Annotated in this window: 41 protein-coding genes and 2 pseudogenes (1 of these 43 running past the window's edge); 27 read left to right on the plus strand and 16 right to left on the minus strand. The window is 65.0% G+C overall.

Features of this window, described 5'->3' with window-relative positions; all coding sequences use genetic code 11:
* Nucleotides 1-320: hypothetical protein (locus G5B31_RS18675; protein ID WP_394352144.1), on the plus strand; the 320-nt coding region annotated here is incomplete at its 5' end.
* 121 nt (nucleotides 321-441) lie between these two features.
* Here the strand turns inward: G5B31_RS18675 and G5B31_RS18680 are convergent.
* Both G5B31_RS18680 and G5B31_RS18685 read right to left on the minus strand, forming a co-directional pair.
* Nucleotides 442-1,140 carry a site-specific integrase gene (locus G5B31_RS18680; RefSeq protein ID WP_165019733.1) on the minus strand — a complete coding sequence of 233 codons (699 nt, stop codon included), beginning with the start codon at nucleotides 1,138-1,140 and terminating at the stop codon, nucleotides 442-444.
* A gap of 142 nt (nucleotides 1,141-1,282) precedes the next feature.
* A complete protein-coding gene (locus G5B31_RS18685; protein ID WP_165019734.1) occupies nucleotides 1,283-1,558 on the minus strand; it encodes a hypothetical protein in 276 nt (91 codons plus the stop codon).
* Nucleotides 1,559-1,752: 194 nt separating this feature from the next.
* Here G5B31_RS18685 and G5B31_RS18690 point away from each other — a divergent pair, with 194 nt between their 5' ends.
* The 18 genes and pseudogenes from G5B31_RS18690 (at nucleotide 1,753) to G5B31_RS18780 (ending at nucleotide 24,150) form a co-directional block, all read left to right on the plus strand.
* On the plus strand, nucleotides 1,753-2,112 hold the full coding sequence (locus tag G5B31_RS18690) for a hypothetical protein (protein ID WP_045682569.1): 360 nt from the start codon (nucleotides 1,753-1,755) through the stop codon (nucleotides 2,110-2,112).
* On the plus strand, nucleotides 2,036-2,821 hold the full coding sequence (locus G5B31_RS18695; protein ID WP_165019735.1) for a lytic transglycosylase domain-containing protein: 786 nt from the start codon (nucleotides 2,036-2,038) through the stop codon (nucleotides 2,819-2,821). The genes G5B31_RS18690 and G5B31_RS18695 overlap by 77 nt, the downstream gene beginning before the upstream one ends.
* Nucleotides 2,822-2,853: 32 nt before the next feature.
* The gene (locus G5B31_RS18700) at nucleotides 2,854-3,132 is read left to right on the plus strand and encodes a TrbC/VirB2 family protein (RefSeq protein WP_394352146.1); all 279 of its coding nucleotides are present in this window, start codon (nucleotides 2,854-2,856) and stop codon (nucleotides 3,130-3,132) included.
* A 9-nt stretch (nucleotides 3,133-3,141) separates the two neighbouring features.
* Nucleotides 3,142-3,420, plus strand: a complete 279-nt coding sequence (locus G5B31_RS18705; protein WP_018065947.1) for a type IV secretion system protein VirB3 — start codon at nucleotides 3,142-3,144, stop codon at nucleotides 3,418-3,420.
* Nucleotides 3,410-5,794 carry a type IV secretion system protein B4 gene (locus G5B31_RS18710; protein WP_165019737.1) on the plus strand — a complete coding sequence of 795 codons (2,385 nt, stop codon included), beginning with the start codon at nucleotides 3,410-3,412 and terminating at the stop codon, nucleotides 5,792-5,794. Before G5B31_RS18705 ends, G5B31_RS18710 begins: the two co-directional genes overlap by 11 nt.
* Nucleotides 5,791-6,012, plus strand: coding sequence for a hypothetical protein (locus G5B31_RS18715; protein WP_165019738.1), 222 nt, complete (start codon nucleotides 5,791-5,793; stop codon nucleotides 6,010-6,012). The genes G5B31_RS18710 and G5B31_RS18715 overlap by 4 nt, the downstream gene beginning before the upstream one ends.
* A gap of 4 nt (nucleotides 6,013-6,016) precedes the next feature.
* Nucleotides 6,017-7,183, plus strand: a complete 1,167-nt coding sequence (locus G5B31_RS18720; protein WP_165019739.1) for a lytic transglycosylase domain-containing protein — start codon at nucleotides 6,017-6,019, stop codon at nucleotides 7,181-7,183.
* Nucleotides 7,180-7,977 carry a type IV secretion system protein gene (locus G5B31_RS18725; protein ID WP_165019740.1) on the plus strand — a complete coding sequence of 266 codons (798 nt, stop codon included), beginning with the start codon at nucleotides 7,180-7,182 and terminating at the stop codon, nucleotides 7,975-7,977. Before G5B31_RS18720 ends, G5B31_RS18725 begins: the two co-directional genes overlap by 4 nt.
* A 26-nt stretch (nucleotides 7,978-8,003) precedes the next feature.
* Nucleotides 8,004-8,651, plus strand: a complete 648-nt coding sequence (locus tag G5B31_RS18730) for a virB8 family protein (protein WP_165019768.1) — start codon at nucleotides 8,004-8,006, stop codon at nucleotides 8,649-8,651.
* On the plus strand, nucleotides 8,648-9,349 hold the full coding sequence (locus G5B31_RS18735; protein WP_165019741.1) for a TrbG/VirB9 family P-type conjugative transfer protein: 702 nt from the start codon (nucleotides 8,648-8,650) through the stop codon (nucleotides 9,347-9,349). Before G5B31_RS18730 ends, G5B31_RS18735 begins: the two co-directional genes overlap by 4 nt.
* Nucleotides 9,346-10,668 (plus strand): TrbI/VirB10 family protein, encoded by a 1,323-nt coding sequence (locus tag G5B31_RS18740; protein ID WP_165019742.1) that lies wholly within the window; start codon nucleotides 9,346-9,348, stop codon nucleotides 10,666-10,668. The genes G5B31_RS18735 and G5B31_RS18740 overlap by 4 nt, the downstream gene beginning before the upstream one ends.
* A gap of 1 nt (nucleotide 10,669) precedes the next feature.
* Entirely contained in the window at nucleotides 10,670-11,704 is a 1,035-nt protein-coding gene (locus G5B31_RS18745; protein ID WP_165019743.1) for an ATPase, T2SS/T4P/T4SS family, read from the plus strand.
* Between the two features lie 17 nt (nucleotides 11,705-11,721).
* The gene (locus G5B31_RS18750) at nucleotides 11,722-12,141 is read left to right on the plus strand and encodes a hypothetical protein (RefSeq protein ID WP_165019744.1); all 420 of its coding nucleotides are present in this window, start codon (nucleotides 11,722-11,724) and stop codon (nucleotides 12,139-12,141) included.
* On the plus strand, nucleotides 12,141-13,166 hold the full coding sequence (locus G5B31_RS18755) for a type IV secretion system protein (RefSeq protein ID WP_165019745.1): 1,026 nt from the start codon (nucleotides 12,141-12,143) through the stop codon (nucleotides 13,164-13,166). Before G5B31_RS18750 ends, G5B31_RS18755 begins: the two co-directional genes overlap by 1 nt.
* Nucleotides 13,167-13,406: 240 nt before the next feature.
* Nucleotides 13,407-14,198: pseudogene (locus tag G5B31_RS21280) on the plus strand (IS3 family transposase); the annotation flags it as partial.
* Between the two features lie 209 nt (nucleotides 14,199-14,407).
* Entirely contained in the window at nucleotides 14,408-15,280 is an 873-nt protein-coding gene (locus tag G5B31_RS18770) for a UTP--glucose-1-phosphate uridylyltransferase (RefSeq protein WP_165019747.1), read from the plus strand.
* Nucleotides 15,281-15,493: 213 nt separating this feature from the next.
* Nucleotides 15,494-15,700 (plus strand): hypothetical protein, encoded by a 207-nt coding sequence (locus G5B31_RS18775; RefSeq protein WP_165019748.1) that lies wholly within the window; start codon nucleotides 15,494-15,496, stop codon nucleotides 15,698-15,700.
* On the plus strand, nucleotides 15,697-24,150 hold the full coding sequence (locus tag G5B31_RS18780; protein ID WP_346763935.1) for a GH36-type glycosyl hydrolase domain-containing protein: 8,454 nt from the start codon (nucleotides 15,697-15,699) through the stop codon (nucleotides 24,148-24,150). The genes G5B31_RS18775 and G5B31_RS18780 overlap by 4 nt, the downstream gene beginning before the upstream one ends.
* 63 nt (nucleotides 24,151-24,213) lie before the next feature.
* Here the strand turns inward: G5B31_RS18780 and G5B31_RS18785 are convergent.
* Nucleotides 24,214-26,291, minus strand: a pseudogene (locus G5B31_RS18785) (catalase).
* 51 nt (nucleotides 26,292-26,342) lie between these two features.
* Entirely contained in the window at nucleotides 26,343-26,465 is a 123-nt protein-coding gene (locus G5B31_RS21415; RefSeq protein WP_276616199.1) for a hypothetical protein, read from the minus strand.
* A gap of 863 nt (nucleotides 26,466-27,328) precedes the next feature.
* On the opposite strand from G5B31_RS21415, the gene G5B31_RS18795 reads away from it, so the two are divergent.
* Both G5B31_RS18795 and G5B31_RS18800 read left to right on the plus strand, forming a co-directional pair.
* On the plus strand, nucleotides 27,329-27,808 hold the full coding sequence (locus G5B31_RS18795; RefSeq protein WP_165019749.1) for a hypothetical protein: 480 nt from the start codon (nucleotides 27,329-27,331) through the stop codon (nucleotides 27,806-27,808).
* Between the two features lie 275 nt (nucleotides 27,809-28,083).
* The gene (locus tag G5B31_RS18800) at nucleotides 28,084-29,193 is read left to right on the plus strand and encodes a sensor histidine kinase (RefSeq protein WP_205912018.1); all 1,110 of its coding nucleotides are present in this window, start codon (nucleotides 28,084-28,086) and stop codon (nucleotides 29,191-29,193) included.
* Between the two features lie 144 nt (nucleotides 29,194-29,337).
* Here the strand turns inward: G5B31_RS18800 and G5B31_RS18805 are convergent, their stop codons facing one another.
* From G5B31_RS18805 to G5B31_RS18815, 3 genes are all read right to left on the minus strand, one after another.
* A complete protein-coding gene (locus tag G5B31_RS18805; RefSeq protein ID WP_165019750.1) occupies nucleotides 29,338-30,171 on the minus strand; it encodes a YdiY family protein in 834 nt (277 codons plus the stop codon).
* A 121-nt stretch (nucleotides 30,172-30,292) separates the two neighbouring features.
* Nucleotides 30,293-30,844 carry a sigma-70 family RNA polymerase sigma factor gene (locus G5B31_RS18810; protein ID WP_165019751.1) on the minus strand — a complete coding sequence of 184 codons (552 nt, stop codon included), beginning with the start codon at nucleotides 30,842-30,844 and terminating at the stop codon, nucleotides 30,293-30,295.
* 194 nt (nucleotides 30,845-31,038) lie between these two features.
* A complete protein-coding gene (locus tag G5B31_RS18815) occupies nucleotides 31,039-31,275 on the minus strand; it encodes a hypothetical protein (protein ID WP_165019752.1) in 237 nt (78 codons plus the stop codon).
* Nucleotides 31,276-31,465: 190 nt separating this feature from the next.
* On the opposite strand from G5B31_RS18815, the gene G5B31_RS18820 reads away from it, so the two are divergent.
* Nucleotides 31,466-32,218: a Crp/Fnr family transcriptional regulator gene (locus tag G5B31_RS18820; RefSeq protein WP_394352145.1), complete on the plus strand. Its 753-nt coding sequence runs from the start codon at nucleotides 31,466-31,468 to the stop codon at nucleotides 32,216-32,218.
* A 49-nt stretch (nucleotides 32,219-32,267) separates the two neighbouring features.
* Here G5B31_RS18820 and G5B31_RS18825 read toward each other — a convergent pair whose 3' ends face one another.
* Entirely contained in the window at nucleotides 32,268-32,459 is a 192-nt protein-coding gene (locus tag G5B31_RS18825) for a hypothetical protein (RefSeq protein ID WP_165019753.1), read from the minus strand.
* A 393-nt stretch (nucleotides 32,460-32,852) separates the two neighbouring features.
* On the opposite strand from G5B31_RS18825, the gene G5B31_RS18830 reads away from it, so the two are divergent.
* The gene (locus G5B31_RS18830; protein WP_165019754.1) at nucleotides 32,853-33,206 is read left to right on the plus strand and encodes a hypothetical protein; all 354 of its coding nucleotides are present in this window, start codon (nucleotides 32,853-32,855) and stop codon (nucleotides 33,204-33,206) included.
* A gap of 791 nt (nucleotides 33,207-33,997) precedes the next feature.
* On the opposite strand, the gene G5B31_RS18840 is transcribed toward G5B31_RS18830, so the two are convergent.
* Genes G5B31_RS18840 through G5B31_RS18850 form a run of 3 tightly spaced genes read right to left on the minus strand, consistent with a single transcriptional unit; the run spans nucleotide 33,998 to nucleotide 38,913 of the window.
* Nucleotides 33,998-35,980, minus strand: a complete 1,983-nt coding sequence (locus G5B31_RS18840) for a type IV secretory system conjugative DNA transfer family protein (protein WP_165019756.1) — start codon at nucleotides 35,978-35,980, stop codon at nucleotides 33,998-34,000.
* On the minus strand, nucleotides 35,973-38,324 hold the full coding sequence (locus G5B31_RS18845; RefSeq protein WP_165019757.1) for a relaxase/mobilization nuclease domain-containing protein: 2,352 nt from the start codon (nucleotides 38,322-38,324) through the stop codon (nucleotides 35,973-35,975). Before G5B31_RS18845 ends, G5B31_RS18840 begins: the two co-directional genes overlap by 8 nt.
* A complete protein-coding gene (locus tag G5B31_RS18850) occupies nucleotides 38,311-38,913 on the minus strand; it encodes a helix-turn-helix domain-containing protein (protein ID WP_165019758.1) in 603 nt (200 codons plus the stop codon). The genes G5B31_RS18845 and G5B31_RS18850 overlap by 14 nt, the downstream gene beginning before the upstream one ends.
* Before the next feature lie 561 nt (nucleotides 38,914-39,474).
* Here G5B31_RS18850 and G5B31_RS18855 point away from each other — a divergent pair.
* From G5B31_RS18855 to G5B31_RS18870, 4 genes are all read left to right on the plus strand, one after another.
* Nucleotides 39,475-40,194: a ParA family protein gene (locus G5B31_RS18855; RefSeq protein ID WP_131389182.1), complete on the plus strand. Its 720-nt coding sequence runs from the start codon at nucleotides 39,475-39,477 to the stop codon at nucleotides 40,192-40,194.
* A gap of 247 nt (nucleotides 40,195-40,441) precedes the next feature.
* Nucleotides 40,442-40,852: a hypothetical protein gene (locus G5B31_RS18860; protein WP_240904491.1), complete on the plus strand. Its 411-nt coding sequence runs from the start codon at nucleotides 40,442-40,444 to the stop codon at nucleotides 40,850-40,852.
* A 157-nt stretch (nucleotides 40,853-41,009) separates the two neighbouring features.
* Nucleotides 41,010-41,180 (plus strand): hypothetical protein, encoded by a 171-nt coding sequence (locus tag G5B31_RS18865; RefSeq protein ID WP_018065929.1) that lies wholly within the window; start codon nucleotides 41,010-41,012, stop codon nucleotides 41,178-41,180.
* A gap of 114 nt (nucleotides 41,181-41,294) precedes the next feature.
* Entirely contained in the window at nucleotides 41,295-42,395 is a 1,101-nt protein-coding gene (locus G5B31_RS18870; RefSeq protein ID WP_131389178.1) for a Fic family protein, read from the plus strand.
* Nucleotides 42,396-42,414: 19 nt separating this feature from the next.
* Here G5B31_RS18870 and G5B31_RS18875 read toward each other — a convergent pair whose 3' ends face one another.
* The 5 genes in view from G5B31_RS18875 to G5B31_RS18895 are tightly spaced (at most 26 nt apart) and all read right to left on the minus strand, a layout consistent with a single transcriptional unit that may run on beyond the window.
* Complete coding sequence (locus G5B31_RS18875) at nucleotides 42,415-44,586, minus strand: UvrD-helicase domain-containing protein (RefSeq protein WP_018065927.1); 2,172 nt, start codon at nucleotides 44,584-44,586, stop codon at nucleotides 42,415-42,417.
* Entirely contained in the window at nucleotides 44,583-50,984 is a 6,402-nt protein-coding gene (locus G5B31_RS18880; RefSeq protein WP_165019760.1) for a DEAD/DEAH box helicase, read from the minus strand. Before G5B31_RS18880 ends, G5B31_RS18875 begins: the two co-directional genes overlap by 4 nt.
* Before the next feature lie 26 nt (nucleotides 50,985-51,010).
* Entirely contained in the window at nucleotides 51,011-51,859 is an 849-nt protein-coding gene (locus G5B31_RS18885) for an ImmA/IrrE family metallo-endopeptidase (protein WP_165019761.1), read from the minus strand.
* Nucleotides 51,856-56,808, minus strand: a complete 4,953-nt coding sequence (locus G5B31_RS18890; RefSeq protein ID WP_165019762.1) for an Eco57I restriction-modification methylase domain-containing protein — start codon at nucleotides 56,806-56,808, stop codon at nucleotides 51,856-51,858. Before G5B31_RS18890 ends, G5B31_RS18885 begins: the two co-directional genes overlap by 4 nt.
* 4 nt (nucleotides 56,809-56,812) lie before the next feature.
* A protein-coding gene (locus G5B31_RS18895; RefSeq protein WP_165019763.1) for a DEAD/DEAH box helicase crosses the window boundary here: on the minus strand, nucleotides 56,813-57,671 show its 3' portion. It continues 2,093 nt past the right edge of the window; only the last 859 of its 2,952 coding nucleotides appear in the window; its start codon lies beyond the right edge, outside the window; it ends in the stop codon at nucleotides 56,813-56,815.

The raw sequence follows: 57,671 nt of genomic DNA on the forward strand, positions 1-57,671 counted from the left end.
TGGATCAGTTCAGCATAGAGCACTTCCTGCGAGAAGTACGGACGCAATTGCCCGTGACCTGTGGGTGCAGGGTGCCAGTGAAGGAAACCCGTATGTCTGCCGCAGACGAGCATACAGGCCGGGCTGCCCTGTCGATCTGCGAGGCGCTCCTGCTTGCCATGAAAGATCTCGGGGTGATGCCGGAGCACGAGATCGTGGGGCTTCTTCGCGACGCCGCGGCGACCCATGAGAATGCCGTTGGCACCGAACTCGAAATGGAAAGGCACCGGACCGTCGCCGAAATGATCAACGCGATCATTGCGGGCGGAAGCCTTCGCTAGGCGCAGCGCTTTGGGCAGTTCCGGACGATCGGCCTTGCGCCTGCACTCGACCTGGGTGAACTGCGCCAGGACCTCGGCAACGCTTGAGATGGCGTCGCCCTCGATCGCCTCTCGCTACACCCTAATACCCAGCTCGCTCGCCCCCACCGCACTGTCGAGGCGCGCGCAGGCCACTAGTCGTTATCCTGCCGCCATCTCCGCACCCCTGTCCAGAACTGCCTAAAGTTGGTTCGGCAGTTATAGATTCTTTCGAGATCAGATGAGCCAAGACTACGGGGACGGATCCGAAAGCTGACATTGTTTCGTACAGTGCGACGGTCCGCTTTCCTGAAGGTTTTTCGACGTGGATCAACATCCGACCGCTGTCGATATCCTGAACCCGGAGGTGACAGACCTCGGCGGCACGCAATCCCGCGCCATAGCTGATGCCGAGGGCCGCGCGATACTTCAGCCCCGGCCCGGGTGCCGCCGCCAGGATGTAACCGACCTCCTCGACGCTGAGCACCGCCGGCAGCTTGCGCGGCGCCCGCCGGAACTGCATGTGCCGCTTCATCTCGTCCCGGCCACAGGTCATGCCGAAGAAGAATCGCAGCGACAAGACCCGCACGTTGAAGGTCGTCGCACTCATACCGGCATTCGTCATGTGGAGCTGGTAGGCGCGCAGCTCCTCAGGCGTAGCGGTGTCCGGTGAGCGCTTCAGGAATAGGGCGAAATCCTTGACGGCACGGATATGCGCGGCCTGGGTCTTCTCGGCCATGCCGCGAATGCGCATGTCCTCGATCATCCGCTGACGCAGCGGGGTGGTCTTCTCCTCCTTCATCGAAACCTCCTGTCTGTCGAATGGGAAGACCCAAATCGTCAGCCCGGAACGGCTTCACACAAAGAGTAACGCTGACTCGGGAGCCGAGCGCCAGCCACAGGCGCCTATGCCGCGGAGCGGCTTAGTCCTTCCGCCCACCCTGTCAATCTAGGACATCAACGAACCGCCCGTAGTCCTCGCTTACCTGCCTGGCCTCAACAAAAGCCCGCGCGCGTTCATCATCGAGGCAGCGGAAATACTCCTGGACGTCGGCGATATAGGCCTCGAAATCCCCCCGGATCAGGTCCGCGTAGGCGCGCATGTCTTCTCGGGACGCGGGCAGGAACGGCCGTTCGGGCGGGATGCAGGCATGGGCCGGACCACTCACCACAAGGACGGTGATCAGCAGCGCCAGGGGGATGTTGCACGCACAGGACATGTGCAGGGCAAAACTCCTTTGCCGCCTTTAAGATCATAATTTTGTCAGCTATCACCGTTATCGGAGCAAGGCGATCTTCGTCAAGTCGTTTTAATTGTCTTGATATCATTCATGTTGTCTTGTATCGCCCACGGTGTTGCGACCCCGTGGGCCCGAGACTGCACCCAGGCAGAAGAAGGATCCAAGGGAAGGCCATGATAGAAGAAGCCCCGAATGTGGTTACAGAAGATGGACTGCGCGGCCTCCTTGCCGAAGGCTACCTCATCGAGGTGGTCTGCAAGGAAGGGGCCGAGAAGCGCCACAACAGTTGGTACGGCGCCTGGGTCATCCGGGCCGTTGCCCCGGACGGGCGCGACGACAAGATGCTCGTCACCAGCCGTAGCGTCCTCAAGCTGCGCGATTTCAAGACCATCGTCGGCCTTGTCAGCTTCCTTGCCGACATGGGCTGCACGACAGCCAGCATCCCGCTTGTCGAGGGTGCCCGCGAACGCCACGCAGCCCCCGGACGCACGTCCGAGCCGCGGACCGGTCCGGTTCTGGTCAAGGACAACTGACCGCGCCTTTGCGCTCGTCGTTGCACTGGGTACAGGTGTTTGTTCCGCACCCTTGGCCCTGGCCGACGGTTTCATCTTCCAGGTCAGCCCTGATGGCCGACTGATCGATACCGCCGAGACCACGAACAGTCTGCGCTCGTTCACTGGCGAAGAAGATGCCCAGATTGGACTCCTTCCAGATCGTCTCTTTCTCTTTGCAGCACCGCAGTCCCGTGGGGATGATGCTCCCCTGAGCGATGTGACAGCTGCCGCAGCGATCGCCCCGCGTGCTGTCCGCGCCACCCCCGAAATCCTCCACGCCATAGAGACCACGGCGCTGCGCTACGGCAGGCATGACGCCCTGCGTCAGGCGGGCCTGTCGGTCACTGATTGGGCGCTGTTCTACCGCGCCAATATCGAGGTCGAGAGCGCGTACAATCCCGGCGCGCGCAGCCCCGTCGGCGCCATCGGACTCGGCCAACTGATGCCCGATACCGCGCGCGATCTCGGCGTCGATCCCCATGACATCGCCCAGAATCTCGACGGCTCAGCCCGGTACCTTCTGATGATGCTGGAGCGCTTCGGCGATCCTGCGCTGGCGTTGGCCGCCTACAATGCCGGGCCCGAGGCGGTGACCCGCCACGGTGGCATTCCCCCTTTCCGCGAAACCCAGGGCCATGTGGCCCGTGTGACTGCCGTGTTCCAACGGCTCAGAGGAGATCTCTCGTGACATCCAGACTTTCCCCCGTTGCCGCCCGCGCGGTGACTTGCACGCTCATGGGCGCGATGGCCCTCATCGTGCTCGCAGATCCCGCACTGGCGCAGAGTATCGATCTCTCGCCGGTCCAGACCTTGCTGCAGGGCATCGTGAACGCCATCACCGGCCCCTTGGGCATCGTGATCGGCACGCTGGCGCTGATCGGCGTGTTCCTGTCCTGGCTCTTCGGCATCCTCGATTTCCGTCAGGCGCTCTGGGTCGTGGTCGCGATCGCGGGCATCGCCGCGGCGCCCACCATCGTCGCCGCCATCTGGACGACCTGAGCAAAACCGATGTCCGACCAGTCCCGCGTGTTCATTGGCCTTCTCAGGCCGCCCAAGCTGATGGGCTTGCCGATCATGTACGCCATGGTCTGGCTCTTCGGCTCGACGCTTCTGTTTCTCTGGGTGCAGAGCTGGGTGGTGGCTGTGTTCGCGGGGTTGGCCTGGCCGGCGCTTTGGAAAGCCGCGGACTGGGATCCGAACTTTCTCGATGTCCTGGTGATCACCTTGCAGGAAACGCCGCCCACAACGAACCGCAAGCTCCACGGGGGCGACAGCTATGCCCCGTGATGGACTGGCCGATGACGTGGCGGACGCGCTCGATCCGCTGACCGCGCTGCCCGCATGGGTCAAGGGCGAGAAGCGGCTTTCATCCATGCTGCCCTATGTCAGCCTCGTCAACGACCGAACGATCCGGACGCGGGGCAACGAGCTGATGCAGTGCATCCGGCTTGAGGGAGTGAACAGCACCACGAGCGAGAACGCGCATCTAGACCGGATCGGCGGGCTTCTCGCCGGGATCGTCGCGCAGGTGGGAACCGATTTCTCCTTCTACCTGCACAAGGTCTCGAAGGCCGTCGAGGCGACCCTGCCACCGATCTCGGGCGAGGGGTTCGCCGCCACCATCGATCAGCGCTGGCGGGCGCATCTGGGCCAATCTGGCCTGCGCGACAAGACACTGACCCTGACGGTGCTGAAGCGCCCCGAGGCCGGCAGCCGTTTGCCCTTCGGTCTAGGTGCGTCTCGCGCCCGGCATGCGGCGGACACGACCCGACGCTTGCGCAAGCTCGATGAGGTCGTAGGCTTTCTGCTGTCGTCCTTCGACGAGCTGAAGCCCCGCCTGCTAGCCGCCAGAACCGGAGAGCTTCTCGGGTTTCTCGGATCCCTGAACACGGGCGAAGAGCACCCACTCTTCCCGCGGTCGCGCCTCGGCGTGATCGCCGAGGATGTCGCCAATACCCGCGTGACCTTCCGCGGCACGACCATCGCCCTTTCCGACGGCGCCGTCGGTGACAAGGTCGGCGTGATCTTCGCGGTGAAGAACTATCCCGCCAAGACCGACAGCCTGATGCTCGACGAGCTGAACCTGCCCGTGGACATGGTCGTCACGCATTCTTTTGTGCCGATCAACGCCAACATCATGGCAGGACGGATCAAACGGCAGCTGCGGCTTATGCAGGCCGCCAATGACGGGGCTGTCAGCCTCGCGCAGGAGTTGGAACTCGCGCAGGACGATCTGGAATCCAAACGCCTGATCTTCGGCGAGCACCACATGACCGTGGCGGTCTATGCGCGCACCCAGCCAGCGCTTGACGACATCGCTGCCGAGATCCGCAACATCTCCGCCACCTCCGGCATCAACCTGATCTCGGAAGCCTTCGGCGCGCGGGCGCATTTCATGGCGCAGCATCCCGGCAATACCGGGGCGCGCAGCCGCAAGGCTGCGATCACGAACCACAACTTCGCCGATCTCGCGACCTTCCACCGTACGCCGCTCGGCAAGACTGGTCGGGAAGTGCCCTGGGGCGTGCCGATCACGCTCTTTCCGACGCCTGAGCGGAGCGGGTTTCGCTTCAACTTCCACGAACAAGGCGCGCCGGACCGCGAGCCCACAGGCGGGCACACGCTGATCCTGGGGCGTCCCGGCTCGGGCAAATCCGTGCTGGCGGCTTTCCTCATGACCATGGCGCAGCGCGCAGGCGCGCGGCTCTTCGTCTTCGACTATCGCGCTGGCATGGAGATGGCCGTCCGTGCGCTTGGCGGCAGTTATTCGACCGTGCGGGCCGGACGGCCCACGGGCCTGAACCCGCTTCAGACCGAGATTGACGCCCGCGGTCAGGCTTGGCTGGCCGATTGGCTCGCAAGCCTCCTCGAGCGCCGCGACCGGCCGCTGACTCCCGTGCAGACCAACCGCGTGCAGGAGGTCGTGCGCCAGAACGCCAGCGCCGGGAACGCAGGCCTGCGCAACTGGTCGGATTTCGCCTCGCTCCTCGTCTCGACCGACGACGAAGGTGATCTCTTCGAGCGGATGCAGGAATGGACCGCCGATGGCCGCTACGGCTGGATCTTCGGGGCGAATGCCGAGGACAGCTTCAGCATCGACGGCGATGTCGCAGGGTTCGACCTCACCGGCATCCTCGACTCCGAAAGCGAGCGGGAACGCATGGCGGTCCTGTCCTATCTCTTCCGCCGGGTCGAGCGGGTGATCGAGGACCGCAAGCCCACCATCATCGTCGTCGACGAGGCGTGGAAGGCGCTCGACAACGCGTATTTCGCGGAACGGCTCTCGAACTGGCTGGTGACCGCCCGCAAGCAGAACGCCGTCGTCGTAATGTTGACCCAATATGCCAGCCAGCTTGAGCGCACGCGCACCGGCAAGACCATCGTCGAAGCCGTGCCGACGCAAGTGCTTCTGCCCAACATCCGCGCCTCGGCCGCCGACTACGCCATGCTCGGCCTCAGCGAGAAGGAACTCGACGTGCTTCTGGGCGTCGGGTCGGCGTCACGGCTCGCCCTAGTCCGAGATGACCGGGGTGCTGTGGTGATCGATGCCGATCTCAGCGCACTCGGCCCCCTCGTGACCATCCTTGGCGGCATGGAGAAGGGCGAGGCCCTTGTCGGCCCCGATTTCCGTGACCGCCCTGATTTCTGGAGAGTGACATGACCCGTACCATCTTGCGCAGCGCCGTGCTGCTTTGCCTCGGCCTGACCCTTACGGCTTGCGCGCAGCATAACCCCGCGCAAGCCAATTGCTTCAACTTCCGCGACGCGCCTGTACAGGCAGGAACTGCCACCGCCACGACGACGATCTCGACCATGGGTGCCGCCGTCACGCGGCGCGATACGGCTTGCGATTTCGTGATGCTGGGGGCGGGTGGCTGAGCGGATGCGGAGCTGGCTCCCCCTCTCGATGGTCAGCCTGGCGCTGGCTGGCCCCGCTGCCGGGCCAGCCAACGCCCAAGGCGTGCCGACTTTCGACCTGCGCCTCTTCGCAGAGCGGCAGGCAATCCTCGATCAGACCGATCAGGATCTGGCGCTACAGCAGGACCGGCTGACCCGGGAAGAGGAGCTGGCCGAGATCGAACGACAGCAACTCGCCTCGCTCGAGGGGCTGATGGATGCGATGTCCCTCGGCTCCGGCGATGTCGCAGGCACAGTGGCCGGGCTGGAGGCGGGGCAGGGGGCTGTTGGCGACGTCGAGAGTGCTGCAGCCAGCCTATATGCACCCGAAGACAACAACCCGGCCGCAGCCCGGATGTTCGGCGACGCCCGGGAAGGGATCGAGGAACTGATCATCCGCGCCGCGCGCGACACGCACAGTCTGCCGGGCGTCAGCCGCGCGGGGCTGTCGCTTGTGCAGTGGCGCTGCCTGCTGCAGGCGCTGATCTGGCAGGAAAGCCGTTTCCAGATCGGGGCACGCTCCCCCGTTGGGGCATTCGGGCTGACGCAGATCATGCCCGCTACCGCGAGCGATCTTGGCATCAACCCGGCCTATTACGACGACCCGTACCTGCAGGTCACAGGCGGTGCGCGTTACCTCGCGATGATGCTGAACATGTTCGATGGCAACATCATCCATGCGCTTGCCGCTTACAACGCAGGCCCGGGCAACGTGCAGGACTACGGCGGCGTCCCGCCCTTCGCGGAAACCCAGCATTACGTTGTGGTGATCCCGCAGCAGTACAACAGCTACCTCGCCGCCGTGGGCGGTATCGATGCGCTCGGCACCATCGACCCTGTGCTTCTGGCCAACGCGAGTTTCAGCCTCTCGGCCCATGGCGCAGGCGTTTATGGCGACTACTCGCTGGTCTCTGTCCGCGCTGCCGCCCTGCGCGTGCAGGACATCATCACTCGCATCGGCGAGACCGAAGATCTGCACGAGGCGATCGCGCTCAACACCTATGCGCGCGCCGAGCTTGCTCGGCTGGTCGCGATCCGCACCCGGATCAAGGCCGCCCACACACGAGCCTTAAGCGAGGAACAACTCGCCATGGCCGCGGCCCAGGCCGCCGAGCGACAGTTCATGGATTTCACCCAGGAGACATTGCGATGAGAAGGCCACTGCGCATTTTCCTCACCACCACCGCCGCGACTGTCGCACTGGCCGCCGCCCTTGCGGGGCCCGTCACCGCACAGGGCGTGCCCACGGTCGATACCCAGAACATCGCCCAGGAAATCCGCCAGCTTCAGCAGATGCTGCAAGATTTCGGGATCCAGACCGATCTTCTGGACAATGCGCTGGCGCAGCTTGACCTCCTGCAGCAGCAGTTCGACCAGCTCGAAGAGATGTATGCGTCGCTGACCGGGCCACGCAGCATTCTCGGTCTCGCCATGGGCGGTGACCTCGACGGCCTCCTGCAGGCCAATTTCGAAGACATCCCTGGCCTGATCCGGGGCATCCAGGCGGGCGACTGGTCGAGCCTGATCGGCCCCAACGCAGGTCCCCTGCGCACGCAGATGGAACAGGCTCTGGCGAGTGCCGGGTTCGACGAGGACTCGCTGCGCGAGATCGCCACCAGTGGCAATCCAGGCGCGGAAGGAGTCGCGACCCGCGCCACGACCGGTGCCGTGATGTCGGCGGCGGCCCAGAACAGCCATGCAGAGGCAGCGCAATCCCTCGAACGTGTCGAACAGCTCGTCGCGATGATCCCCGACATGGAGGACCTGAAGGCATCGATGGACCACAACACCCGCGTCACGGCGGAACTGGCCATCGCCATGACTCGGATGTGGGAGCTTGAGGCGATCCAGACCCTCGGCGCGGGCAATGCCGGCGTGGTGGATGCTGCCACCGTCGCCGAAGAGCGCCGCTACATGGACTTCACCCTGCCGAGCCTCGCGCCATGACCAAGGCACCGGACATGACGGCAGGCATGAGTGCCCGGGAACTGGTCGAGGAGGAACTGATCCACGGCGCACTGCGCCGGGAGCAGCTCTGGCGGATGATCGGCCTTTGCGGGGCGGGCTTTGGCATTTGCGGCTGCCTTGCAGCGGCTGCTGTCGCCCTGATGGTCGAGGTGCCGCCGCCCGTTGTCGTGCCCTATGACCCCGCGACCGGTCTCGCTCTGCCGAACGCCACGGTCGAAACGGTCTCGCTTGCCGAGCGGCCCGCCATCATCGAGGCGCAGATCTACCGCTACATCCTCGACCGCGAGGTCTACAACCAGCTCGACAACGACCTGCGCGTGCGCCGCGTGCTGGCGCAATCCACCGGGGCGGCCGAGGCCAGCATGCGCGCCATGTGGACCTCCGGTCAGGACAGCTATCCGCCGACGCGATATGGCCCCGCGGCAGAGATGGCTGTCGAGATCGCCTCGATCACGCTCATAGGGGACAACCGCGCGCAGGTGCGCCTCAGAAAGCGCCTGACCAGCCCGCAAGGGGCACAGGACGGTTCCTTCACCGCCACGCTCATGTTTGCCTTCGAACCCGAACGGACCCGGACGATCGACGACGTCTGGCAAAACCCCTTCGGCTTCACCGTCACCCAATATGCCATCCGATCGGATCGTTCCGAATGACTCGCACTCTAATCTCTACGCTGTTGGCCGCCAGCATTCTCGCGTTCGCGGGAACAACTGCCTTGGCCGAGACCACCCCCCGCCCAGGCTCGCACGACAATCGCGTGCGCGTGGCGACCTGGACTGAGGGCCAGGTTTACCGTGTCGTCACGACTCTGACCCGTGTCACCACAGTCGAATTCGGTGAGGGTGAAACCATCCGCTCGATCATCGCCGGCGATACGGTCGGGTTTCAATTCGACGGTGTCCCGGGTGGCCGTGCCTTCGCCATCAAGCCGACAGCATCTGGCGTCGCCACCAACATCACCGTCTACACCAACCGCCGCTCCTACTACTTCCATGTCGTCGAAGCCCGGGAGACGCCGCATTATGTCGTGCAGTTCCGCTATCCTGAAAACCGCGTGCAACCCACCAGGGCGGTTGCGGCCGATGCGCCGAACTCGAACTATGCGGTCAGCGCCCGAGAAGAGTTCACGCCGACGGCCATCTGGGATGATGGTACCTTCACGTATTTCCGCTTCGCGCGGAACGCGCCGGTCCCGGCGATCTTCCGCTATGCCAATGGCGGCGAGCGGGCGGTGAACAGCACGGCACTCGAGGATGGTGTCATCCGCGTCTCGGGCGTCAATCGCCAATGGGTCCTGCGCCTCGGCGAGGACGTGGTCTGTGTTCAGGATATGGGTGGGCCCACGTCATGAGCCAGGACACCGAAGACCTGGCCGCGCGCCTCGCGACTCTAGAAGCGACGGGCGACAAGAAGCGCGGTGGTGCACGGCCCTCCCCGCTAACCGTCATCCTCGGTGTGGCCGGGATCGTGGCCGTGGGCGGCCTGGCCTGGGCCGCCCTTCAGCCATCACCGGAAGCGCCCTTGCCGACCGCAGCCCCCGAAGAGTTCCAGACCACGGGATCGGGCTTCGGCGACCTCGCCCCCATGCCCGTGGTCGAGCCTGCACCGCCGCTGGCCGAGACTGGTCCCTCCGAGTCGGAACTCGCGCTGATGGAAAGCCTTGCGACGCTACGGGCGGAACTTGAAGACCTGCGCGCGCGGCCCGTCGAGGCGTCTGACAGCGGCGCGGAGCAGGCCATCGCCGATCTCACGGCGCAGATCGCGGCGCTGCAGGAGGCCTCTACCGAGGCGCAGCGCGCGCTTGAACGGCAGTTGACCGAACGCGACCGCGAGCTTGACCAGCTGCGCATGGACCTCGAAGTCGCGCGGCTGACCCCGCCTGCGCCGACGGACCTCGGGCCGAACGAGGAGGAGCTGCGGCTCGCCGAACTCGAGCGCCGCCGCATCGCGGAGGCCGAGGCACGGGCCGAACGCATCGCCTCGCCCATGATCGCGTTTTCCGGGATGGGGGCAGGGACCGACCGGGAGAACAGCCTTGAGGCGGCACGCCTGAATGAGGACGAAGCCTTCGTGCGCGCAGGCGCAAGGCCCGCTCCGGTGACGCGGGCCGTAGTGATCGTGAACCCCGGCAACACCGTCGTGCAAGGCACGATGATCCAGGCCGTGACCGAGACAGCGCTCGACAGCACACTGCCCGGCGCGATCCGCGCCATCGTCTCCGAGGACGTCCATTCCTTCGACGGTACCCGCGTCCTGATCCCCCGCGGTGCGCGTCTCGTGGGGCGCTATCGCTCCGATGTGGCGCTGGCGCAGTCGCGGGTCATGGTGGCCTGGGACCGCATCATCCTGCCCGACAACCAGACCGTGGAAATCAGCGCTTTTGGCGGGGACGAGCTCGGGCGCACCGGCACCACCGGCTTCGTCGATACCCGCTTTGCTCAGCGGTTCGGTTCAGCGGCGCTGATCTCGCTCATCGGTGCGCTGCCCGCGGCGGCCGCCGGACAAATCGAGGATGAGGCAGCAGCCGACATCGCAAGTGACGTGGGCACCGACGTGCGAGACAGCACCCAAAGCGTGATGCAGGACTATCTCGCGATCCGGCCTGTGATCCATGTCGATCAGGGCACCCGGATCACGGTCATGGTCGACCGCGATCTGGAGATCTTCTGACATGGCAGCGAGCTATCTCGAAGCCTCGCTCGATCGCCTCGGCGCGCCCGTGCAACGCGACGACACGATCGAGATCTGCATCAACCCCGACGGGCAGGTCTGGGGCGAGTTCCAGGGCGATCATTTCATGCGCGGCCTCGGCACCCCGCTGACGCAGACCGAGATCAAGGACCTCGGCAACCAGATCGCCTCGGCCGCCTCGACTACGCTCAGCACCAAGAAGCCCATCGTCTCGGTCTCGATCCTCTACCGGGACCGACCGATCCGGGCGCAGGTGATCCAGCCTCCCGCTGTTGAAGGCGGGTTCTCCATATCGCTGCGGTTCTTCTCCTCCCTGCCGCTGGAGGCCATCCAGCTTGGCTTCCTCTATGGAAAGGAGCGCAGCCTCGAAGGTTTGCGTCGCGAACGGAACGCCGCGCTCCGCGATGTGGTGGCCTCCGGCGACATCGATGCCGCCCTGCGCTTCTGCGTCGAGAACAAGCTCAACATGATCGTCTCGGGCGGCACATCGACCGGCAAGACGGTGGCGGCACGCAAGATCCTCTCGCTGATCCCGCCTGAAGAACGGATCATCACCATTGAGGAGGCGGCGGAACTGCGCCCCGAGCAGCCGAATGCCGTAACGCTGATCGCCGACCGGGACACCGAGGCCCGCAGCGCCGATGTGCTTCTGGCCTCGACCCTGCGCATGCGGCCTGATCGGATCGTGCTGGGCGAGGTCCGTGGTCGCGAGGCCATGACCTTCCTTGAGGCGATCAACACTGGCCATGGCGGCTCGCTCACAACGCTCCATGCCGAAACCCCGCAACTCGCCGTCCGCCGTCTCGCCATCGCGGCCCTGAAAACCGATGTGCCGATGACCTATGCCGACATGGTCGACTATATCGAGGGCTCCATCGACGTGATCATCCAGGCGGGCCGACACGACGGCGCCCGCGGCATCACCGAGTTCTTCCTGCCGGGGCAGGCGAGGCATCCAGATCAGAACACGGCCGGAACCGAGGGCACAAAGCGCCCCGCTGTTGCCGCCGAATGAACCGAAAGGAAATCCCCATGCGCCATACCATCCTCGCCGCAGCTGTCACCCTGCTGGCCGCGCCCCTCGCCGCCCAGACCTCGCCTCAGGTCACGAACGATCTCACCGTGACCATCACGCCCCAGCAATACCGGATCTGCAACGACCGGCCCGCGCGCCCGACTTGGATGGATGAAGTCCACCCGCGCGAGGCCTACAAGGCGCTGACGTTGATGCGGCTCTACGAGTTGCGGTCCTGGGAGACGATCAAGGCAACTGGTGACTGCGGCTGTGATGTCCGCTTCCCGTCATGGGATGCCGCCTCGGCCGAATACGAGGAACGGTTCGCGACCAACACCCAAGCAGAGCACACTCAAGCTCAATTGGCCCTCCGAAACGAACAGAACCAGATCGCCCGCGACGTCCAGGATATCTGCGAAGCGCAAGGCAACTGGTAATGAGCATCGTCAGCTGGATGGTCGGAACTGCCGATGGCTTCCTTGCCGATGCCGCAGAGTCCCAGTTCGGGGCCGTGGCGAGCAATACCGGCACGATCGTCCTGCTGATGGTCACGCTTTCGCTGATCGGCGTCTGCATCAACATGGCCTTCCAGTTCCGCAGCATGGACGGGGCCAGCTTCTTCTGGTACCTGATCAAGCTGATGTTGATAGGGCTCTTTGCCTTTAATTGGGCCAACTTCAACGCGGTCGCCAACGCCGTGATCGGCGGGCTCGACTATGTCGCCGGGGCCCTGATCTCCTCGGTCGGCGGCGGCGGAGCAGGGGCCACCTACTTCGCGGCCGAATTCGATGATCTCATCACGGAGTTCAGCCAATACCTGAACGCGATCGGCAACAACCTGAACTGGATGACCGGCGCGATCCTCGGCGGCATCGGCCTCGTGCTCCTGAGCCTGCTTGGCTTCATGACCGGCATCGTCCTCATCTTCGCCAAGATGATGCTGACCCTGATGCTCGGCCTCGCGCCGATCATGATCGCCCTTTCGCTCTTCGATGCGACGAAGGATTTCTTCCACAGGTGGGTCTCGACCACGATCAGCTACGCCTTCTACCCAATCGTCATCGCCGCCATGTTCTCGACCGTCGTCGGCATGGCGAATTCGCTGCTGGCTCAACTCGGCGACCCGAACTCCGCGACCAACATCGGCTCGCTGGTGCCGTTCTTCGTGATGGTGTTCCTGGCGAAGGGCTTCGTCGCGGCAACGCCCCTGATCGTGCGAGGCATGTCGGGGAACCTGATGGTGGCCGCGGCACCAGCGATCGTCAGCGGGTCTGCAGGGGTCCTGCGGGGGCTAGTGAACACCTCTGGTGTGCAGGGCAGGGCGCGGATCGGTGCGCTCACGACGGGTGAAGCGATTGGGCGGGGGGCGGTGCAGGCACCCGCAGCTGTGCGGAGTGCGGCAGCGACAGCCGCCGCTCAGGTGGTCAGGATGGCTGAGAGGGCGAAGCGGTTGGGGCGGTGAAACCCAACGAGCAGTCACAGTGATGCGTTCTCGGTGATGCGAAGGGCGGAAAGCGGACTTGCGGCATCGCGGCATAACAGTTGCAGCGACACCGGAAAAGCGGTCGCTCATGCATTGCGCGGCGAGCCGGGCACTTGCCAGCGAGGAACGGGCGAAGAGCGTTCACTCGGCAGCGCGTAAGATGAACTGCCATACTTAATCGAACCGGGCGCTCGCGGTATGGGCACTGTGACGGTGGGCGTGAGCCAGAGGGGCTTCTTCGCGTGGCATGAGCGCCTGGGCCTGCCGTCGTCGGCGGGAGGAGATGGTGCTCCTCCCACACATCCGTGCGGCCTTCGCCCTGTCGAACGGCACCTACGACAGCCCGCGCATGCACCGCGATCTCGTCGATGAAGGCCATGAGGTCGGGCGGCATCGCACGGCGCGGCTGATGCGCGATAACCAGTTGATCGCGCGACAAAAGCGGCGCTTCAAGCGCACGACGGACAACGAACATGCCTGGCCCGTCGCCCCCAACCTTGTCGCCCAGGACTTCACCGCCGAGGTGCCTGACCAAAAGTGGGGAGCGGACATCTCCTACATCTGGACCGCCGAGGGCTGGCTCAACCTTGCCGTCGTTCTGAACCTCTTCTCCCGGCGGGTCGTCGGCTGGACCATGCGTGACCGGTTGAAGCGTGACCTCGCGGTCGAACCCTGCGCCGCGCCCTGGCAGCTCGCAACCTTGCGCCGGGTCTGGTCCACCATTCGGACCGCGGATCCCAATACTGCTCTGTCGACTATCAGGTCCTGCTCCGCAAACGTGGCATCCTGATCTCGATGAGCGGCAAGGGGAACTGCTACGACAACTCGATGGTCGAGACCTTCTTCAAGACCATCAAGTCCGAGCTGATCTGGCCCGTCGCCCGGCAGTCCCGGGATCAGGCCAAAAACGCCATCGCCAGATATATCGACGGGTTCTATAACCCGGTCAGACCGCATTTATCGCTCGGCTTCCACTGCCCATCGCCTTCGAGCGAAAGGCCCGGGAAGTGAGCTAAACGCTCTCCACCAAAACCGGGCAAGTCCACTGAGCCTGCAGCTATTTCAGATCGATATGCCCCACGGGTGTGGATGCAGCACCGGAGGGCGGAAGCACTCGGCCGATGACACGGGAAGGAAGATACATGCTTGCGGGAACCCAAAGGCTGGGAGTTCGTTGTAGGCCTAAGAACGCCCCACACAGCCGAGAGTCGGTGAAAAGCATGTCGACAAGGACGGTCATCATCCCAGCGGCCGGGCATGGCACGCGCTTGCTGCCAGCGACCCGGATGACGGCAAAAGAGCTTTTGCCGATCTATGATCGCGTGGCGATTGATTTTGCCATGGAAGAGGCCGCAGGCGCCGGGGTCGAGCGGATCGTGCTGGTCATCAGCGCGTCCAAGGAGGCCATCCGGACCTACCTTGGTCCGGTTGACGCCACGCAACCCCGCAGGCCCTCCGGTTCTGGCAGAAGCCCGGGCAGGCCGAAGCCCGAAGTCTGCTTCGTGATTCAGGAAAAAGCCCTGGGCCTTGGGCATGCGGTGCTGTGTTGCAAGCACATGGTCCTGCCCGGACCCTTCGCCGTCCTTCTTCCCGATGACATCATCATGGGGCCGAACTGTCTTGAAGACATGACCACGCATTACACCACGGGGCACATGATTGCCGCGATGGAGGTCAAGGCGCACGAGACATCGCAGTATGGCATCTTCCAGTGCAGCGGACCCACGACTGATCGCCGCATCCCGGTTTCCGGAATGGTCGAGAAGCCTTGGCCCGGCACTGCGCCGTCCTTGTTCGCGGCGGTGGGGCGATACATTCTTGACCCGACGATCTTCGGCCTGCTGGAACGCACCCCTTTGGGCAAGGGCGGCGAGTTGCAGCTGACCGATGCCATCGCAGCCGCGACCCGGAACACCGATGTGTCTGCCTTCAGGTTCGTCGGCACCCGCTATGATTGTGGCAACCACGATGGCCTGCTTGCCGCTTCCGTGGCGCGTCAGTCCATCGTCCGCCAGAAAACAGCCGCACGCGACGCCACCGATGCGCTTTCCGTTGTAGGTTTCGGTGCGAGTGGTGTTAAGTTGAGTGCATAGGAGCTTTCTTCCAGTCCCGTTGGGAACGGGACACGCCGACACAAGGCCGCGACTTTGGTCGTTGAACTTGAAATTCGCGCAGAAGGCGAGTTCTGGGGCAAATGCCTGTCTTTCATTGAGCGTTCGTGCAGAGCCGAGAGGGTTGCGCCGGCGTTCTTCTTTCGTGTGGGAATCCACCCGACCCGGACACTGCCATGACCGAAAGGATTTCACATGGATTGGGACCAGATCGAAAACAAATGGGCCGCAATGACCCGGCGCGTTCGCGGGGATCTGACGCCCGACAGCGCAACGCCGAAGACGACGCCGAAGACTCAGGGGCTTCGGCAGGGAACGCGGACCGATACCCGACTGGCAGCCATCGCCGAGCGCCCGCCTGCGCCGGCGGTTGATGCAGGCCGGAAATTGTCCGCAGAGTGAGGAGACCAAGCAGACTGGCCCTGGTCGAATGGCCCTGGGCGCCTCGGTCCGGACCGGCCGATGTCTGGGCAGACCCGTCCCCGGTCCGGGCCGACCTGTTCGGCACCGAGCGGCTTGAGCATCATGCCCAGTCGCTTGCGGCCGCACATGCGGTTGTGACGGGCAGGCCGCTGGCCGTCCGCACGCTTGCCAGCCGGGTAAGAGAAAACGCGGGCGTGCTATTGCGTGCCTATCGGACCTGCTCGCACGGGGTGCGGGACGACCAGACCATGGCGCCCGCCGCGGAATGGCTGCTGGACAATTTCCACCTGGTCGAACAGCAACTGCGCCAGATCCGCGAGGATCTGCCGCCCGGCTATTACCGCCACCTGCCAAAGCTGGCGGACGGCCCCTTCGTAGGCTATCCGCGCGTCTTCGGCCTTGCATGGGCCTATGTGGCGCATACCGACAGCCTGCTGTCCGGGACGGTGCTGGCACGCTTTGTGCGCGCCTACCAGCAGGTCCAGCCCCTGATGATCGGCGAACTCTGGGCCGTCGCGATCACGCTGCGCATCGTGCTGATCGAAAACATGCGTCGGCTGGCGCTTCAGATCGTAGATGGCCATGCGCTGCGCCAGCAGGCGGATGCGATTGTCGATGCCGTTCTTGCCGCTGGCCGGACACCCGGGCAGTCGCAGCTTTCGGCGATGCAGAAAGCGGTCGCACCCTTCGAGGATGCGCCCTTGCCCGAAACGGTTGCCGCGCAGATAGCCAAGCGCCTGCGGGGGGTCGATCCGTTGCAGACGCCGCTTTCCGGCTGGCTGGAAAGCAGGCTTCTGCGTCAGGGCATGACCATCGACGATGTGGTGGCCAACATCCAGACGCGGCTTGGCGCCTCCAATGTCACGATGCGGAACATCGTCACCTCGATGCGGCTGATTTCCGAAATGGACTGGGCCGAGTTCTTTGAGGAGGTCAGCCTTGTCGACGCGCAACTGCGGCGCTGCGCGACCTATCCCGCGATGGATTTCGCCACCAGGAACCGATACCGGACCGAGATCGAGGGCCTGTCCCGGGGCAGCCCGCTGTCGGAAAGCGCGGTGACAGAGGCCTGCCTGACGCTTGCGGCCACAGGCGTCCCGGATCACAGCCGCGATCCGGGGCATTGGCTGATCGGCGACGGGCGCCCGACGCTTGAGGCGCAGGTCGGATACCGCCCACCTATCCGCCAGACTGTCATGCGCCGGGTCGGGCGCCTGGGTCTGACGGGTTACCTGGCCGCGATTGCCTCCATGGCCCTGGCGCTCATCGCGGTCGCCCTGACCCTGATGGGCACGGCGGGCGCTGGTTGTGTTGCGCTGGTCCTGCTGGCGCTGGCGGGTCTGCCTGTCGCGTTCGATCTGGGTGCTGCCATCGTCAACACCATCGTCACGCGGACCGTGCCCCCGACGCCCCTGCCCGGCCTCGATCTGGCGAAAGGCATCCCGGCACATCTGCGCACGATGGTGGTCGTTCCCGTGCTGCTGCATGACATCGCGGAGATCCCCGAACTGATCGAACGGCTGGAGGTGCATCACTTGTCCAGCGCGGGCGGGGCGGTGCATTTTGCGCTGCTGTCCGACACCGCCGATTCAGCAAACGAGACCGATGCCGGGGAAGCCGCCATCGTCGCTGCGGCTACGGTAGCCATCGCGCGCCTCAATGCCGCTTATCCGTCCGAGGACGGCGCCCGGTTCTACCTGCTGCATCGCCGCCGCCTGTGGAACCCGGTCGAAGGGGTCTGGATGGGCTGGGAGCGCAAGCGCGGCAAGCTGGTCGAGCTGAACCGGCTGCTGCGGGGGGCCACGGACACCAGTTTCTCGGTTCTCAGCGGCCCGCCGCCGGAAGACATCCGCCATGTCATCACGCTGGACGCCGATACCCGGCTGCTGCGCGGAACCGTGGCGCAGATGATCGGAAAAATCAGCCACCCCCTGAACCGTCCCCGGTTCGGGGACGATGACAGGCGCGTCGCCGGGGGCTACGGAATTCTCCAGCCCCGGGTCTGCCCCACCCTGCCGAATGGGCGGGAGGGGTCGATCTACCAGCAGCTGTTTTCAAGCCCCGGCGGGATCGAGCCCTATGCCGCGGCTGTTTCGGATGTCTATCAGGACCTGTTCCAGGAAGGCTCCTTCACCGGCAAGGGCATCTACGACATCGACGCGTTCGAGGCGGCACTGGCGGGGCGTGTGCCTGAAAACACCATGCTCAGCCACGATCTGTTTGAAGGCATCTTCGCGCGCGCCGCCCTGGCGTCGGACATCGAGGTGGTCGAGAATTACCCGGCCAGATACGATGTCGACATCCGCCGCCAGCATCGCTGGGCGCGGGGGGACTGGCAGTTGCTGCCGCGTATTCTGGAAAGCGGGGTTCCTTCGGTCGGGCGCTGGAAGATGGTCGACAATCTCCGGCGGTCGCTACTGGCCCCCATGGCCCTGCTGGCCCTGCTGGCGGGCTGGATGCTGCCGCTGCCGCTGGCGGTTCTGTGGACCGTGCTTGTCGTCACGATGCTGTCTCTGCCGCGGGCTTTGCCGCTGCCGTTCGGCCTTTTGCCCGCCCGGCCGGGGGCAAGGCTGCGCAGCCATTTCGCAGCGCTTGGGGCAGAGGCCCTGACCGCCTTGGGGCAGATCCTCCTGAGCCTGGTGTTTCTGGCCGATGTGGCGGCCACCATGCTGGATGCCATGCTGCGCACACTGTGGCGGCTGAAGGTGTCACGGCGGCATCTGCTGGAATGGATGACCGCCGCACAGGCCGGCAGCGGCGCGCGGCCGACCATGCCGCGCCAATACCTGCACATGGCGCCGGGCGTCCTTCTGGGGCTGGCAACCTGCGGGACGGCTTGGCTTGTTAACCCGACTGCATGGCCATTGCCGCTGTTGTTCGCGCTGGCCTGGCTGGCCGCCCCGGCCGTCGCACGGGTGGTCAGCCTTCCCCGGGCCAGGCAAGCCACCGCTGTCCTTTCGCGGGCGCAGGCGCTGGAATTGCGGCTGATCGCGCGCCGCACCTGGCGCTATTTCGAGACCTTCGTAACAGCGGACGAAAACTTTCTGCCCCCCGACAATTTGCAGGAAATCCCGAAGCCTGCCATCGCGAGCCGCACCTCGCCCACCAATATCGGGCTATACCTGCTTTCAACCGTCGCTGCGCATGACATGGGCTGGATCGGCCAGCGGTCTGCGTTGCAGCGCATGAGGGAAACGCTTCTAACGATCCAGCGCATGCCGCGCTATCGGGGGCATCTCTACAATTGGCATGATACGCGCGACCTGCGGGTATTGGACCCGGCCTATGTCTCGTCCGTGGACAGTGGCAACCTGGCCGGGCACCTGATCGCCGTGGCGCAGGCCTGCCGCGCCTGGGCCACCGGGGATGACCGGGGCGAGGCCGCCGTGCGCCAGGCGCTCGCCGATACCGCCGCGCTTGCGCGGCGGGCGATGCCGCAGGACACTGAAAGCGCCGATCTGGCCCGCGTGCTGGATGATATCCAGACCCGTGCGCTCACCCCCGCGACGTCCCTTGCCGCGCTGCGCGACATCATCGCACAGGCACGGGCGATGCACACGGAAGAAGTCTCTGACCTGGGGTTCTGGATCGCCGCGCTGCAAACGACGGTTGACGACCATCTTGGCGATAAGCCGCAGCCCGCCCTGCTTGCCGAGGTCGAGGCATTGTCGCGCGGAATCGCCACCGAGATGGACTTCGGCTTCCTGCTGGACCCGGACAAGAAGCTGCTTTCCATCGGGTTTTCGGTGGCCACCAACCGACCCGACACCAACTGCTATGACCTGCTGGCATCCGAGGCTCGGCTAGCCAGCCTCTTTGCCATCGCCAAAGGCGACGTGGAGGCGCGGCACTGGTTCCGGCTGGGCCGCCCCGCCACGCCCATCGGTGTCGGATCGGCCCTGATCTCGTGGTCGGGCAGCATGTTCGAATACCTGATGCCGTCGCTGGTGATGCGCGCGCCGCCGGGGTCGGTCCTGGAGCAGACGACCCGGCTGATCGTCGCCCGGCAGATGGCCTATGCGAAGGGGCTTGGCATTCCTTGGGGCATCTCGGAATCGTCCTACAACGCCCGGGATCTGGAGATGACCTATCAATATTCCAACTTTGGCGTGCCGGGGCTGGGGCTGAAGCGGGGGCTGAGCGAGAACCGCGTGATCGCGCCCTATGCCACGGGTCTTGCGGCGATGGTCGATCCCGTCGCCGCCGCAGGCAACTTTGCCCGGCTCGCCGCGCTGGGGGCCGAGGGTCGCCATGGCTTTTACGAGGCCGTGGATTTCACGCCGTCCCGGTTGCAGGCCGGTGAAAGCCTGGCGATCATCCGCAGTTTCATGGCGCATCATCAGGGCATGACGATCACCGCCATCGCCAACGCGCTGCTGAATGGCCGCCTGCGCGAACGGTTTCACGCCGAACCGATGATCCAAGGGGTAGAGCTCTTGCTGCAAGAGCGCATCCCGCGCGATGTCGCCAGCGCCCCGCCGCGTGCGACCGAAGTGCCGGTCACCGCAACCGAACACAGCGATGCCCCTGCCGTCCGCACATTCGATGCCCCGGCCAGCGAAACTCCGACCGCTCATCTTCTGTCCAACGGCAATTACGGGGTGCTGCTGACCCCCACGGGCGAAGGTTTCAGCCGCTGGCGCGACATGGCGATCACACGCTGGCGGGCGGAATCGACGCAGGCGGCGCACGGCTCGTTCATCTTCATGCGCGACACGACCACGGGTGCGATCTGGTCCGCAGGCGTTCAGCCCACCCGCGCGACACCCGACAAGCAAAGCGCCTTCTTCTGCGAACATCACGCCGCCTTCACCCATCAGGACCGCCGCCTGACGACGAAGACAGAGATCGTGGTGTCCGCCGAAGATGACGCCGAGGCCCGGCGGGTGACGTTCACCAACAGCAGCCGCCGGACGCGTGAAATCGACGTGACCTCATACGCCGAGCTGGTGCTGGCGCCGCCGTCGGCGGATCAGGCGCATCCGGCCTTTTCCAAGATGTTCGTCGTGACCGACTACCTGCCCGAGCTGGGCGTCATCATCGCCACCCGCCGCCGCCGGTCCCCCCACGACCCCGAGATATGGGCCGCCCATATCGCGGTGGTCGAAGGGCAGGAAACCGCGCCGATCCAGATCGAAACCGACCGGGCGCGTTTCATCGGCCGCGGCCGCGAGATGGCGACGGCGGCCATGATCGTCACCCCCCTGTCCGGCACCACCGGCACCGTGCTTGACCCGATCTTCTCGATCCGCCGCCGGGTCGGCATACCGCCGGGCGGCGTGGCCCGCGTCACGTTCTGGACCATGGTTGCGGACAGCCCCGATGCGCTTTTGGACCTTGTCGACCGCCACCGCGACCCTTCCGCCTTTGCGCGGGCCGCGACCCTGGCCTGGACCCAGGCCCAGGTGCAGTTGCGCCACCTTGGGATAACCCATGCCGATGCCGCCGATTTCCAGACGCTTGGCGGTATGGTGACCCGCAACGATCCGCGCCTGCGCGCCACGCCGGGGCAGATCGTCACCGGGGCGGCGCCACAATCGGCGGTTTGGGCCCTGGGGATTTCCGGCGACCTGCCGATCGTGCTGCTTCAGATCGAGGATGCGGGGGATATCGCCGTCCTGCATCAGCTGCTCAGCGCGCATGAATTCTGGGGGATGCGGCAGCTTGCGGTAGATCTCGTCATCCTGAACGACCGCTCGTCTTCCTATGTGCAGGATCTTCAGATCGCCATCGACAGCGCCGCCCGCGCCGAAGGCGCGCGCCCGCAGGCCACCGGCATTCACTCGCCGGTCAGGGGATCGATCCATACGCTTCGCGCCGACCTTTTGCCCCCCGGCGCGCGCGCATTGCTGTTGTCGGTCGCGCGCGTCATTCTGGTGGCGAGCCGCGGCAGCATTGGCCAGCAGCTGGCGCTTTTGACACCTCGCCCACCGGAGACGAGCCTCGCGGCGGCCCTGCCCGCAGCCCTACCAGCAGCCGTTTCGCCGACGGCAGACCTGCCGCAGCTTGAGTTCTTCAACGGCACTGGCGGCTTTGCCGAAGACGGGCGCGAATATGTGACGATTCTGAAAGACGGCCAGACCACGCCCGCGCCGTGGATCAACGTGATTGCCAACCCCCGGTTCGGCTTTCAGGTCTCTGCCGATGGCAGCGGCTATACTTGGTCGGAAAACAGTCGCGAGAACCAGATCACCCCCTGGTCCAACGACCCTGTCAGCGACCCGGCGGGCGAGGCGATCTATCTGCACGATCTGGAGACCGGCCATATCTGGACCCCGACCGCCCTACCCATGCGAAGCCCCGGCACCTATGTCGCGCGGCACGGGTTCGGCTATTCCACGTTCCGGCACGAAAGCCATGGCATCGCCGCCGAGATGGTGCAGTTCGTGCCGCTCGACGCCCCGGCCAAGATCAGCCGACTGCGCCTGCGCAACACCGGCCCGACCGCGCGTCGGCTGTCGGTCACCGCATATGCCGAATGGGTGCTGGGCACGGCGCGCGGGGTTTGCGTGCCCCACATCTGCACCCGCACGGATGCCGCCACGGGGGCGATCCTGGCCGAGAACAGTTTCAGCACCGCCTTTCCGGGCCGCGTCGCCTTTGCCGATTTCGGGCCGGGCACCGCCAGCCTGACCGCTGATCGGGCCGAGTTCCTTGGCCTGGGCGGCTCGATGAAAGCGCCGGCCGGCCTGCGGACCGCGCCTCTTTTGGGCACCACCGGGCCCGCGCTTGACCCCTGCGCCGCCCTGCAACGCCGCGTGACCCTGCGGCCCGGCGAGACGGTGGATCTGACATTCGTGCTGGGGCAGACCGAGGATGCAGCCGCCGCCGCCGCCCTGATCCAGCGCCTGCGTGAAGGCGATACCGACGCCATGCTGGCAGAGGTCGGGCAGCACTGGTCGGACCTTCTGACCCCGGTCCAGATCAAGTCCCCGGATCGCGCGATGGACATCATGTTGAACGGCTGGCTGATGTATCAGACCCTTGCCTGCCGCATCTGGGCGCGTGCCGGGTTCTATCAGGCCAGCGGCGCCTACGGGTTCCGCGACCAGTTGCAGGATGGCATGGCGTTGACTTTCGCACGTCCCGACATGACGCGCGCCCACCTGTTGCGGGCGGCCTCGCGTCAGTTCCCGGAAGGGGATGTGCAGCATTGGTGGCTGCCGCATTCCGGCCAGGGCGTGCGTACCCGTATTTCGGACGACAGGGTCTGGCTGGGTTACGGCGTTGCCCGCTACATCGCGATGTCGGGAGATGCGGCGATCCTGGACGAACAGGTGTCCTTCCTGCACGGCCCGCCCGTGCCCCCCGACGCACATGACGACTTCTTCCAGCCGCAGGTTTCGGAAACCACGGATACGCTGTTTGAACACTGCGCCCGGGGGCTGGATCAGGCGATCGCCCTGACCGGCCAGAACGGGATGCCGCTGATCGGCACCGGCGACTGGAACGATGGCATGAACCGGGTCGGCGAAGGCGGTGAGGGCACCAGTGTCTGGCTCGGCTGGTTGCTGATTGCCACCATCGACATGATGGCCCCCCTTGCGAATACCCGCGACCCCATGCGCACCGCGCGCTGGCGCGATCACGCCGCATCGGTGCGGAAAGCGATCGAGACGCATGGCTGGGACGGCGCATGGTATCGTCGCGGGACATATGACGACGGCACGATCCTCGGCTCTGCCCTGTCGGACGAATGCCGGATCGACAGCATCGCGCAGTCCTGGGCGGTCCTGTCCGGCGCCGCCGACCCCGGACGCGCCCGGATCGCGATGGAGTCGATGACCGAACATCTTGTGCGGCGGGATCCGGGGCTTGCCCTGCTCTTCACCCCGCCCTTCGACCGCACGCCCCAGGATCCCGGTTATATCAAAGGCTATCCACCCGGCTTGCGCGAGAACGGCGGGCAGTACAGCCATGCGGCAATGTGGGCCGTTCTGGCGCAGGCAAGGCTGGGAAACGGCGATGCAGCGCATGGGCTTTTTGCGCTGCTGAATCCGATCAACCACGCCCGGACCCCGCATGAGACCGGGCGCTACAAGGTGGAACCTTATGTCGTGGCCGCCGATGTCTATTCCACCGCACCCCACGAAGGGCGCGGTGGCTGGACCTGGTACACGGGTTCCGCAGGCTGGATGCACCGAGCAGGGATCGAGGGGCTGCTGGGCCTGACCCGCGCGGGCGATACGCTGCGCCTGAATCCGTGCTTTCCGAAAGCCTGGCCCGAATTGACCGCCACCGTCGCCCTTGGGGCCGCCCGCTATGCCGTCACCATCCGCAATCCTCATGGCGCGGGCTGCGGCGTCGGATCGGCAGAGCTGGATGGTGCGGCCCTGGTGCCGAACAGCGATGGCCTGTCCGTCCGTCTGCAGGATGGTGCCCATCGTCTGACATTGGTTCTGGGCCCGGTCGGGGACACCGCAGCCTGAGGTCTTCGCGCGCGCCCCCGTGCCTTGCCGCCTGACAGGCGACCTGGATCCGCCGCTTCAGGATCAGAGCGGTAGTTTGACGGTCTTCTCGCGCGACCATTCGCGCGACGACAGCAGGGCGACCAGGTCTTTTGCCCCCTTGGGCAATGCGAGGACGAAGCCGTCCGCCGCCACCCCGGCCTTGTCCAGCGGCGCCTGCGCCCCGGCCGTGTGGCCGATGGCCTTGCAATGCGCATAGGCGTCCGAGACGAAATCCAGTGCCGCCTTTTCGCCCAGCAGCTCCTGCGCCTCTTCGTCCGAAAGCACCAGCGCCACCGCGTCGAACAGCACCGAAGGCGCGCCGTCGATCTTCTCATCGGCCGGCAAATGCTTGCCGCCCTTCAGCGCCACGCCACCGACCTTGGGCGCGATGATCTTCATCGACGCACCCGCCTCCTTCACGGCCGCCTTCAGCGCATCGACCGCGGCCCCATCCGCCCCGTCCGTGACCAGCACGCCCAGGCAACGGCCGGCCACCGGCGCCTCCTGCTTCAGGATCGACAGCGCATCCGACACCGGCAGGTCGACCGGCGCCTTGGCCGGGGGGATTGCGGGCGGCAGGTCGATCCCCAACCCCGCGGCCACCCGGGCGGCCAGCGCCCCATCGACATTGCGCAGCTGTGCCAGCACCCGTTCCCGCACATGCGGCAGCTTCACCTTCGACAGTTCGAACACCAGCGCGGCGATGATATGCCCCTGCTCCACCTCGGTCTGCGAGGCGAAGAACATCCGCGCCTGGCTGAAATGGTCGGCAAAGCTCTCCGCCCGCACCCGGCGCTTCTCTGCCGCCGGTTCCTCGAACCGCGCGACCGAGACGAAGCCCTGATCGCTGGCGCGCGGCCCGCCGTCCTCACCCGCCTCGGCCAGGCTGTTCGGCTCGTAGTTCGCGCGGCCCTTCGGCACCATGGTCTGCATCATCCCGTCGCGCTGGAAGTTGCGCATCGGGCATTTCGGCGCATTCACCGCGATCTGGTGGAAATTCGTCGTCCCCAGCCGCGATTTCTGGGTGTCGAGGTAGGAGAAGAGCCGCCCCTGCAACAGCGGGTCGTTGGAAAAGTCGATCCCCGGCACGATGTTGCTCGGCAGGAAGGCCACCTGCTCGGTCTCGGCGAAGAAGTTGTCGGGCCAGCGGTCCAGCACCAGCCGCCCGACGATGCGCAGCGGCACGTCCTCTTCCGGGATCAGCTTGGTCGCGTCCAGCACGTCATAGGGCTGGGCATCGGCGAAGGCCTCGTCGAAGACCTGCAGTCCCAGCTCCTATTCCGGGAAATCGCCCGCCTCGATCGCCTCATAGAGGTCGCGGCGGTGATAGTCGGGGTCGGGGCGCCGGAGATCTTCACCGCCTCGTCCCACAGCGTGGATTGCAGGCCCAGACGGGGGCGCCAGTGGAACTTGACCATCTTCGCCTCACCGTCCGCATTGACCAGCCGGAAGGTGTGGACACCGAAGCCTTCCATCATCCGCAGGCTGCGCGGAATGGCGCGGTCGGACATCGCCCACATGATCATGTGCATCGATTCCGGCATCAAGGAGATGAAATCCCAGAACGTGTCATGCGCCGAGGCCGCCTGCGGAAAGCCGCGATCCGCCTCGGGCTTCACCGCGTGGACGAGGTCGGGGAATTTCATCGCATCCTGGATGAAGAACACCGGGATGTTGTTGCCGACCAGATCCCAGTTGCCCTCTTCGGTATAGAATTTTACCGCAAAGCCGCGCACGTCGCGGGGCGTGTCCTTCGACCCTTTCGAGCCCGCCACGGTGGAAAACCGCACGAAGACCGGCACCCTTTCGCCCGCCTTCTGGAACAGCGACGCCCGGGTCAGATCGGGGATCACCTCGGTGCATTCGAAGAAGCCATGCGCGCCGGTGCCCCGGGCATGGACGATGCGCTCGGGAATCCGCTCATGGTCGAAGTGGAAGATCTTCTCGCGCAGGACGAAGTCCTCCAGCAGGGTCGGCCCGCGCGCGCCCGCCTTCAGCGAGTTCTGGTTGTCCGAGATCGGAACGCCGTGATTGGTGGTCAGCGCCTCGCCGCCGCGTTGCTGCGTCTCGCCGCCCGATCCCTGCGGGATGCCTGCGGTCGTCCCTTGCTTGCTCGCCATGGTCTGATTCCTTCCATCTGTCGTTTCAAATCCGTCGTTCCGGGCACAGAATCACCCGTCGTCCGCACCCTGCCCCGGGATGCCTTTAGCCACCGCCGCGCCGATCTCGGCGCTGGCGGTGATGCCCTGCACGAAGGGCCGGTCGTGCATCAGGTAGGGGATCGCGGCCAGCACCAGCCGCCCGGCATAGCCGGGAACGCCGATCAGACTGTAATCCTCGGCCAGCTCGGGAATCTCCTGCCCTGCCCCACCGTCGCGGGTCTTGTCGGTGTTCTGGTGGCTATCGCCGCCCTGCGGTCACGCCCCTATCACCTGCTGTCGGCCCGCTACTTGAATGCCGACGCGACCCCGCAGGCATGATTCCCGCCTCCCGACCGCAAAGATCGCTTCCGCTCACTACAGAACACCCAAGTTTGTGGCCCTCAGCGGCCCGTCTCCCGGCGCGCAGCGCAGTTGCAGGTGCGGCGCGACCAGTTCACCCAGAACTGACCGTCAGGCGGGGGTAAGCGGAGATTAGTCTGGCTGGCGCAGCGAGTTAGCTCAGGGCGGGAAAGCGGTCTGGAGGTGGTGCGGCATGGCGATTGCGGCAATTCTGAAAGAGCGGTCATTCGGCGGTGGATAATCACCTCGGCGGGCGTAGGTCGCCTTCTTGTTGCCGGGGCTAACATGCGTCAGCGTCCTTCGGATGATCCGGAGATAGAAGATGAGAGATGGTTCGTCTGCGTCGGCCAGGTTTTCCAGGGGCCGCAGACAGTGATGGACGACTGGTGCCATTATCGTGGAGACCCGGGATGAAATTACGGTTGTCCAGATCGACAGTGACTTTTTCGAACGCGTTCGTCCTGCCGGGATACTTGGGCAAACTACCTACCGTCGGCTACGAGGTCGTCTTCAAAGAAGAACTCCTTCTGGGACTTAGCTTCGAACCGATGCCCCAGACAGGGAGATCGCACAAGCCTGCCTCGCGGCACTTGGGCTTTGAGCGAAAGAGCGAATCGGGAAGATCCCACACCACTTCACTCAGGGAGGAACAAGGCATGGCATGTGCGGAAACTCCTCCATCCCGACCTTCGGAGACCACTGATCTAGAACGGCGAGTGTTGGCCCACGAAAGAATACTGCAGGCGGTGATCGCCTATATGGCGCGCACGGAGCCATGTTTCATCGACCACCTGAAGGAACGGTTCGTAGAACAGATGAAGATGGCGCGGCACGAACACGACCACCGCGAAACCGACGACTACGCGGAAGAGTTCATCCGCGCCGTGATTCTCCTTGGAGAATTGCAGGCACCTCGGCCCAAGGTGCCCGAAGTGACTGATGAGCAACCGGGGTTGCTGAGAGATGGTAGGGGACCGGTTTCTTCCGTGGGACGGCCAGCGCAGCATGATCGCGTTCAGGTGGTTGAGCGAAACGGCATCTGGCAGGTGAAGGCCGATGGCAAGTTTTGGGGCGACTACCACCAGAAGGAACACGCCCTTACTGCCGCGACTCTGCTGAAGTTGTCGCTGAGATGACAGACAGTGTGCATTCGTCAGTCCCGCGGGAGTTCCCAATCGAGACGGCCGAGAACGAAGGAATGCCGCCACGACCGGATGTCGAGTGTACCTCAACACTCGAAACGGGCCTCCGGCGGCGATCAGGAACGCTCCGGCTACGGACGTCTCGGTCCTGGCGGATGCCGCTCATCGATAGGGCAAAACGGATACCAAGCCGATTAACCGTGGTGCCAGTCCGGGGCGGAGGTGATAGGGTGCCTCCGGAACTTCAGCCGAAGGTCCTATCTTCGACGATGTTCCAGCCGAGTGCTGGCCCGCTTCGCGAGCTTTCGGTCCACGAGGGCCACTTCATGCCAAAAGAACCAGTTGTCCATTTCGAGGCGGCGAGTACGCTTGCCATTGTGGTCTCGTCTCACGAGCCGCTCCTTTTCCTGTCCTCAGACCAGAAGGTCATCGCGGCGAGCGCATCTTTCTGCCGAGCCTTCGAAATAGATCCGGCGACGCTTCCCGGCAGGCTGCTCGGCGATATAGGAAACGGCGAATGGGCGATGCCCAGGCTTGCCTCGCTGCTGAAGGCGACCGTTTCGGGAAGCGCGCAGATCGAAGCCTATGAGATCGACCTTCGGCGGCCGAACCGGAAGACACGAAACCTGATCGTCAATGCGCGGACACTCGATGACGGTCTCAAGGACCACATCCGGCTGCTGCTGGCGATAACCGACGTGACCGATGCGCGCGCGGAGGCCAGGTTGAAAGACGATCTGGTCCGCGAGAAGGCGATCCTGATCCAGGAAGTCCAGCACCGGGTGGCAAACAGCCTCCAGATCATTGCGAGCGTTCTCCTGCAAAGCGCGCGCCGGGTTCAGTCGGAGGAGGCGCGCGGACATCTCCGGAACGCTCATCACCGGGTGATGTCGATCGCGGCAGTACAGAAGCAGCTCTCGACCTCAGAGGCCGTCACCGTCGAACTCCGCCCCTACCTGACGCAACTCTGCGAAAGCCTCGGCGCATCGATGATCTCCGATCCGGCCCGGCTCTCGATAGAGGTGACGGTCGATGACAGTGCCGTGAAGGCAGATGTTTCGGTGAGTCTGGGGCTTATCGTGACGGAATTGGTGATCAACGCGCTCAAGCACGCCTTTCCGGATCAGCCGACCGGCAAGATCAAGATCGACTACAGCTCGGCGGGCTCGGACTGGACACTGTCGGTGAGCGACAACGGAATCGGAATGCCGACCGGCAGCGAAGCCCCCAGGGCCGGCCTCGGCACCGGCATCGTGGAAGCGCTCGCCAGGAATCTGCAGGGTGAGATCCGGATGACCGATGGAGAGCCCGGCACATCCGTGACCATCAGTCGTCGGAGGGCGTCGGTCTCTGATGCCGGCCTTCCACCAGTTGCGTAGAACGTCCGTCACCCGATGTCCGCAAACCATGCAACATCGCTTGATGCGATCCCCATTCGCGCAGGGGGCCATATTCTCCGCGCTGGTCGACAGGGAAACGGGGCGGATTTCCCCCGCCCCGCCCCCTGTCCTGGCCGTCTTCTGTCAGAAGGAATAGACGAGAGAGACGCCCAGTCTGTTTTCCGTCTTCACGGCACGCGAGTCGTTGTATTCGGTCAGATAGCTGATGCGGGTTGCGAACATCTCCGACATCTTGACGTTCAGGCCCAGATCGTTGTTCACGCGCGTCGCACTGTCGGAGTCCAGCACATCGGTGTCATTCGTGGCGAACAGCATGTCGTTGATGCGCCAGTAAAGCCGCGACGACGCGATGTAGCCGGTCTCGGTCACCGAATCCTCAAGCCCGTCCTCCAGATAGCTGATGCCGATACCCGCCTGCACGCGCCAGCTCAGGTCGGGGGTGTTGATGATCCGGTAGCCGGGGCCGATGCCCATGAAGGCATCGGTCTTCACATCGTCCGCCGTCGCGGCAAGCCCGTCGGATTTCACCCGGCCCAGCGCGAAGGCATAGAAGGAATCGGTCAGATAGTAGTTCGCGTCATAGATCGCGAAAACGTCCTCCTTGGTCTTGACCGAGCCGGATTCGGCGAAATCCATCACCACGCCGATGTTCTGGACGAAGGGGCCGTTGGCCGCGCGCAGGCGGGCGCCAAGGCTGAATTCGCTGGAATCCGTGGCTCCGGTCTTGCCCGAGTAGCCAAGCGAGGCACTGCCGGACAGGCCGTCCCGATATTCCGGATTGCCGTAGCGGAAGGGATCGTTGCCGCGATCAAGGTCGATCCGCGCGGCCCGGTCGATGTCGTCGATCCGGTCTTCGACCGAGGCGATGCCGGTCAATGTGTCCTGGGCGAAGCCGGCTCCGGCACCAAGGGCCAGAGAGGCAGCAGCCGTGCCCGCAAGCAAGAATCCGAGTTTCATGGGATGTGCCTTTCAAGAAGCATGACGCCAACTCAGGCGCTTGTCCTGTGATGGACCTGTTCCGGCAGCGCCATGCTGCTTCAGATCAGTTTCGGTGTCGAATGTTGCGCCTGATGCACGATCAGGCCTGCGCCACGGCGAGATGGAAGCTGCGGTCGGGGCTGGGGATGGGGCTTTCGCCCCTTGAGATGCCCATCTGGCCGAGAAGGTCGCTTCGCGCCCGGCTGACCCGGCTTTTCACCGTGCCGACCGCCAGGGCCGAACGCTCTGCCGCCTCCTTGTAGGACAGGCCCAGGGCGCCGACCAATGTCAACGCCTGCTGGTGCTCGGCCGACAGCCGGGCAAAGGCCGCGTGGAATTCGCGCAGGGCCAATACGCCGTCATGCGCGGGCATGACCGTCAGCCGGGCAGCAAACAGGCCTTCGGGATCCGCCACCTCGCGCCGCCGTTTTCGCAGCTCCGAGAACCAGGTATTGCGCAGGATGGTGAACAGCCAGCCGCGCAGGCTGGTGCCGGGACGGAAGCTGTCGATGCGGCTCCAGACCTTGACCATCGTATCCTGCACCAGATCGGCGGCACGATCGGGATTGCCGGTAAGCCCTGTCGCAAAGGCCCGCAGCACCGGCAGGTGCGACAGGATCTGATCGCGGAGAAGGGAATCCATCTGGTCCATGGTAGTGGTCCTTTTCGGGGAAAAGCGCAGGGGCACGGGGCAGAATCCGGGTGGCAGGCCAGAGGAGTGCCCTCCCTCGCGTCGCGCCCGTTTGCGGCATCCTGCCTGAGCAATGCCATGCCTTCGCGGGCGGCAGGCTGATCTGTGTTGGGCCCGGGACCGATTTCACGACAGACCGGCCCCGGCGCGCGTGCCTAGCGGCGGCGGACGGAGTTTCCGCTGTCGATGATCCCGTTGATCAGTCCCGCCACCGCCTGATGCACCGCCGCGTCGCCATCGCCGCGGGGGGCCTGCGCATGGGCTGCCGCTGCATCCTTCAGGATACCGACGATCTCGCGCTCGGGCAGGATGCTGCGGTCGTTCAGCGCCAGCAGAAGCGACTCGCAGATCGCAAGCGCGGCAAGTCCTGCGACATCGGGCAAAGCGGTCATTGTGTTTCGACTTTCTGCGGAGTTTGCGCCACACTGCAAGGCAGACCTGCCCGATCCTGCGGCCTGCGCGGGAGTCTCGCAGGAAAATGCGGCGATGGACTGATCTGCATCAGCGCGGCCCGCCTTAATCCGCGGCCTTGTGCGGGAACCGGACCGCAGAGATACCCTGCCCAGTGAAGAGAGGTGCCCCGTGACAGAGCCAGGCAGCGCACTGTCGCTTCAGGACAGCCCGTTCGCCCGCAAGCTTTCCGCCTTTGTCCGGCTGTCGCCGGGCGATCTGGCGGTGATGTCGGACCTCTACCGCCTGCGCCGCAGGTTCGCCGTGGGCGTGGACATGATCCATCAGGGCCAGACCGGGCAGGGCGCCTATGTCCTGGCCTCGGGCTGGGCCTCGTCCTACAAGATCCTGCGCAGTGGCAGCCGGCAGATCGTGGGGGTGCAGATCCCGGGCGATTTCCTCGGCCTGCGGTCGGTGCTGTTCCGCACCTCGGACCACAATGTCGAACCGGTCACGCCGGTCCAGGCCTCGGTCATACGCCAGCAGGATCTGCTGACCGCTTTCACCGAAACGCCGCGGCTGGCGACCGCCGTGCTCTGGGCCGCCTCGCGGGACGAGGCGATGACGGTCGAGCGTCTGGTGGATCTGGGCCGCCGCACCGCCACGGAGCGGATGGCGCATTTCCTGCTGGAACTGGGGGCGCGGCTGCGGCTGGTCGGGCTTGGCGACAGGGCGGGCTATGCCTGCCCGCTGTCGCAATATGTCCTGGCCGATGCCCTGGGGCTGAGTGCGGTCCATGTCAACCGGGTCTTGCGCGAATTGCGCGAAGACGGGTTGCTGACCTTCCAGAAGGGCCGGGTGATCTTTGACGACTACGAGGCGCTGGTCGATCTGGCAAGCTTCGACCGCGCCTATCTGGATCACGAGGGGCCGCTGCTGACCTGAGAGCAGGGTTGCCCCTCCGGGATTGGTTCCCCGGAAGGGCGGGCAAGGCTTAGGCCAACGCTTGGGTGGCCGCGTTCAGCGACTTCACGCAGTCGGCGTCATTCTTCGCCGTCTGGGCCTTTTCGGCTGCCTGGTAGTGGGTCATGGCTGCGTCCCTCTTGGGACCGGGAGAAGCCTTCTCCCAGGCTGCCCGGACGGATTTCATCTTTTCGACGGTCGAACTCTGAATGTCCATGGACATGTTTTCACCCTTATGAAGCGACCAGACACGGACGGCTTCCCGCAAGCCCCGGATCGGGCTGCGCGAAGGTCTGCCGGGGACTGGTGCAGATTAACCCGCGGTCATTCGCGGATCAGATCTCACCATAGACCGATGCGCGGGGATCAAAACTGATGCAGGTTTGCCCCGGTTGCAGTCCTGCGCAGGCGAGAGGCAGGACGGAGATCATCCGCCAATGGCCCGGCCCGTCTCGGCGACGCCCTTCCGCCCGATTGGCCGACAGCCCTGATGCTGGCCGACGGGAGTTGGTCCGAAACTAACTCCGATCGGTCCCGTTGCGGATTTGCCGGGCTAAGCTGGGACCGGTCAGGTTGCGCCGTTCCGCGCGGCCCCCAAGTCCTGAAAGGATACATCATGAACACCCCAGAATGGCTGAAACCCGGATTGATCGGCGCGTTGGCAGGCGGCATTTCCGTTGCTATCCTCGGCTTTTCCTGGGCCGGATGGATGACCTCGTCCAGTGCTGACAACATGGCGCGCAGCATGTCGGCCAAACAGGTCACCGAAGCCTTCGTTCCGGTCTGCGTCGGCATGTCGACCACCGATCCGGCACGGCTGACCAAACTGGAGACGATCACTGGCACGCCGCTCAGTGGCAGGCGCGATGCGTTGATGCAAACCGGCTGGGCAACCCTGCCGGGTGCCACGGCGCCCGACCGCGACCTGGCTACCGCCTGCCTTGCCGCACTGGCGTTACCCACCTCGTGACACGTTGTATCATGACTGCGGCGGCCCGTGCCATGCTGTGGTCAGAAGGGGTGGCGCCGGGGTAGACCCCGACGCCGCCGACCTTTGCGCAACCCCGAACCCACAGGGCAGTCCAGGGCCACCTGGCACCCCCGTTCTGCGGCGCCGAAGGAAAGAGGTGTCTCTGCGCAGCTTTAACCGACCACCGCTGCCTGTGGCCCATGGCAATCTCCCCGTGCAAAGGCTTTACCTGCAACGCAGATAGTGTTTCACAGCGATGGGTTCAAAATCGGATCTGCAGGTGCAGCAAAGCCACAGTTGCCTGGAAGACCACGGTATCGCCCAGGTCGGACGGTCTCCCGCGCAACTCGGGTCCATCCGCATCGGATAATGCTTACGCCACCATGAAACGCAGAAGTGGAAGGTAACGGGCCTTCGATCTGATCATCCAGCCCGAGGCTCGCGTGATCTGGACGCATGATGTCTTTGGAAACTCCGTCGCAATCGCATGTTTTTCAGGGCAGACCGACAGGCCGGTCATCGAAAGCCGGATGACGTTGAATCAGCGCACCGACTGGCCGGTCTTTGACATTGACGCGGGGGCAGGGACTTGTCCTTTCTGCTACTCCGACGACGAGAAGACCGATCTCGGCAGGTCTCCTGCGGGGTTGGGCTGAGGGTTTGGTGATGGCACGTCCCGCAGATACGCTGTCCGCCCGTCGCCCAAAAATACTGCGTCCACGAACTAATGTCATCTAACAGAAACGCCGCCGCGCAGCATCCCGCTTCATCGAGCGACCGCAAAGGGCCGGTCAGGTATACTCCGCGATAATGGCACGCGTTGTCTTAACTGCTGACGCAAGTTCGTTCCTATCTGCCTCCTTGAGTCCCAGGCTAGCCAGATCTACCGACACCTGCCCGGACACGTCACCATCAACAGCGTCTCGGGTAGCACGCCCCCGTGCGCGACGCGAAGGCACAGGCTTTGGATACTGCCCCGGCGTTCTAGGATCCCCTGTCGAGAGCGAAGCAGCTGGAGCCGCAACCTCCTTCGCCCCTGCAGCCGCCCGCACCTCCTGCAGCTCCAGCTTGAGCCTCTGCACGGTCTCCCGTGTGTCGGTCATCTGCCGATCCCGCCGCAGCCCGTCCTCATCTGGATAAGGAAAACTCCCCGCCTGACCGGCATGCAGAACCTTCAGCACTGGGTCCTCGAAGTACTTGATCCGCCGCGCCCGGATCGGCATCTGCGCGTCGATCACGAGGATCACCTCGTCCAGGTCCATGCGCCGGGCTTGGTCCTCGGTCAGGAGCGGCGTGTCCTCGGTCCGCTCGGAAACGCTGCGCCCCTCGAACGGGTTGCGCCCTACCGCGCGGGACCGCGTAACGACGCGCTTGGTAGTCTTGCCCACAGCCTGGCTCAGCTCCTCGATGGTCTTCTGCTCGGACGGGGTGAGGTAGAGTTTCACGCCCGCGCCACCCTGCAGCGAGCGGCGCGTGTTCTCACCATAGATCTCGTCCAGCGCGGGGATGGTCTGGGTGACGATGGCAAGGTTCCCGCCGAAGGAGCGCAGCGTCTTGATGCTCTCAGCGACGATCGGCATCTTCCCGAGCCTGTCGAACTCATCAAGCATGATCATCACCGGCCAAGGCTCATCGTCGCCCGGCTCCTGCGCCTGCAGCGAGGCGATCAGGTCCGAGAAGAAGAGCCGGATCAACGGGGCCAGGGGGCGGATCATCTCGGACTCGACCACAAGGTAGATCGCGTGGGGCCGCCGCCGGATGTCCCGGAAGGAGAAGTCCGAGGTCGCGGTGGCCGCGTCGATCGCGCGGTTGTCCCAGGTGTCGAGACCAGAGGTCATCAGGAGCGAGAGGTAGGAGGTCAGGGTGTCGTTGTTGGTCGAGGCCATGCGTTCGAAGATCAGCTTGGCAGAGGTGTTCTTCACCTCCTGCGAGCGCTTCAGGTACTCCTTCTGCTTGTCGCCGCCTGAGGCGGTGATGCGGTAGATCTCGCCGATGGTCGGCACGCCGCGCTCGAAGGCCAGAAGACCGGCCGCGACGAAGAGATCGATGCCCCCGGCCAGGAGACCGCTCAGCTTTTCGTTGTCGGTCTGCAGGAAGAGCTTCGCGGTGAGCTTCAACTCCATCTGTTGCCGATCGGGGTTGGTCATGGCGGCGATGCGCGCCAGCGGGTTGTAGCGGTGGGTGGGCCGGTCCCAGTCGGTCGGCGCGAAACGGAAGACTTTGTCGCCCATGCTTGCGCGGAAGCGTGAGGTCTCGCGGAAGTTCTCCCCCTTCACGTCGAGCACCACGGCCGAGCCTTTGTAGGTGAGCAGGTTCGGGATCACGAAGCCCACGCCCTTGCCCCGACCCGTGGGCGCCACGATCAGCGCGTGCGGGAAGGTCTTCGAGACGAGGAAGGGACGCTTCGTTTTCGGGGGGCCGAGCTTGCCAAGAAGGAACCCGCCGCCCGGGTTGGCAAAGAAGCCGTTGCGCTTCATCTCGCCCCGGGTCTGCCAATGGGTCGTTCCGAAGCGCGTCAGTGCATCGCCGAGAAGCGTGACGCTCAGCATCAGCGCGGCAATGCCGAAGCCTGCGAGGATCAGGTTCACCCAGAGGAAGTCCCGCGGGGCGCTGGCACCGAGGGCGCGGTATTCCCGCGCGAGCAGGGTGACATCGAAGGCTTGCGTCGACAGTCCATAGCGAATGGTCAGGTAGCCCGTGGCCACGACATAGCCGATGGCGAGGCCAACCAGCGTCAGGCTGAGGATCCCGCCCGCGATCTTGCCCTTATCCATGGGTGATCCCCTTTTCGCCGTGGACCGCGGCATGGCGGGCGCGCTGTGCCTCGATCTGCTCTTCGGCCAGGGCATCCAGCACCCGCTCCATGGCGGGACCATGGGCCGTCACCTCGCTGCTCTCCAGATAGGCTTTGGCAAGCTCCAGCTGCCGCAGCGGATGCTCGGTGAACTTCTCCAGCACATCAACATGGCCAGCACGCAAGGCAGTCACCGCGTTCGGCGTGAGGTTGCGGTCGATCTGGGCGGCGAGGCGCTGCCCATCGGTCTCGATGAGCGGCTTCACATCCTCGGCCTCGGCCCGCTGCAGGAATGTCAACACATCCGGGGCAGTCTCGGTCATAAAGCGCCGTTCGGCATAATCCTGCCGGGCCTTGTCCTCGATGTCGAAGCTTCTCTCGCTGATATAGGCGCGTGAGGCGCCCATGGCGCGCAGCTGGTTGATCTCTTTCTGCACGGCAGCCCCGAACGCGTCATCCGGCATTTCCGCGCGGTAGCGGGCAACGGTGCGCGCGTCTTCCGTGATGGGCCCAAGATCATCCGAAGGATGGCGTAGGGCCAGGTCCATATCGCCCGCGTGGAGCCTGCGGTCCTTTTCCTCGACGGCAAACTCCTGCGGCTTGCGGCTGTCGGTGATCTTGTCCCAGGCTATCGAGGCCAGTTCGGCATGATCGGGCGACCTTTGTGCGAAGGCGTTGAAGGCGGCGCGGGCCTCTTCCACCTCGACGGCACCGGCCCTGCGCACGGAAGGATCGTCCGAGAAGGGGTGGTCGAAATCCGTCCGGCGGAACTGAGCGACCAGCTGCTGGAAGTCCTGCCGCTCGGACGGAGCAAACACATCTGGCCGCTCGTCAGCCAGATTGCGTTCTGGCAGCATTACACGCTCGGCTAGAGAAGCCTCGGCATCCTCCGCTTCATCGGCTTCGTCCACCGCCCGCAGGATGCGTGCATCGGTCAAGGTATCACCCAGGCGGACATGAACGGCTTCCAGCCTATCGAGCGCTTCCTCGCGATCTTCGCCTTTCTCCAGATCGAGATCGCCGGCCTTGGCGATGGCGCGCAGATCCTGCGCCAGCCATTGCCGTTCGAGCGCGGCATTGCCTGCCCCCTCCCGCATGCGCGCGGCCACAGCTTCGGGATCGATGCCTGTGCCCTGCAGTGCCTCCGTGAGACGCGCCTTCACCCCATCATCGTCGAGGCGCGCCATCTGGTCCTCGCGCATGTTGGCACGGGCATAGACCCCGTCCCGCGATGGTGCGTCGAGGAGCGCGGCCGAGCGGTCACCGAGCGGATTGAGATGCGCGACCGATGCCAGCACATCGGTGAGCTTGCGCTCGATCTCCGGCCGCTCCGCCGCAGGCGCTCGGTCAATCGCCGCCTCGATCTGACGGATGTTCTGGGAAAACTCGGTGATCAGCGTGTCAAACGCTGTTTCGTCTTGGGACATGTAGATGGCTCCGTCAGATTGGATCTGACCGCCACTGGCAAGGATGGTGCTGGCCCGCTCGAGCGCCTCGGCCACGTCGTCGAAGTTCGACCGGGATGCCTCGGCAGCCAGACCCCGATAGGCCAGCGCATTGCGCGCCACCGTCTCCAGGGCCGCGGCGAGATCAGCGCCTGTGCGCTGGCGCTCGACGGGCGGTCGGCCTTCGTCACGTGCCTTGTAGACCTCGTCGATCTCGGCACGGTAGGTCGTGACCCCCCGGTCAAGACGCCGTGTCGCCTCGAGCCGGATCCCGTGGACCTGCGCCGCCTCAACCATCGCCACCCGGAAGGCGTCGTAGTTGAAGTGGTGATCCTTCCCGAGAAAGAACATTTCGCCATCCTTGCTGCGGCGGTTCAGAACGATATGCGCATGTGGATGTGCGCGATCTTGGTGTATTGCAGCAATATAGTCGAATTGCGACCCCTCACCTTGAAAGAACCGCTCGCAGACCGCCTCGGTGATCGCGCGCACCTCTTCGCCGCTGGTGCCCACGGGAAACGCCATCAGAAGATGCGAGGTATGGCCGAGCTTCGGACTGTGCCGCTCGCCCCATTGGTTCTCGAAGCGCCGCACGACCCGGTTGATCTCGGCCTCGGTCAGGGTCTTTTTGCCGTCATGGGTGCCGCGGCTGTCGAGGATATGGCTCGACTTGGTTGTGAGATAGGTCAGCTGTGCCTTCAGCTGCGCGCCCGTGTGGCAGCCGCCTTTCGAGATTGGCTTGAAGATAGCGGGCGAATAGCCCCGCGCCGCCCGGACCATATGAGCTTTCTTCGCCAGCCCCTGCCAGCTGCCTGAGACGCGGCTCCAGTGGCGATCAAAGAGGGCGGGCCCAATACCGCGCGCCTCACTCCGCGCCATGCTGGGTCACCTGTTCCGCTTGCGGCCGCGCCAGACTGGCGAGAGCTTTAGTGACCTCAAGGTCCAATGTCCGGCGGCGTGCACGGAACATCTCCTGAATCTGGTCGGCCATATCGAAGACCAGCACCGCGAGATCGCGGATTTCGGCATGACTGGCGGGGGTGTAGGGCAGGCGCTCGCCTTTGAGCTTTGCCTCGTTCAGACGGCGCGCGACCTGGTTCACGTTGTTCCCGACCCGGTTCAGCGCCGCGCTCAAACCCTTCAGCTCATCCGTCATGCCCTCATCGGGGCGCAGGAGATCGTCGGCAGCCAGCATCAGGCAGCGCATGGCATCTGACCGATGGGCAATGCCGCGCCGCGCGAGGGCTGCATCGAAGCCGCGAAGGTCGCGATCAGTGACCCGCATGGTCAGCACACGGGTGCGGCTGTCGTTGGCGGAGACGGCGGAACGACCCCGGCTCAGCACGTTGTAGACGGTCTTCGGGGAGACCTTCAGCGCCGCACTGATCGCACTGACTGAGACGCCTTTCGCCCGTTCCCGGACGATCTGACGGCGCTCCTGATCGGTCAGTCGGCGGGTGCTACCCATGTGAAGTATACGTTCCTATTTCTTGCCAACTTCGTACAAGCCCGCCTTCTCCCAGCACAAGCGGAGAAGGCACCAAGGGCTTGTACTCAATGTAGAAAATCGGCCTCTCGGGCCGATTTGACGTCCTTTGGCAAATGCAGCGCGCAAGGCGCTCAATGCAACGCGTCCCGCGTTGCCTGCACCGCGCATCGCGTCCTTTGGACTGCGTCTTGCGCGCCCTGCAGCACGGCTTCTGGCAAGTGTCAGATGGCCCGTGCTGCCCGCATCGCGCGTGGTGCCCGATGGTCCACGTCCCGTGCGGTATGCGTCACGCTTCCTGCGTCGCGCACTATGGCCGATGTGGCATGTCGCGCGTCATCTGGGGACCGCATCGCGCGGACGGGAGAACGCCAGGTGTCACGAGCGTGGTGCTTTTCGCTCCCTGCGCGATGCACCATGGACCCCGCATTCCGCCTGAGGCAGCCCGCATCCCGTCTTCTGCTTGACGCCGTCGCGCGCGGGGGTTAGCGACGATGAAACATCTTTGCTGCGTTTCACTATTCTTGTGAGAGGTCCGCCCCCATGCCGAACGACAATCTCGTGGTGATCGCCGCGATGGCCCGGAAAGGGGGGAGTGGCAAGACCACGCTCTCGCGCGCCCTGATCAGCGCTGCTGTTGCCGCTGGCCGTCGCGTCCTTCTGATCGATACCGACAGCACCGGCGTGCTTGGCACCTGGCACAAGCGGGCTGAAGCCGCGGGGCTGGGATCACCGCTCCTGCGCTCGGCAACCGTCGAAAGCGTGGGGGCCGTGGATCGCCGGATCGAGCAGGTCTATGCGGCGGGATCGGCCGATTTCATCTTCATCGACACGGCCGGCGTCGGGGCTGAGTGGTCGGACGGGATCGCCATTCTGGCCGATCACATCGTGACGCCTGTGATGCTCTCGACTTCGGATCTCGATGTCGGCGCGCAGACCGCCGACTGGTTCGAGAAGCTCCGCGCCCGCGTCGATGACCCCGACAGCCTGCCCCGCCACCACGTGGTCCTGAACATGGTCGACCCCAAGACCACCCGTGCCGATGCTACCCTCATTGAGGCGGCGATCGCGCGGTTTCCGGTAGTCGAGACGGTGATGATGCGGCGGAACGTCTACAAGGAGATGGACGAGAAGGGCCTCCTGCACGCTGTGGCCTTGCAAAAGCAGGCCGATCCGAACCCCCTCATGCGCCCCCATGTGCGCCATGTGGTGGAGGCCCTCGAAGAGGCGACCGACATCCTCAACAACATCCTGGCCGCGTGAGGACGGGGTTGTGAGGAAGAAGATCCCGACCATCACACGGCCCGACCCGGCTTATGCTGCATCCCTGCGTCCAGAGGTGGGAGAAGACCCGGGAAGGGAAAAGGTTCTGCGAACTGAGACGAAGGCAGAACCTGCAAACGTCGAGCCTGTGGTCTTGGACAGTCACGCTGTTTCGCCGCCAAGTACGCAGCCTGCGCCCGCTTCTCAGCCCAGCCAGGAGACAGCCGGGCGTGCAGCATCCGCTGCCATGGTATCTCCCATCCGCCCACGCCGCATTCCGGCGACGCGCAAGATCGACATCCGGGTGAACGCGCTGGAACGGCAGGAGGAAGCCCTGATCGACTGCGGCGTCGATCCGGCCCATGTCATCCGCGCCGCCCTGCGCCGTGCAGTGAAGAACTGGGAGCTCGGGCCCGACTTCATCCCTCCCGCCGAGGAGCGGCGCACGCGGATCACCGAATGGCGTGCACGAACCTCGCTGGCAGTCGATGACGCCACTGTGACCACCCTCCTGCGCGCCCACGACCCGCTCAACGTGATGAGCAAATGGACCCTGATCCGCGGGCAGTTGGAGCCCCGAGTCTGGGCCGAGATCGACGCTATCCTGAGCGAGATCGCCGCCTATGCTGCGGTGCCGCACGGAGATGACGAAGTCTAACCCATTGTTTAGGCGCGTTTCCGCCAAGCATCCGATCACAATTTTCCCGAAAGCACCTGTTCATCTTGCAGTTGCAGAAACCAGTCATTAACAACCCTGCCAAGGATAGAGTGGCCTCCTTTTTCCCGGTGCAGAGGTCCAGGTAGAGGAGCAGATTATGTCCAACACAGCCCGCCTGACAGGCGAACCCATCATGCGCATCCTCTGCAAGAAGACCGACGCCCTTGTGGGCTATCTTTACCAGTGGAACAACGGCGACCTCCAACCGGCATGGATCAACGAGGCCATGGCCGAGGTCCGCTACGAGCCCATGGTACAGGCCGCCTGAAGCGGGGAGACGCCCAGCTGGTTAAACGCCAGCGCTCGGGATGATGCATAGAATTCGCTTTCATGCATCATGAGTCGCCATTATTGTGAGTTATAGAAACGGATCCTATAGCTCATGCGCTGGAACTGGAATCAACCCGACTGGCCGAATTTCGTCTATGACAGCGCTGCCATCGAACCTCTCGAGCGGCGGTTCCTACTGTCATCCGGCGAGATTCTCGGCGCCGTCCGCCATGTGACCGGCAATGAACGCGACCGCCTGCGCATCGAACTTCTGAGTGAAGAGGCGATGCGGACAAGCGCCATCGAAGGCGAGGTGCTAGACAGGGGCAGTGTGCAATCCTCCCTCCGGCGGCAATTCGGTCTGATCACTGACGGTGCGCCATCGAAGCCCAAGGAACAGGGCGTCGCAGAGATGATGGTCGACGTCTACTCGACCTACGGCGCGCCTCTGACCCACGAGACCCTCAGCCGATGGCACGGGATGCTCCTGGCACATGACCGCGGGCTCGAAACCATCGGGGCCTACCGGCGACATGCCGACGCGATGCAGATCGTCTCCGGTCGCATCGACCGGCCGACGGTGCATTTCGAGGCGCCGCCCTCCGCGCAGGTCCAGGGCGAGATGGACGTGTTCGTCGACTGGTTCAACCGAACGGCGCCAGACGGCACAACGCCCCTGCCAGCACTAACCCGCGCGGCGCTTGGGCACCTCTGGTTCGAAAGCATCCATCCCTTCGAGGACGGCAATGGTCGCCTCGGCCGCGCCTTGGCGGAAAAGTCCCTTGCGCAGAACATCGGCCAGCCGAGCCTAATCGCGCTGGCCTATACGATCGAACGGGACCGGAAAGCCTACTACGACCAGCTCGAAACCCACCAGAAGACGCTGGACGTAACCGGCTGGCTGATCTGGTTCGCCGAGATCGTTCTGAAGGCGCAGCAGGTAACGCTGACACGGGTCGCGTTCTTCATCGCCAAGGCGAAGTTCTACGACCAGTTCCGTGATCGACTGAACGAGCGACAAGCCAAGGTGATTGAGCGCATGTTCCGCGAGGGGCCCGACGGGTTCAAAGGCGGCCTCAGCGCCGAGAACTACATCGCCATAACCGGCACGTCACGCGCCACCACAACGCGGGACCTGCAGGACCTGGTGGAGATGGGCGCGCTTAGCCGTACCGGGGAGCGGCGCCATACGCGGTATTGGCTCATGGTTTGAGATAAAACCGCTACAATCATCAGACCGTGAAAATGCCAGTTGGCGTCCCCGACCATGAAATGCGGAGAGCTTTTTTCGCCCGGGTCGCAGCGACATGCAGGAGGGACCGGTACTGCATGATAATGTCCTCCTTATCTGCCGGATCCACGGCGGCCCGGAGCGCACCCGGTGGCGGGAAGGCCGCCTCGGACAGGAAGGGGATCGCCACGGCGAAGAACTCGAGCCCCTTCGCCCGGTGCATCGTGGTGATCCGAATCCCCGGAACGGACCGGTCGTCCGCACCGGACTGGAGCATCACCGTCTCGATACCGGCCGCGCGGAGCGCCGCCTGAACCCGGTCCGCGTCGGCGCGACGCGCGCACAGGACCCCGATGTCGGAGAGGCGGATCTGGTCGGGCGGCAGGGCCCGGACCCAGGCCACCAGCCCGTCCAGCTCCTCCGCCTCTGTCCGGCACCCGACCAGCTCGGGGGCGGCCCCGCGCATGAGGCTGACATAACCGCGTAGGGTATCCGTCCCTTCATCAAGATCGTCAACGCTGACCCCCTCGAGAACCGAGACCGCCCAGGCCCGGATCTCCTGCGTGGTCCGGTAGTTCAGGCGGAGGCGCTTCGAGCGGCCGCGCACGTTGATCCCGCAGGCGGACATGGCGGCCCGCCGCCCATAGATCCGCTGATGCGCGTCGCCCACGATGAAGAGGGAGTTCCGGTCCCCCGCCGGGGTCTCGGGCATGATCGCGCGGATCAGCCGGAACGCCTGTTCGCCCATGTCCTGCGCCTCATCGACGATGACCGCGCTGTAGGGCAGGTTCGGCGCTTCGGAGGTCAGGATCTCGGTCGCCTCGCGGTAAGCGTCGTCAGGCTCCGCGAGCCCTTCGCTGATCAGCCGGGCCCGGTAATCGGCGAAGATGTCCCACAGCACCGCCCGCTTCTTGCGGTCGAGAGGGGTGCCCCGGCCGGCCCGGGACGCCTTCAGGTATCCCTTCTGATCGGTCAGCCCCTTCGCCTGGACGATCTGCGCCCATTCCGCGCGAACGAACGGCTCAGACAGCCCCTCGGGCAGCTCGTGATCATCGAAGACCTCCTTCCACACCTGGTCCAGCCGGTCCCGCGCCTCGCCGAAGAAGGCGACCTCGCGGGCGAAGCTCTTGCGCTTGAGGAACTGAGAGACCCAGCGGTCGAGGTTGATCACCTCGATCCGGGGCGGGCGGGCGTCCAGATGGTCAGGGCACAGGGTCCGGAGGTTCGCCTCGATGTCATGCGCGAGGCTGGTCGTGAAGGTGGTCAGAAGGACCCGCTGGCCGGATCGGGTCGGATCGTTTTTGATCTGGTCTGCAAGGTGCTTGGCCCGGTGCATCGCGACGACAGTCTTGCCGGTACCAGCCCCGCCCCGGACCAGAACCGGCCCGTTGTAGTCCCGGTAGGCGATCTTGCGCTGTTCGGGGTGCAGGAACACGCGCCAGCCCTCAAGTCCCTCCTCGAAAACGCGGCGCAGCTCCTCCTCGCTTTCGGGAATGAAGATGGTCTGGCGGCTCTGCTCGGTCTCGATCAGCTTTCCGAAGGTCAGCTCCGCGGCGGGCTGCTGCGGTTCCGCGTCCGGTTCCGCGCCGACCCCGGTCAGGGACTGGATTTCCTCATCCGCATAACCGGCCGCGACCGCGTAAAGGATCTGATAGGTGAGCGGATCGAACCGGTCCTCCGCGCCTTCCAGCGCCTCGATCGTGGGGATCTGACGAACGGCCGTCAGCTCCTCCTCCGGCACGCCGAGGGCGCGCAGCCTTGCATCCGTCACCTCGTCGAAGAGGCGAGGAGCGTAGGTATCCGGCGTCGCCACCGGTTCGACAACCGCGTCCACCTCCTCAATCACCCGGATCCGGTTCGTTTCCGGGTCGAGCTTGACCCGGCGCCCTGCCGCCCAGCGGTAGGCCTTGTCGTGCTCGTTGACATGCACGAACATGATGTCGCGGCCGACCTCGAAGGCGATGGCCCGATACCCCTGGTCGACCCGCATGGACTTGATCGAGCTGTCCCTCGATCCTTCCACCGTTTCCAGGTTCAGCCCATTCGCGGACGGGTCCGACATATACTTGGTCATCAGGTCCATGAACCGGAGCGCAACCCGGTCCGGCAGTTTCCGCAGGCTCTTCATGCAGCCGATGTCGTAGGAGACCCGCTTGGTCATTGTGTCTGTCATGTCCGTGCCTCCTGAAGGGCCGTGATAATTCGCGAGACCGTCTCCCCGATCTGATCGGTTTCCGGATCAAACGGGATCAGCGCCCAGCCGACCCCCTCAAGGGATGTTTCGGCAACCGCGACGCGGGTATCCGACCATCCGAATTCCATAGCGCCCACCACGCGTCCGCCCGCAACCAGATCGTCCCCGAAGTGGTCCGGCCCGGGCGCCTCGGCCGCGATCAACGCGTCAATCAACGGGTGGAACGCGTCGTCGCACAGCGCCCGCGCCTCTTCCCAAGCGGCCAAGCCGGGGCCCTGGTCCCCCTGGTCGACGGGTTCCACCATGTCGGGTGGGGCCAACGTGTCCAGCCCGTCGAACTCGACATGAAGACCACGCACGCCCTGGAACAGGTTCACGATCCGCCAGAGCCCGCGCCAGGCCTCCGTGTAGAGGGTTTTCGCGGCCGGAACCTCGCCCGGATCGGGCAGGACCGAACGCAGGAGAAGACGAAGGTCGCGATCCGATTGGGCCCATTCGGTGGGCGAGATCTTCTCACAGGCCAGATAGAGATCGAGCGCCCCGACCCCGACCTGTTCCACCGCCTGTGTACCGGAGAGAAACAGGCGCCCCGCCTCTGAAAGAGCCGCCTGCCGGGGAAGCTGGTCGATGGGGCGACCGCCCTTCACGAGGCCCCGGATCAGGACGGACCGGATCACCGCATCCCCGTCCGCATCCCCGTCCAGAAGGCGCCTCAGTGCATCGAGCGTGCTGATGGTCTGAAGCGTCCGGACCGCCTCTGCATGTGGGGCGAGCAGCGGATGCGCCAGCGCACGCCCAAGGGGCCCGGTCATCTGCGCCCCGAGGGCGGTTTCAGAGAGCGGGTTCAGGTAGCCCTTGTCCTCCGGGTCAAGATCGCGCCAGGACAGGGTCCAGACCCGCACCTGCCCGGACCGGATCATCAACATCCGGTCCAACAGGTCCTGGGCGACCGTACCCGCGTGGTACTCGATCCCGTCCATTTCGATGACGATCGGTAGGCCGCCGCTGCGGCCAACCGGGGTGAGCAGGAAGTCGACACGCTTGCGGGGCAGGCCCCGGAACCGCGCGTCAATCTGCACCTGCGGCTCGATCGTCCAGAGGCGCGGCGCGTCCGGCCGACCCGCGCGCAGGACGAACCCACGCCGTCCACCCGGCAGCACCTGCGGCGTCAGCGCCCCGTCTCCATAGAAGCCGGAAAGGGCGCGCAGCAACCGCTTCTCCAGCACGCTCTCGACCAGCGCGCCCCGAATTGACGCGTCGATCCCGGTCTCGGTCTGGGTCAGGCTGTCCCATTTCTCGAGGATCGCCTCCATCATCTGCCGCGCCCGGTCCCGATCTGGCTCGCCGGGCCCGAACTGTGACCGGTAGGGCTTCACACAGCGGAAGCACCCGTTCCGGTCCGGCTCCTGGTTGCAGGGGCAGTCCCGGAGCGCCTCCGCCGCGCGGCTGACAACCTCGCGCATCGTGTTCGGATGTTCCGCGATCTGACGCAGATAGCCTGATCCGCCCGGCACGGAATCGTAGAGGTAAAGGCTGCGAACCGTGGTCATTCCGTTCAGCTGCGCCTGGAAGATGGTGGACCGGATATGGTCGACCTTCCCCGCGAAGTGACGCCGCATCCCGAGGTTGATCGCCGCGACGAAGCTTTTCAGGTCATCATCATCCGCGTCCCCGACCACCGGGATCACGATCCGGATCGCCTCCGTGTCGAACTTTCGCATCAGGAACACGCCGGTTTCCCACTGCTCGCGAAGCAGGTCCTCATCCCGCATGACAAGACAGTTCGGCGGGTGCGTTCCGCGATCGTCCTCGCCGCGTGGGGGACCCTGAAGCGACCCGCAGTGGCGACAGATCCGGAACGGCTGTGCGGGCCGACGCTCGCCCGCGATCCGCGGCCCGGGGAGGGTGGACTTCGTCCCGAAGTTGAAGTCGCGGAACGTGCAACTGGGCAGGAATTCAAACCCGAACGGGGCACCGTTCTCCCGGCTGGTGAACCAGGAGGCGGCGATGTCTTCCGGTCCATGGAAGGGCATGAGAACCCGGTCGAACTGACGCTGGTCCCGCTGATCCCCGTCCCGGATCGCCGCCTTTTCCTCGCTGTCGATCGCGATGACAGACTTGAGCTGGACCACGTCATGCGCGGAGCCGCTATCCGACCACATCTCGTCCCCGCATTGCGGGCAGGTGCGGGTCTCGGCGCCCTCAATCCGGTGCGCGACATGCGAACAGGCTGGGCAAAAGGTCCAGCGGGCCAAATCTTCCTTGCCGATCTCGATCCGGTCGATCTGCACCTGGCGCCCGTTGGCGTAGAAGAACTGGCCCGGCGCGAATTCCGACAGGGCGGAGCTGGCGGGCCGGGAGTATTCGACGTGCAGAAGCCCGTCCTCGTCCCGTGCTGTCGCGCCATCGTTGCGCCGCGACAGGATCGACGTCAGCTTCACCCCTTCTTCGGGGAAGGCGTAGTTCGGCAAGATTCCCTTGTCGGTCAGAAACTTGATCACCGGCACATCGTCGATCCCGCTTCGGATCAGACGGTTGATCTCGGTCCGGTCCCGGGTCAGGTCCTGTTCACGACGCTCATATTCTTCATCGGTCAGCTCGGCCCGGCGCTTCTTGAGCCGACCAAGTTCCTTGGTCGCTTCCTCGCGCTTTTCCACCAGCCGGGCCCGTTCGGTGGCAGCCCCGTCGAAGGCCTCCCCGACGCGCCAGCCGATCGATTTCGGGTCCGTTCCGGTCAGGTAAGATCGGATCCGGTCGGCCAGATCCGTCCGGTCCTGCACCTCTTGCGGCAGGCCAGACAGGAACCGGTCTGCCAGTTCCGGCCCGGTTTCGCGAACCAGTTCAAGCCACTCAACCGGGAACCCTTCGGTCGCGCCGGAGGCCCGGCGTTTCAGCACGTCCCGGACCTTCCCGTAATCCCCGCTCTCCTTCGTGGCCGCGACATAGGCGTCGAGGGTATAGGCGGTCACCTGACGAAGCAGCACCTCTTCGGCCGCGAGGAACACGCCCGGCGGCCGGACCTGGCCTGCCAGCATCGGGGTTGGGTCTTCCCAGAACTGGAGGTCATGGGCACGCGCATTCGCCAGCACAATGTTCAGCGCGTTCCCGTCGCGCCGCCCGCTCCGCCCCATCCGCTGGACGTAATTCGCCTCCTCCGGGGGGACCGAGCTCAGAAGCAGGGTGGACAGGTCCCCGATATCGATCCCCATCTCCAGGGTCGGAGTGGCCGAGATCAGGTTCGGGGCCCAGCGGGTTTCGCTCTTGATGAACCCGGTCTCGATCCGCAGCCGCTCATCCGTTTCGAGGATGCCGGTATGTTCTCGCGCCACCACCCGGTGGTTTCGGTCCGAGCGAAGGGCGCGGCGCAGGGCGGGCCGGTCAGCCTGCTCAACCGCTGCTAGGTGCCCGTCACAACCGATCCGCGTACAGGGGGAGCCGATCAGGACACCTGCGTTTTCCGAAAGCCCGGTCTCGCGCCGACCGCACAAGTCGCAGCACAGCCCGATCGTCGCGGTGGAGACGGTGACCCGTTCCGGCACGAGAAGCCAGGCATGCCGGTTCTGCCCCTCGGGCCCGTTCACGCGTCGGACGATGTCGTCGGCCTCAAGTCGGCGCAGGAGGAGCGGATAGATCGCGTCAGGGTCCGCGCCGTAGCGCAGGTCGGACGGTCCGATCAGCCGGAACAGCCAGTCCCGGTACCAGCTCGCGGGGCCGGTCCGGGTGATCTTCTCAAACCCGGTCGGGGCGGCGCCGAGGGTCACCGGGATCGGCGCGAGGCCCCGCCGGCTGTCCGGGCTTGGCAGGGAACCGGTCTTCCCCACGCCCACCTGGATGGCGGCCGCGTACCAGTTCAGCCCGTAGTTCCCTTTCCCGTTCGCGATCGCGCTCTCGAGATAGGGGTGCGCCACGGACCCCTGCCGCCGCATCCGCTGCGTCACCCCGGCGAGGAGCCGGGTCAGAAGGGCCGGGTCGAACTCCGGCGCGCCCGGCAGATCGTTTCGCAGCTCCCGTGCCAGCCGCTCCGCGGACAGGCGCAGCAGATCCGTGGGCACATCCGCCGCCGCCATGCCGTTCAATTCAAGCGTGTGGTTGAAATGCGCCCTGTAGCTCAGGTCGACGAAATACTCCCAGCCGAGCCGGATCCGGATATGGTCGAGAAACACCGGGTCGGTGATGGTGGCCCCGCTTTCGACCAGCTCCCGGTAGCGCCGCCGCCAGGTCAACTCCTTCGGGATGAACAGCGCTGTGAACCCGTCCGGGCCGAGGTCGTTCAACTGGGCGCGCGGGACGTCCTCGATCACCTCTTTCAGGCTCATCGCGCCCGTTTCCGCGGACCGAAGCGCCCCGTAGAGTGCCTTCTGGTAGACCGACAGTGCGTTCCGGGTTTCGGCCACCGCCGCCCGGTGCGCCGCGTCCTGAACCGAATCCGAGAACATCAGGAAGCGCGGTTTTGCCTCGGGGCTCTCTTCGTTCTGTTCGGAGGTGTAAAGGGTACCGGTGATGCCGGTCGTCAAACGCGCCGCCCGCATCCCGAAGAGGAGAAGCCCGCGCGCCTGCCCGCAGGCAGGGCAGGTCCGGTCGATCCGTCCGTTCGCGTCGGTCGGGTTGTACAACCAGACCTGTGAGGCCGGTCCCGGGCCGAGATCCTTGTGATCGGCCGGGGTGAACTCGACCGTTTCCGCGTTCAGGACCCCCTTCACGATCTGACCACCGGCGCCGCTGGCCGGGACCATCCGGTCGATCGACTCGTGATAGATGAGCCGGATCCGGTCCGCCCCGTTCTCGTCGAAGAACTCCTGGTAGAGCTGCTCCAGGTCCGCATGTAGCGACTTCGACCGGGCGTCCTGCCGTCCGAGATGCGCGGTCGCCCCGCACCGGTTGCAGTTCACGACCGGAAGGGCCCGGCAAAGCTGGTCCCTTTCCAGGTCCATTTCATGGAAAAGGTCGATCTGTGAACGGACCCCGCCCGCCTCGAGTCGCGGCAGGGTTGTCACCATCCGGGCCATCTCCCGGATCCAGAGCTGGAGCCTGACGTTGAATAGAGGGCGCGGGCTCTCAGCCGACCCGGACCGGGCCCAGGCGACCAGCCCTACGACCAGCTCGGCGAGCGCAGTCAGGTCTGCCTCGGGCCAGTCACGAAGGACCCGGACTTGTCCCAGCCCAGCCGCAATCGCCTCAAGCGAAGCGGGTCCCTTGTGCTCGGCGATGATCTTCAGGGTCCGCTGACACAGGTGATGCTGGACGAGCCGGTCCCCGAGTGCGATCCGCCAAGCCGGGTCCGCTGGATCACCTGTGTCCAGAAAGGCGAGGTCGGGGTCGGTCCGATCCGGGAACAGACAGACAGCGAGCCGTCGCGCGGCACCCGGCTGGTCCATTTCCGTCGCCGCTCTCAAGGCGCCGTGGATATCGGCGGGATCCGGCCGGTCCAGATACTCCGCGTCGCCGAACACCTCGTTGGGGGATTTCCGGGTCTCCCGGACCACCGCGCCCGCGTCGAACGGCTCGCCGAAGATTGTCTCGGCGTATTGGCGCAAGTCCGTCGCCGCCTCTTCCCCGGAGCCAAGCGTTGCCGACGACCCCACGCAGATCAGGTGTCCTTCCGGGGTGTTCAGCCGGTACTTCAGGCGGCGCAGCAGCAGGGCCAGGTCCGCCCCCTGCGCCCCGTCGAAGGTGTGCATCTCGTCGACCACCAGAAACCGGAGCGTTTCCGGGTCGTTCTGCGCCCAGAGCGGCTTGTCCCGGCCGCGTAGAAGCAGGTAATCCAACATCTTGTAGTTCGTGAGCAGGATGTCCGGCGGGTTCTTCCGCATCGTCTCGCGATGCGTGATCACGCTGTCCTCGGTCACCTCATGCGCCGGGTTCTGCGGCTCCGCGTCCGCATAGATCCCGGCCCGCACCCCGTTCAGCGACGGGATCCGGGTCAGCGCATCCGCAATGCGGCGCGCCTGGTCCGTCGCCAGCGCGTTCATCGGGTAGATCAGGATCGCCTTGATCCCGGGCTTCCCCTTGTTCCGCCGACAGTGGTCCAGGATCGGCCACAGGTAGGATTCAGTTTTCCCCGACCCGGTCCCGGTCGCGACCAGGGTCGAGCGCATCGCCGTCCCGCTCAGCCGGGCAAAGGCGTCCGTCTGGTGCTGGTAGGGCGCGAATTTCAGCGGAACCTCCGGGAAGGGCTGCGCCCACGTCCCCTCCTTCGCCCCGTCGATCTGCCGGAACGGCATGTCGACCGAGATCCACGGCCCCTTCAGGAAGTTCGCGGGCTCGGTGATGAACCGGTCCACCATTCCCTCAAAGGCGGGGCTGGTGCTGTTCAGCGTCGTGTGGACCAGTTCGCGCAGGCTGTCCTGCACATGACGGGCGAGGAGGATCGGGTTCATACTGTCATCACTCCGCCAAACCTGCACTAACGGGCATGTTGTTCAATCCTTCCCGCAGCCCGTGCGATCGCAGAATGACTTACAAATTCAATGGTTTTCTCTTTCAAATAACCATTCAGATATTCAGCCGAGTTCGACTGCAAGCCAAATCGCTTGCAGACGATGTATGTCACCGCCTCTGCTTCGAACTCCCGTACATCCAATTGAGGGGGCCGCCGATCCGGCCACTTCTTCCCGTTCCCGCCCAGATGGCCGAGGTAGACATGGGCCAGTTCGTGGACGAGCGTTGTGAATTGCGCGTTCGTATTGAGGTTCGAGTTGACCCGGACGACCCAGCCCGGTCCTATGGGTTTACCCTTGGCCGTCGGATCCACCGGAACCGCGCGGGCATCACCGGCAAGGGTAGCGGCGAGGCTCACCGATTTCACGTCGATCCGGTCCTCCTTCAGGGCGCGGCGCGCTACGCGGTCGATGAGGCCATCCCGAACCTCGACGGGCTCGCCGAAAACCTTGTCCAGAAGGGCGTCGTCGACCGGGTCCCCGGTTGTATCCGCCAGTTCATAGGCGCAGCGCACCGGGCAGAACGGCCACAGGACGACGATCGGGATCGAAGCCGGTTTCACCGTCCGTCCAATCTCCCGCCATTTGTCGGGGAACGCAATGTAGCGCGCGCCCGGGCGCTGGAGGTCGGCCAGCATCAGGTTGAACGGGGCCATGTGGGTTTGACCCGCGATCCTGTCGAACAGGTCCACCCACGGCGGGCGGGCGCCTGGTTCGCTGGCGGCGCGGTAAAGCTCGTCGATCCGGTCCGCCGTATCGCGCAGGATCGCGTCGATCCCTTCCTCGAAGGGAAGTTCGCCCTGCCGCCCCGTCATTCAGCGGCCTCTTCGGATTTCAGCCGCTCGAAATGGGCCCAGGCGCGGCGGTAGTCCTCGATCCGGTCGCACCGGGTGAAGGGGCCGACGAAGTGGCGGGTGACGGTGCGGGGGCCGCCGGGCATCGTGTCGTCGATGGCGGTGCAGGTCAGTTCCGTCGGGTTGTCGGCGAGGATACGCTCCCAGGCGGCGCGGCCGGGGCTTTTGCCGCGGTCGTCGAGCCAGCCGACGCCGGGCAGGCCCTTGGAGCAGGTCCAGACGATCCGGCCCTTCTGGTCATACCAGGTGCCCGCCTCGTTCTCCTGAAGGACCGGGAAGTAGATCCGATAGATCTCGATCAACTGGTCGAGTGTCAGGCCGAGCGCCTGCGCGACCAGCACGTCAATCTCGACAAGCGCCATGCGGCGGGCGAATTCGGTCCGGAGGCCTGCGGTTCGGTCCCAAGTGACCGGGCCTTCGACCGGACCTTCGAGGTGGAGTCGGGGGTCAGGGGAGGACCACGGGAGGACATCAAGTGTGGTAGCGTGGCAGTTCCAGAGGTCGGCGTAGGCCGAGGTGATACAGGCGAGTCGCAGGGAGCGGTGCCTGGCGGTATCCTCCAGTTCTGGAAACGGCCATCGGCCTATATCAGAGGCAAAAAGATCACCGCGTCCGTTTGCCTTGACCAAATAGTCGAACGGGATCGAACAAGCGAACGAGTGTATTGCGAGAGAAACTGAAACGTCCGCACAAGCGATGCTTTCAACCTTGTGTATGTGCGCCGCGCCCGGCGGGATCATCGCACCGATCAAGCTGCGCTCTCCGTTTAGAGCAATCATGTTCCGAAACGCCACGCGATAGAAATCGGCGTGGCCTTTCGTCGGGTCCCAGCGGCACTGGGTCATCCGGCTCCGGTAATCTTTCATCTCCAGCGCCGGACCGTAATTCGTGCGCGGCAGATAGTCTTCAGGCGCGGTGGTCAGGTCGACAACGAGGTAATCCGCATTTGTCCGTGAGATCGCCTTGGGCGTCTTGTAAATCGGGTTCCCGACGTGAAACAGCGGTCCCTGAAGTATCATCTGATCCGCTGCTCGGAAGCCAGTCTCACGCCGGATTGTCCCGTCTTTTTGGGCAGCCGTTTCATGCCAGTGGGGCGACTGTTGCCACAACGGAATTTCAATTATCCGCTCTCCAGCACCCGCGCTCACCGAACGCTCGATCCGTGGGATCGCGGCGTCGAGTTTTGGAAACCGCGCCATCTGGCGGAAGACGTCCAGGGTTCGGGCCGAATAAGGCTGAATGAACCGGGCCTCTTCAACCGCGACCGTCTCATCTTCAGAAAGGGCATGGATCACCGCCAGCGCATCGCGGTCGATCCGCATCACGCGGTCACGATGGCCGCGGGTGTCCCAGTTCCCTTCTGAATTCTTGATACTGGGGACCGGGCCGATCCCGTCCTGATCCGCATACGAATCTTCGACCTGTGCGGCTGTGAAGGCGTAAGTGAATTTCTCGAAATCTGGCGCGCGCTGCTCGCCGCGATAGATGTTCAGGCTGAATCTGACGTTGTGATCAACCTCCATGAAGTTCCGCGATTTCATCCGGTTGATGAATTCGAAATGCTTCGCGATCCGCGCATACCAGTGCCGCCGGAACACCCCCGACTTCGGGTCGCCCAGATGCCCGTCCTGATGGATCAGCGCCGCATAACCCTGCTGCGCGACCAACCGGAACGACAGGTCGATGAAGCAGCGATAGAGGTTGTTCGACCCGCCCCCGGCAAAGGGGTTCATCACCTCGGACGAAGTTACCTCCATCGCCCCCCGAGTCGACACGAAATCCTGTAGGAACGCCTCGACGGCCGGAACCGTCCTCCCCTCGCGCCGCACGGGCGGGGCCTTAGGCAGCGCCTCGGGCAGGACCTTCTTCGCGTCCGACGCCGACAGCCCCGCATGAAGCGGGTCGATATCCGCCAACACCAGCCCCTCGTTCCACGAGGGCTTGGCCCAGGGCGGGTTTCCGACGATGACGTCAAACCCGCCGCGCGCCTTCATCACGTCGGCGAAGATCAGGTCGAAATGCACGAAGCGCTCGCGCTCGGCCACCTCGACCGCCGTCTTCAGCCAGTCGAAATTCTCGATCAGCGCCTCGACATTCGTTTCCCGGAACAGCCCGTCCTGCCGCTTGGCGGCGGCCTTGAACAGGTCGCGGGCGGGGGCGTCGGGTTCCAGCAGGTCGAGGAAGTCCGGGGCCGGATCGGCGAACTCCGACACGCTCGGCGCGGCCAGCGATCCGTCAGCGGTGAACCCGCCCTCAAGGATCATCGCCATCCCCTGAAGGAACTCCGCCCGGCCGGGCAGAAGGTCCGCCTTGTCCAGCGGCCAGAGCCAGAGGGCGCACCACGCGTCCATCGCTGTTTTCAGCCGCTTGTAGGGGAGCGTGTTGGTCGCGTGGTCAGCCCCGGTCAGGTGGGCGTTCAGGCGAGCCTTTTCGTGGAAGTCTAGCCGCTTGTTCCCCGGCATGACCTTGTTCGGCCAGAGCGTGATCTCGTCATTCGCGGCTGCGCGCGTCTTGGCGAGGTCCTCGGCCACCTGCTCGAACAGCGCCTCGGCGACCCGGCTGAGCTTCTGGACCAGCTTGATCTCGTGGGGTTCGAGCTTCTTGAAGAAGCCGTCCTTGCGCCACGCCTTGATCTGATCCTGCGCGGATTTCGCGAAGGGGGCGATCGACTTGTCCTTGTCGAAGTTCGCCATGTCCTTGGCGGGGAGGAGCCACTGCCAGACGTGCCCGTCCGGCAGGCGTTTGCGCCAGCCGATCTCATCGGGCTTCCCGTTGAACCACAGGTCGCCCTGCGCCTTGGCGCTGAGAAGCGCGGGGGCATAGGCGGCCCGGCGCGCGCCGATCAGGGAGTTCCCGGCGTGAAGCTGGTCCCCGAACCAGGGCGAGAACTCGCTCCCGTGCAGGCTGTTCAGCCACAGCGAGATCGCCCCCAGTTCGACGGCGATCGGGTTGAGGTCTACCCCGAAGCAGTTCCGGTCTGCGATGTAGGCCCGGACCCGCTGCTTCTCGAGGACGATGTCCTCCTGCGGGATGGTCCGGCCCGTCGCCTTCTGTTTCCGCTCGAGGTAGAGGTCGGCCAGCTGGTTCGTGGTCTCCACGAGGAAGGCCGCAGAGCCCATCGCGGGTTCGAGGATCTTCAGGTCCAGAAGCTGATCGGCGGTCAGGTCCCGGCACCGCTCCATCAGCGCGTGCTTGACCAGCAACCGGGCGAGGGGTTCGGGCGTGTAGTAGGAGGCGGACTTCTCCCGGTCCCGGCCGGCGAGGCGGTAGATGAAGGTCCCCTTTTCATAGACGAGCGCCTCGGACCCGTTGAAGACGATCTCTTCCGGGGCGAATTCGTTGATCCGGCTGCGGGGGACGAACCAGCTGGGCGCCAGCTTGTCCACCTTATCACGGCGGAACGCGTCCTCCTGTTCGGCCTCTTCCTCACCGAACAGGTCCTCCTCGCCGTCCTCTTCCGGTTCGGTGGCTTCGGCCTCCTCCCCGTCCTCGGCCGCGTCATTCGACCGGCCCTTCCGGGGTTTCAGCTCGATGAGGTCGGTCTTGGCGACCACTCCGGTGAACGAAATCAGGGTCTCATAGACCGCGCCCAACTGGCCGATCCCAAGCTTCGCGTAAGATATCCGGCCCGTGCTCTTGCCGGTGGACCGGAGCGACAGCAGGCGGATCACCTGTTGAACTGCCTCGTTCCGCAGCCGCAGCCCGTTCAGGAGTGGCGTGCTCTCCGGGTCGAGCAGGGAAACCTTCACGGCCGGTAGGCGAAGACCGGACCCCCGTTCCTCATCGGCGAGGTCGAGCCCAGTGTAGAGGAGGTCGAGGGTCCGCTGAAGGCTTTCCCAGAGGAACGTCCCCTCCCGGTCCGCCGTGGTCCGGAGCGGAACGGATTCCAGTTCACGCAGCGCCTCAAGCGAATATCCGGTCGCGTAGATCGGGTTCCGCATGTCGAGCAGGTTCAGACGGGGGTTCGCCTCCGCGTAGAACAGGAACAACAGCCGGTACATGTAACGCAGGCATTCGCGCGACAATTCCGGCCCGTCGATCCAGACCCCGCGCCGGGCCGGGTCCGGGAAGCTGGACGGGTACTTCCCGCCGGTGACCGCAATCACCTCCTGGCCGAGCAGCTCGATCGCGTCCCGGACGGTTCGCTTCAGGGAGGTCGTGACTGCGTTTGCGTTCCGCTGCGCCTCCTCCTCGAGCCGATCCGAGATCGGCGCCCCCTGATCCGGGACGCGCGCCTCTCGGGAGATCAGGCAGGCCATCACGGTGAGCGTGTCCCGGTCCGCCCGGGCGAAGATTTCTTGAAGGTCGAACCGGAGGACGGACCGGGCCGGCCATTTCCTCTTGTCGATCAGCACGATCTGCGACAGGCCGAGGACAAGCACGTGACGAGGGCCGTCGGACAGCTCGAACACCCCCTCGGCGAGGACGGACTCGATGGTGCGATCCAGTAGGGCCGCTTCGCGCAGGTCCGGCGGGAATTGATCTTCGGTGAAGCAGGCGCCCAGTGGGTCCGATGCCTCATCCTCAGGGGCCGGGATCGGCGCCTCGATTACCCACAGCGCGTCACGCCCGCTCGCATCCGGGGCGCGGGACACAAGCGGGATTACCGGCGCCCCGTCGAGAGCCGTGTAGGCCCCCTCGCGCCGCCACACGTAGCCGAGGGCGGTCAGCACGTCGTGGTGCGCGTCCCGGACCAGTTCGGCGCGCCGGGACCGATCCGAACTGTTGCGCACCTGGCGCAGCGCCTCGACTGTCGGGCCGGCGACGCGGGCCAGCCGCTCAACCGGATGGGCGGCCCGGTCAAGACCGGCCCAGCGGGCGGTGATGTCCTGAAGCTCCTCTTTCAGCACGTCCGAAAGGGTCCCGGATGGGAAGAACTCGGCTTCGTTTTCGATCCCGATCAGGTCCATTCGGTCACCCCAAAAACACAGCTTTGACGTCGACATGCGGGTTCGGGTCCGGAATCATCTTCCGGGTCCGCTCGAACCAGTCTGTCCAGTCATGGAACAGCTTCTCGATCTCCTGTTCCCGCTTTCGGCGGATCGTCAGGCGTCTCTTCTCAAACGGGCTGAGCCCCTCATCAGTCCCGGGCACCTCGCCGAGATCAAGCGTAAGCTGGGCTCGGAACCGCGTTTCCAGAGCTGACAGCCGGTCAAGAACGGCGTCGAGGTCGCGCTGGATGTCCGCTTCTCGCGCCTTCCGCAGATCGACCAGGTGCGTCTGGAACCGGTCCACCGCGGCCGGGATCACCGCCTGCGCCGCCGAGAGGTCCTCCAGGGGGCGGCTCGGGGTGTCCCCGGCGAGCCGGGTCCGTTCCAGAAATGCGCCCACCTCCTCGATCCGCACGGTCCCGTCCGCCGACCGGATCACCACGGCCCACCGGTCCACGACCGGGGCCCCGTTTGCGTTCGGGATCGCACCGTGAAGGACCACGGCCACCTCCCCCGCGGGCAGGCGTCCCTGTAGCGACGCTACCGGGGCGGCGTGCTCCGGGAAGAAGGTGCTGGCCTGGTCTGCGAACCATTGCAGGATCGGGTGCCCGTCCCACAGGAATTGAACGGTCGGCCAAGCTCGCTCCTGCGCCTTCGCGTCGTTGATCGCCTGGTTGATCACTCCGGATTGGTCGGTCAACTCGATCCGGCCCCCGGGGCCGACCGCTTCCTCCGGCATGAACCGGCTATCAACCGCCCCTTCGCTCGCGTAACCGAACCCGTCGCGCGCCCGCATGTCGTCCGGGATCGGGAGCCGGATAACCCGGTCCTCCGGGAAGATC

Source organism: Rhodobacter sp. SGA-6-6 (assembly GCF_011043545.1).
Lineage (GTDB): Bacteria > Pseudomonadota > Alphaproteobacteria > Rhodobacterales > Rhodobacteraceae > Pseudogemmobacter.

What these genes read in the sequence shown, in the direction of transcription:
- G5B31_RS18680 (WP_165019733.1), bottom strand. Translation starts at nt 1,140, where the DNA reads ATGAAGGAGGAGAAGACCACCCCGCTGCGTCAGCGGATGATCGAGGAC.
- G5B31_RS18685 (WP_165019734.1), bottom strand. Translation starts at nt 1,558, where the DNA reads ATGTCCTGTGCGTGCAACATCCCCCTGGCGCTGCTGATCACCGTCCTT.
- G5B31_RS18690 (WP_045682569.1), top strand. Translation starts at nt 1,753, where the DNA reads ATGATAGAAGAAGCCCCGAATGTGGTTACAGAAGATGGACTGCGCGGC.
- G5B31_RS18705 (WP_018065947.1), top strand. Translation starts at nt 3,142, where the DNA reads ATGTCCGACCAGTCCCGCGTGTTCATTGGCCTTCTCAGGCCGCCCAAG.
- G5B31_RS18710 (WP_165019737.1), top strand. Translation starts at nt 3,410, where the DNA reads ATGCCCCGTGATGGACTGGCCGATGACGTGGCGGACGCGCTCGATCCG.
- G5B31_RS18715 (WP_165019738.1), top strand. Translation starts at nt 5,791, where the DNA reads ATGACCCGTACCATCTTGCGCAGCGCCGTGCTGCTTTGCCTCGGCCTG.
- G5B31_RS18720 (WP_165019739.1), top strand. Translation starts at nt 6,017, where the DNA reads ATGCGGAGCTGGCTCCCCCTCTCGATGGTCAGCCTGGCGCTGGCTGGC.
- G5B31_RS18725 (WP_165019740.1), top strand. Translation starts at nt 7,180, where the DNA reads ATGAGAAGGCCACTGCGCATTTTCCTCACCACCACCGCCGCGACTGTC.
- G5B31_RS18730 (WP_165019768.1), top strand. Translation starts at nt 8,004, where the DNA reads ATGAGTGCCCGGGAACTGGTCGAGGAGGAACTGATCCACGGCGCACTG.
- G5B31_RS18735 (WP_165019741.1), top strand. Translation starts at nt 8,648, where the DNA reads ATGACTCGCACTCTAATCTCTACGCTGTTGGCCGCCAGCATTCTCGCG.
- G5B31_RS18740 (WP_165019742.1), top strand. Translation starts at nt 9,346, where the DNA reads ATGAGCCAGGACACCGAAGACCTGGCCGCGCGCCTCGCGACTCTAGAA.
- G5B31_RS18745 (WP_165019743.1), top strand. Translation starts at nt 10,670, where the DNA reads ATGGCAGCGAGCTATCTCGAAGCCTCGCTCGATCGCCTCGGCGCGCCC.
- G5B31_RS18750 (WP_165019744.1), top strand. Translation starts at nt 11,722, where the DNA reads ATGCGCCATACCATCCTCGCCGCAGCTGTCACCCTGCTGGCCGCGCCC.
- G5B31_RS18755 (WP_165019745.1), top strand. Translation starts at nt 12,141, where the DNA reads ATGAGCATCGTCAGCTGGATGGTCGGAACTGCCGATGGCTTCCTTGCC.
- G5B31_RS18770 (WP_165019747.1), top strand. Translation starts at nt 14,408, where the DNA reads ATGTCGACAAGGACGGTCATCATCCCAGCGGCCGGGCATGGCACGCGC.
- G5B31_RS18775 (WP_165019748.1), top strand. Translation starts at nt 15,494, where the DNA reads ATGGATTGGGACCAGATCGAAAACAAATGGGCCGCAATGACCCGGCGC.
- G5B31_RS18795 (WP_165019749.1), top strand. Translation starts at nt 27,329, where the DNA reads ATGGCATGTGCGGAAACTCCTCCATCCCGACCTTCGGAGACCACTGAT.
- G5B31_RS18800 (WP_205912018.1), top strand. Translation starts at nt 28,084, where the DNA reads ATGTTCCAGCCGAGTGCTGGCCCGCTTCGCGAGCTTTCGGTCCACGAG.
- G5B31_RS18805 (WP_165019750.1), bottom strand. Translation starts at nt 30,171, where the DNA reads ATGAAACTCGGATTCTTGCTTGCGGGCACGGCTGCTGCCTCTCTGGCC.
- G5B31_RS18810 (WP_165019751.1), bottom strand. Translation starts at nt 30,844, where the DNA reads ATGGACCAGATGGATTCCCTTCTCCGCGATCAGATCCTGTCGCACCTG.
- G5B31_RS18815 (WP_165019752.1), bottom strand. Translation starts at nt 31,275, where the DNA reads ATGACCGCTTTGCCCGATGTCGCAGGACTTGCCGCGCTTGCGATCTGC.
- G5B31_RS18825 (WP_165019753.1), bottom strand. Translation starts at nt 32,459, where the DNA reads ATGTCCATGGACATTCAGAGTTCGACCGTCGAAAAGATGAAATCCGTC.
- G5B31_RS18830 (WP_165019754.1), top strand. Translation starts at nt 32,853, where the DNA reads ATGAACACCCCAGAATGGCTGAAACCCGGATTGATCGGCGCGTTGGCA.
- G5B31_RS18840 (WP_165019756.1), bottom strand. Translation starts at nt 35,980, where the DNA reads ATGGATAAGGGCAAGATCGCGGGCGGGATCCTCAGCCTGACGCTGGTT.
- G5B31_RS18845 (WP_165019757.1), bottom strand. Translation starts at nt 38,324, where the DNA reads ATGGCGCGGAGTGAGGCGCGCGGTATTGGGCCCGCCCTCTTTGATCGC.
- G5B31_RS18850 (WP_165019758.1), bottom strand. Translation starts at nt 38,913, where the DNA reads ATGGGTAGCACCCGCCGACTGACCGATCAGGAGCGCCGTCAGATCGTC.
- G5B31_RS18855 (WP_131389182.1), top strand. Translation starts at nt 39,475, where the DNA reads ATGCCGAACGACAATCTCGTGGTGATCGCCGCGATGGCCCGGAAAGGG.
- G5B31_RS18860 (WP_240904491.1), top strand. Translation starts at nt 40,442, where the DNA reads ATGGTATCTCCCATCCGCCCACGCCGCATTCCGGCGACGCGCAAGATC.
- G5B31_RS18865 (WP_018065929.1), top strand. Translation starts at nt 41,010, where the DNA reads ATGTCCAACACAGCCCGCCTGACAGGCGAACCCATCATGCGCATCCTC.
- G5B31_RS18870 (WP_131389178.1), top strand. Translation starts at nt 41,295, where the DNA reads ATGCGCTGGAACTGGAATCAACCCGACTGGCCGAATTTCGTCTATGAC.
- G5B31_RS18875 (WP_018065927.1), bottom strand. Translation starts at nt 44,586, where the DNA reads ATGACAGACACAATGACCAAGCGGGTCTCCTACGACATCGGCTGCATG.
- G5B31_RS18880 (WP_165019760.1), bottom strand. Translation starts at nt 50,984, where the DNA reads ATGAACCCGATCCTCCTCGCCCGTCATGTGCAGGACAGCCTGCGCGAA.
- G5B31_RS18885 (WP_165019761.1), bottom strand. Translation starts at nt 51,859, where the DNA reads ATGACGGGGCGGCAGGGCGAACTTCCCTTCGAGGAAGGGATCGACGCG.
- G5B31_RS18890 (WP_165019762.1), bottom strand. Translation starts at nt 56,808, where the DNA reads ATGGACCTGATCGGGATCGAAAACGAAGCCGAGTTCTTCCCATCCGGG.